We start from the raw sequence: 57,671 nt of genomic DNA on the forward strand, positions 1-57,671 counted from the left end.
GCACTGGCCCTACGGTCACCCCTTCAGAACTCGACACGCGCAGCAGGTTATAGCTGATACGCGCCGCTTCCACGTTTGGCATAATCAGCACGTTCGCCGAGCCTTTCAGCGGGCTGTCCGGCATGCGTTCGTTACGGATGCTCTCCACCAGCGCGGCGTCGCCGTGCATCTCGCCGTCGATCATCAGCTCCGGCGCACGCTCGCGCACCAGGTCCAGCGTCTGGCGCATTTTGCACGCCGCCGCGGATTTGGATGACCCGAAGTTAGAGTGCGACAGCAGCGCCACTTTCGGCTCGATACCAAAGCGGCGCACGGTTTCCGCCGCCATCACGGTGATTTCCGCCAGTTCCTCCGGGGAAGGATCGTCGTTGACGTAGGTATCGGCGATAAAGGTGTTACCGCTTGGCAGCAGCAGCGCGTTCATTGCGCCGGCAGTATGGACGCCCTCGCGATAGCCGAAGATCTCCTGCACCACGCTGAAATGCTCATGGTACTCGCCGATGGTGCCGCAGATCAGCGCATCCGCCTCACCGCGATGAACCATGATCGCGCCGATCACCGTGGTATTGCTGATCACCGCCCGCTGCGCCTGCTCCTGGGTGATCCCGCGACGCTTCATGATCGAATAGTATTCGTTCCAGTACTCTTTGAAGCGCGGATCGGATTCGTTATTGACGATCTCAAAGTCGACGCCCGGCTTAATTTGCAGGCCCAGCTTCTGAATACGCATCTCGATCACGCTCGGACGACCAATCAGGATCGGTTTCGCCAGCCCTAAGGTGATCAGCTCCTGCGTGGCATGCAGCACGCGCGCCTCTTCCCCTTCCGCCAGCACCACGCGCTTCGCGTCAGCGCGCGCCTGGGAGAAGATCGGCTTCATAAACAGGTTGGTTTTGTAGACGAACTCGGTGAGTTTATCGACGTAGGCATCGAAATCTTCAATCGGCCGCGTCGCCACGCCGGAGTCCATCGCCGCTTTAGCCACCGCTGGCGCGATCTTCACGATCAGACGCGGGTCAAATGGTTTAGGGATGATGTAGTCGGGGCCGAAGCTCAGATCCTGATCGCCGTAGGCGGAGGCCACCACTTCGCTCTGCTCGGCGTGCGCCAGCTCTGCGATAGCATGAACGGCGGCGAGCTTCATCTCTTCGTTGATTGCCGTAGCGCCGACGTCCAGCGCACCGCGGAAGATGAACGGGAAGCAGAGCACGTTGTTCACCTGGTTCGGGTAGTCCGAACGTCCGGTACAGATGATCGCGTCTTCACGCACCGCCTTCGCCAGCGGCGGCAGAATTTCCGGCTCCGGGTTCGCCAGGGCCAGGATCATTGGCGCGCGCGCCATCTTCTGCACCATCTCCTGGGTCAGTACTTTCGGGCCTGAACAGCCGAGGAAAATGTCGGCACCTTCAATGACGTCTTCTAGCGTGCGCTTGCCATCGTCTTCCACCGCATAGGCCGCCTTGGTTTCCGCCATGTTTGGCTCGCGGTCTTTGTAGATCACGCCCTTGGAGTCGCAGACCACAATATTGTGCTTCTGCATGCCCAGCGCCACCAGCAGGTTCATACAGGCGATGGCCGCGGCGCCTGCGCCGGAGACCACCATGCGCACGTCGGAGAGATTTTTCTCTACCACGCGCAGGCCGTTCAGAATGGCGGCGGTACTGATAATCGCCGTGCCGTGCTGGTCGTCATGGAACACGGGAATGTTCATACGCTCGCGCAGCTTCTGCTCGATATAGAAACATTCCGGCGCTTTGATGTCTTCCAGGTTGATGCCGCCGAAGGTCGGCTCCAGCGCCGCCACCACGTTGATGAATTTATCCGGATCCAGTTCGTCCACTTCGATATCGAAGACGTCGATACCGGCAAATTTCTTAAACAGAACGCCCTTCCCTTCCATCACCGGCTTACCGGCCAGCGCACCGATGTTCCCTAACCCCAGCACCGCCGTACCGTTAGAGATAACGGCCACCAGGTTGCCGCGCGCGGTGTATTTGTACGCTGCCAGCGGATCTTTTTCGATTTCCAGGCACGGAGCAGCCACGCCCGGCGAGTAGGCCAGCGCCAGATCGCGCTGGGTCGCCAGCGGTTTGGTCGGGGATACCTGGATTTTACCCGGAACAGGAAACTCATGAAAATCGAGAGCGCTTTGTTTTAACTGATCATCCATCTTGTTATTCCTTTCACGTTTCGGTCAAAAAGGGTGATGTTGACGTTCCTATGCACACCCTGGTGTGCCGCATAGTATCGCCGCAGGCAGGCTCCTAAACTTTGAAGGCTGCCAAACTCTCACCATTGCAGAATAAAAATTGTTATCAATTTATAACAGCCATGTTACCCGTCTCAGAAAGCAATGCCTCCCCCGTCTGCTATGCTTTTTTGTTAAGTCCATCATGATTTTCTCAGAAGTGTGAACTAACGCACTCGACTAACTCTTTTATTTCCAAGGAGTAATTATGAACCAGCTAGACGGCATCAAACAATTTACCACCGTGGTTGCAGACAGCGGCGACATCGAGTCGATTCGTCACTACCAGCCGGAAGACGCGACCACCAATCCCTCTCTGCTGCTCAAGGCGGCCGGTCTTGCGCACTTTAGTCATCTGATTGATGACGCCCTTGCCTATGGCAAACAGCGCGGGAAAACGCAGGAGCAGCAGGTCGCCGAGGCCAGCGACAAGCTGGCGGTCAATATCGGTGCGGAAATTCTTAAAAGCATACCGGGACGCGTCTCCACCGAAGTGGACGCCCGCCTCTCGTTTGACCAGGAAAAGAGCATCAGCAAGGCTCGCCGCCTGGTGGAACTCTACCAGGAGCAGGGGATCGATAAATCACGCATCCTGATCAAGCTTGCCTCTACCTGGGAAGGCATCCGCGCGGCGGAAGTGCTGGAGAAAGAGGGGATCCACTGCAACCTGACGCTGCTGTTTTCCTTCGCCCAGGCGCGTGCCTGCGCCGAAGCGGGCGTGTTCCTGATTTCACCGTTTGTCGGACGTATCTACGACTGGTATCAGGCGAAACAGCCAATGGATCCGTACGTGGTGGAAGAAGATCCTGGCGTGAAATCGGTGCGTAATATCTACGATTATTACAAGCAGCACCGCTACGAAACCATCGTGATGGGGGCCAGCTTCCGCCGCACCGAGCAGATCCTGGCGCTCGCGGGCTGCGACCGGCTGACCATCTCCCCTGAGCTGCTGAAAAAGCTTCAGGAGAGTGAAGAGACGGTGATCCGCAAGCTTGTGCCGACCTCTACCGTTCTGCCAAAACCAAAACCCATGACCGAAGCGGAATTCCGCTGGGAGCACAATCAGGACCCAATGGCCGTGGAAAAACTGGCGGACGGCATCCGTCAGTTCGCCGTCGACCAGCGCAAACTCGAAGATCTTCTCGCTGCCAAACTTTAACCTTGCCACGGAGTGAACTATGTCCCGTAAAGAGCTCGCCAACGCCATTCGCGCCCTCAGCATGGATGCCGTACAAAAAGCCAATTCCGGCCACCCTGGCGCCCCCATGGGTATGGCTGATATTGCCGAAGTGCTGTGGAACGACTTCCTCAAGCACAACCCGACCGATCCGACCTGGTACGATCGCGACCGTTTTATTCTCTCCAACGGTCACGCATCGATGCTGCTCTACAGCCTGCTGCACCTCTCCGGCTACGATCTGCCGCTTGAGGAGTTAAAAAACTTCCGCCAGCTGCACTCCAAAACGCCGGGCCACCCGGAGATCGGCTATACGCCGGGTGTTGAAACCACTACCGGCCCACTGGGCCAGGGGCTGGCGAATGCCGTCGGCCTGGCGATTGCAGAGCGTACGCTGGCCGCGCAGTTCAACCAGCCCGACCACGAGATTGTCGATCACTACACCTATGTCTTTATGGGTGATGGCTGCCTGATGGAGGGGATCTCCCACGAGGTCTGCTCGCTGGCGGGCACCCTGGGCCTGGGCAAGCTGATTGGCTTCTACGATCACAACGGTATCTCCATTGACGGGGAAACCGAGGGCTGGTTTACCGACGACACGGCAAAACGCTTTGAAGCCTATCACTGGCACGTGGTGCACGAGATCGACGGTCACGATCCTGAGGCGGTGAAAAAAGCGATTCAGGAAGCGCAGAGCGTGAAGGACAAACCGTCCCTGATCATCTGCCGCACCACCATCGGCTTCGGCTCGCCGAACAAAGCGGGCAAAGAAGAGGCGCACGGCGCGGCGCTGGGTGAAGAGGAAGTGGCGCTGACCCGCCAGAAACTGGGCTGGAAACACCCGGCCTTTGAGATCCCAAAAGAGATCTACAAGGCCTGGGATGCTCGCGAAACAGGTGAAAAAGCGCAGCAGGCCTGGAACGAGAAGTTTGCCGCTTACAAAAAAGCGTATCCGGATCTGGCGGCTGAGTTTACCCGCCGCATGAGCGGCGGCCTGCCGGAAGACTGGGAAGAGAAAACCCAGGCGCTGATTGAAAACCTGCAATCCAACCCGGCGAAAATTGCCACCCGTAAGGCATCACAAAACACCCTGAACGCAATTGGCCCAATCCTGCCCGAACTGCTGGGCGGATCGGCGGATCTGGCGCCAAGTAACCTTACCATCTGGTCCGGCTCTAAATCCCTGAAGGAGGACATTGCCGGGAACTACATCCACTACGGCGTGCGCGAGTTCGGGATGACCGCCATTGCCAACGGCATCGCCCACCATGGCGGCTTCGTGCCGTACACCGCTACCTTCCTGATGTTTGTCGAATATGCCCGTAACGCGGCGCGTATGGCGGCTCTGATGAAGGCGCGGCAAATCATGGTGTACACCCACGACTCCATCGGACTGGGTGAAGATGGGCCGACGCACCAGGCGGTAGAGCAGCTGGCGAGCCTGCGCCTGACGCCAAACTTCAGTACCTGGCGTCCGTGCGATCAGGTTGAAGCGGCAGTGGGCTGGAAGCTGGCCGTAGAGCGTCATAACGGACCCACGGCGCTGATCCTGTCGCGCCAGAACCTGGCGCAGATCGAGCGCACGCCGGAGCAGGTGAAAAATATCGCCCGCGGCGGGTACATCCTGAAAGACAGCGGCGGCAAGCCAGACGTGATCCTGATTGCCACCGGTTCAGAGGTGGAAATCACGGTAAAAGCGGCGGAGAAACTAACCGCCGAGGGTCACGCGGTGCGCGTGGTTTCCCTGCCTTCAACGGATATCTTTGATGCCCAGGATGAGGCGTACCGCGAATCGGTGCTGCCTTCAAACGTCGCGGCGCGCGTGGCGGTTGAAGCTGGCATTGCCGACTACTGGTACAAATATGTGGGTCTGAAAGGGGCGATTGTCGGCATGAAGGGTTACGGTGAATCCGCCCCGGCCGATAAGCTGTTCCCGTACTTCGGCTTTACCGTTGAGAACGTAGTGGAGAAGGCGCTGAGCGTGCTGTAGTGCGATCTGCGTTGCCGGGTGGCGGCTGCGCCTGACCCGGCCTACAAATCGGCAAAACCCTACCTTGTGATCCACAGCGTGGGCCAGGCATCTGGCCCATTCCAGTTATCACAGCTTGGCTCTTCCGCGTAGCGTACCAGACGGAAGCGCTGGCCGTTAAAACGCCAGCGGGTCTGGATCCCACAGTCGCCAATCCCGCGTCCCAGCGCCAGCGTGGTCAGCTCGCGCGTTTTTTCATCGAAGCTGGCATTCATCAGCTCCATGTCGCTACTCTGGCTGGAAGGGGTAAACGGCAGACGCAATCTCACGCTCCTGGCCGCAAACGGTTTTTTACGCGACACCAGCCACGCCAGGTCGACGGTGTTGTACGCCCCCGCCTCACAGCTGATGATCATCAGCGCTTTGTCATCGGTCAGCGCGGTCACGCGCACCTCACGCCGGTTCGGATCGAGAGAGCACTGGCTGTGGTTCATGCGCCAGTTACCGTAATCCAGCAGATTGTTCAATTCGTTATGCGTCAGCGGCGTTGGCGTGGGGTTCACCACCGCCACCTTTTTTAATGCCGGCGCAGGCGGCACGCTCAGCGGTGGACTATCCCCTTTTTTAATCCATGCCGTTTCACTTCCGACGCGTTTTTGCTGGGCATCGATAAACAGCAGCGCCGCTTTCAGCCCGGCCAGAGAGATTGTCTGCTTCCCCCCGCGCAGAGTCAGCGCCTGACCTTCCTGAATGGTTTTCAGAAACGTGGTGATGGTGCCCGTATCGTCTGTTTTAAGATGCCAGGGGGTTAACTGCCAGTGTTGCGACGTGAGTTTAAGCGGCACATTGTCGAGCAGCAGGCGCGGGGCGATGTCAGGCTCTTTCACCGGAGGCGCCGAAAGCCCACCGAGATCAATGCGCAGGCTGGCGTCCGTTTTTGCCCCCGCACTGCGGCTCAGCGACATGACCAGACCGCGATGCTCGCCAGTGTTGCGCGCTACGCAGAAGTTCTGGTTATTGCAGGTCACCTGCCAGTCTGAAAAAGACTGCTGCGCAGGCGCAGCCCACACCCGAGGCGCGGGAAGCACGCAAATGAAGAAGATAAGAAAAACGCAGTAGCGCATGAACGGCACAGCCCCGCAAACGAATAGGTCAATCTGGGGCGTATCTTCGTGCCCTGGGCGGGCTGGCTCAATCGGATTTATCGGATAGATTTATCTGAAATACAACTTATCGCGCTTCCGCCGCGGCATTCATCAGCCCGCTGGTTTGCAGATATTGCAACAGGATCACCGCTTTACCGTCGCGGATCTCGCCGCGTTTCACCATGTCAACAGCCTTAGCGAAAGGCATTTCCAGCACTTCAATGTCTTCGTCGTCCACGCCACCGCCCCGGTGCGTGCGCTGGGCATCGGTATATTCCGCAATGAAGAAGTGGATCAGCTCGGTGACCCCGCCAGGGGACATAAACAGCTCAAAGACTTTCTGCACCGTCCCCACCTCAAAACCCGTCTCTTCAATGGCTTCTTTGCGGATACACACTTCCGGCTCATCGTCGTCCAGCAGACCTGCACAGGTTTCAATCAGACGTCCGTCCGCGTTGCCATTGACCCATGTCGCGATGCGAAACTGGCGGATCAGCACTACGCTTTGCTTTTCACGGTTATACAGCAGAATGGTTGCACCATTGCCCCGGTCGTAGACTTCGCGTTTATGGCGAATGACGTCCCCGTTCTTACGGGTGAGATCGTAAGTGATGTTACGCAGGACAAAGTAATTTTCAGAAAGGATTTTGTCTTTAATAACGCTAATGTTCAGAGACATACGGGCTCCACGGCAAAATGAGTCTGTTTATACTACGCTGTGAAGCCCGCTTTGTCGCCCGTCTGCGTTAATGCATGTTGCGCGGCGGCACGCCAAGCCAGTCCATGATCCCCTGCGCGGCATGGCGCCCTTCCGCCATCGCGGTGACCACCAGATCTGCACCGCGTACCGCATCACCGCCAGCAAAAATCTGCGGATTCGAGGTCTGGTAGCGATAACGGCTCTCCACGGAGGCCCTGATGCGCCCCCAGTCGTCGGTGTCGACGCCCTGCGCCTGAAGCCACGGCATGGCGTGCGGATTAAACCCAAACGCCATGATCACCGCATCCGCTGGCATGACAAACTCACTGCCCGCCACCGGGACAGGACGACGCCGCCCCTGCGCATCCGGCTCGCCCAGACGGGTGCGCAGCATCCGGATACCGTTGACCTTCCCGTCGGTATCCAGCGTGAGCTCAACCGGCTGGACATTAAATTCAAAGGCCGCGCCCTCTTCTTTCGCGTTTTTAACCTCTTTCTTTGAGCCCGGCATGTTGGCCTCGTCCCGCCGATAGGCGCAGGTGACTTTCGCCGCGCCATGTCGCAGCGCGGTGCGTACGCAGTCCATCGCCGTATCGCCCCCGCCCAGCACCACCACGTTTAACCCCTGCGTGTCGATAAACGGCTCGTCTGCGGCAGGGTCAAGGCCCATCACGTTCCGCGTGTTCGCCACTAAAAACGGCAGCGCGTCGTACACGCCCGGCGCGTCTTCGTGAGGGATACCCGCTTTCATGGAACGATAGGTCCCTACGCCGATGAACAGGGCATCGTAGTCGTTTTGCAGTTGGGCCATCGATACGTCTTTTCCCACCTCGCAGTTCAGCTCGAAGCGGATGCCCATCGCGCTGAATATCTCTCTGCGCCGCGCTAACAGGGATTTATCCAGCTTGAAGGCCGGAATACCAAAGGTCAGCAATCCGCCGATTTCCGGATGGCGATCGTAGACCGTCACACCGACGCCGCTGCGCACCAGTACGTCGGCGCAGGCCAGCCCTGCCGGACCGGCACCGATGATGGCGACGCGCTTACCGACCGGTTTAACGTGGCTGACGTCCGGCGTCCAGCCCATCGCCAGCGCCCGATCCGAGATATACCGTTCGATATTCCCGATGGTTACCGCCCCTGACGCATCCCGCAGGGTGCAGGCGCCTTCACATAATCGATCCTGTGGACAGACGCGGCCGGTAATTTCCGGTAAACAGTTAGTCTGGTGAGAAAGCTCAGCCGCACCGATGATATCCCCCGCCCTGATCCGCTCAATCCACTGTGGAATATGGTTATGCAGCGGGCAGGTCCACTCGCAAATGCTGTGGTCGCCACATTTCAGGCACCGGGATGCTTCGCGCTGCGCCTGTTCCGGGCGAAACGGCAGGTAGATCTCGTTAAAATGACCTGCGCGCGCGTCGGGGCTGAGCTTATCCGGCTCACCGCGCGCCGGGGTGTTTTGCATCTGTTGCCGTTTGGTTTGCGGAGGGACTGACTGAACCGCCTCGCTGTGCCACGGCAGCGCGTCCAGCCTTGCGCTGCGCTGTCGGCGCTGTTTAACCAGCTTATCCAGCACGGCTGGGGTGGCGAGCGTAAGCACCTCTGCCGGGCAGTTTTCAACGCAGGCCGGGCCTTGCGGCCTTTCCAGGCAGAGGTCGCATTTGTGCGCCGAGGCCTTTACGCTGTCGTTTTCCAGCGGGGCGATCAGCATGTCCATCGTGCCAAACGGACAGGCCACCACGCAGGCTTTACAGCCAATGCATTTTTGTTGATTGACCTGTACGCTGTCGCTGTGTTGCGTGATGGCTCCGTTCGGGCAGCTTTGCGCGCAGGGCGCGTTTTCACAGTGGTGGCAGGTCACGGGGCTTTTTCGCAAGCCTGAGGTAAGGACCGTAATGCGGGGATGAAAATGGCGCTCGCTCAGCGCGTGCTGCTCCCCGTTGTGCGCCATCACACAGGCAACTTCGCAGGTGCGACAACCGATACACTGTTGAGCGTTGGCCATAATAAAACGATTCATAACAACACCTGTTTTTGGTTCAATAACCTTATTCTTTCTATTGTTATCGTATTTACCCACAGTGGCATGGCGACGCAATGTTCAAATGCCCTGGAAGGCGAACTATTTCCAGTGAACCTGTGGCAGATCAATTTAATTCAGGAAGCCGATGAGTGACCGTTAAACGCCCCGTATCGGGAAGCCTGGCCCGGGCTTTCTTTTCGATGATTGTCTTGTCCGTTCTGATCAGCGCCATTGCGCTGGTTACACTCGCCAGCAGCCAGCGCGACGCCGAGGCGATTAACATTGCCGGTTCGCTGCGTATGCAGAGCTACCGCCTGGGCTACGAGTTGCAGCGCGCCAGCCCGTCGCTGGCGGAGCACCGTGCGTTCTGGCAGAAAACGCTGAGCGCGCCTGCGTTGCGGAAGCTAAACCGCTGGTATGTGCCACAGGACGTCAAACAGCGTTACCAGCAGTTGCAGCTTGGCTGGCAGGAGATGAACACGCGAATCGCCAGCGGCGATACCGGGTGGTATCAGAGCCACATTGAGGATTTTGTGGGCCGGATAGATGCCTTTGTGCTGGCGCTACAGCACTACACCGAACATAAAATTCAGCTGGTGATTTTCATGTCGCTGACGGGCGGCCTGGGCATCCTGCTGCTGGCGGTGGTGACCCTGCGGCGCATCCGCCGTCAGGTTGTGCTGCCGCTGAATAATCTGGTGGCAGCGAGCGAACGTATCGAACAGGGGCAGTTCGACACCCCCGCACCGGATATTATGCTTCCCAACGAGCTGGGCCAGCTTTCCCGCGCCTTCAACCATATGTCGGCGGAATTACACACCCTGTACCGTTCCCTGGAGCACTCCGTTGCCGAAAAAACCCGCCACCTGAATGAAGCGCATCAGCAGCTTGAAATGCTGTTCAAATGCTCACAGGCGTTGAATACCGGGCAGATAGACAGCCACTGCTTCCGGCATATTTTGCAGATTGTGCATGACTATACGCAGATGAATTACCTGCAATTGCGCACCAGTGACGACTGGCAGCTTTACGAAGGACAGGAGTCCCCGGGCGAGAAAATGCACAATTTACCGGTATTGATGCAGGACACCCTGTACGGCGAACTGCGCTGGCAAAGCGCGACCGGGGATGTTCCGCTGCCGCTCATGGAAAGCGTGGCGACGATGCTGGGCCGGGGGCTCTATTTCAATCAGGCGCAGAAACATTATCAGCAGTTGCTGCTGATGGAAGAGCGCGCCACCATCGCGCGCGAGTTGCATGATTCGCTGGCGCAGGTGCTCTCCTTTTTGCGTATTCAGCTTACGCTGCTGAAGCATGCCGTGCCGGGCGACAATGCCCCGGCGCAGGCCATCATTACGGACTTCTCCCGCGAGCTGAATAACGCCTGGCATCAGCTACGCGAGCTGCTCACCACCTTCCGCCTGACGCTCAATCACGCCAATCTTCCTGCCGCGCTACAGGAGTCTCTTGACGGGTTGCAAAGCCAGACCAGCGCGAAGTTGGTGCTCGACTGCCGTCTCTCATCGCTGGCGCTGGACGCGCAAAAACAGGTGCACCTCTTACAGATTGTGCGTGAGGCAGTGCTGAATGCGATTAAACATGCCGACGCGAGCGAGATTGTGGTCAGCTGCGTCACCACCGCGGACGGCACTCACACAGTCACGATCCGCGACAACGGTATTGGTATCGGCGACGCCAGTGAACCGCCGGGGCATTACGGGCTGAATATCATGCGCGAACGCGCGGGACGGCTCGGCGGGACATTACACTTTTCTCAGCCGCCACAGGGTGGGACACAGGTCAGCGTAACGTTCCGGACGCCTGCGGCGCAGGCTGAAAAATAGTGGGAAAGAAGGCGCGCTGAAAAAAGCGCATGATAATTTACATTATCTCCTTTATTTCTCCACGTTTGACCTGGGCCTTACCGCTAAAGTTAGGCGGGCAATAAACAATAATGACGTGCAGCAAAACGAGGTCACACTTTAATGGCGAATTTTTTCATCGATCGCCCCATTTTTGCCTGGGTGCTTGCAATCCTGTTGTGTCTGACGGGTGTCCTGGCGATTACTTCCCTTCCTGTTGAGCAATACCCCGACCTCGCGCCCCCCAACGTGCGTATCACGGCGAACTATCCTGGCGCCTCGGCACAGACGCTGGAAAATACCGTCACGCAGGTTATCGAGCAGAACATGACGGGTCTTGATAACCTGATGTACATGTCCTCGCAGAGCAGTGCCACGGGCCAGGCGACGGTAACCCTGAGCTTTACGGCGGGCACGGATCCGGATGAAGCGGTGCAGCAGGTGCAAAACCAGCTGCAATCGGCCCTGCGTAAACTGCCTCAGGCGGTGCAGAACCAGGGGGTGACCGTGCGTAAAACCGGTGACACCAATATTTTGACCATCGCGTTTGTTTCAACCGATGGCTCGATGGATAAGCAGGACATCGCGGACTACGTCGCCAGTAATATTCAGGACCCGCTCAGCCGTATCAACGGCGTGGGGGATATCGACGCCTACGGCTCGCAGTACTCCATGCGTATCTGGCTGGATCCCAACAAGCTGAACAGCGTGCAGATGACCGCCAAAGATGTCACCGACGCTATCGAATCGCAGAACGCCCAGATTGCCGTGGGGCAGCTCGGCGGTACGCCGTCCGTGGACAACCAGGCGCTTAACGCCACCATCAACTCCCAGTCGCTGCTCCAGACACCTGACCAGTTCCGCAATATTACTCTGCGCGTGAATCAGGACGGTTCGGAAGTGCGTCTGGGGGATGTCGCCACCGTGGAAATGGGGGCGGAAAAATATGACTACCTGAGTCGCTTTAACGGCAATGCCGCGTCCGGACTGGGGGTAAAACTGGCCTCCGGCGCCAACGAAATGGCGACCGCGCAGCGGGTGTTAGAGCGTCTGGATGAACTGTCGCATTACTTCCCGCACGGACTGGAGTACAAAGTCGCCTACGAAACCACCTCATTCGTAAAAGCCTCCATCGAAGATGTGGTGAAAACCCTGCTCGAAGCTATCGCGCTGGTGTTCCTCGTGATGTACCTGTTCCTGCAAAACTTCCGCGCCACGCTGATCCCCACCATTGCGGTGCCGGTGGTGCTGCTGGGAACCTTTGCGGTGCTGTATGCCTTCGGTTACAGCATCAACACCCTGACCATGTTCGCCATGGTGCTGGCCATCGGCCTGCTGGTGGATGATGCCATCGTGGTGGTGGAAAACGTCGAGCGCATTATGAGCGAGGAAGGGCTTTCGCCCCGCGAGGCCACGCGCAAATCGATGGGACAAATTCAGGGCGCGCTGGTCGGTATCGCCATGGTGCTGTCGGCGGTATTTATCCCGATGGCATTTTTTGGCGGCACCACGGGCGCGATTTATCGCCAGTTCTCGATCACCATCGTCTCTGCAATGGTGCTCTCCGTACTCGTGGCAATGATCCTTACCCCTGCCCTGTGCGCGACGCTGCTCAAACCGCTGCATAAGGGCGAACACCACGGTCAAAAAGGCTTCTTCGGCTGGTTTAACCGCATGTTTAACCGCAATGCGGCGCGCTATGAAGCGGGCGTGGGTAAAGTACTGCACCGCAGCGTGCGCTGGATGGTGGTTTATGTCCTGCTGCTCGGCGGCATGGTCTTCCTGTTCCTGCGGCTGCCAACCTCGTTCCTGCCGCTGGAAGATCGCGGCATGTTTATTACTTCCGTACAGTTACCGAGCGGCTCGACCCAGCAGCAGACCCTGAAAGTGGTGCAGAAGGTTGAGAACTACTTCCATACTCAGGAGAAAGATAACGTGGTCTCGGTCTTCTCCACCGTCGGCTCTGGCCCCGGCGGTAACGGGCAGAACGTGGCGCGTATGTTTGTGCGCCTGAAAGACTGGGACCAGCGCGACAGCGATACCGGCTCCTCCTTTGCCATCATTGAGCGTGCAACCAAAGCGTTCAACAAAATCAAGGAAGCGCGCGTTTTCGCCAGCAGCCCGCCCGCCATCAGCGGCCTGGGCAGCTCAGCCGGGTTTGATATGGAGCTTCAGGATCACGCGGGTGCCGGGCATGACGCGTTGATGGCTGCTCGCGATAAACTGCTCGAGCTGGCCGGGAAAGATCCGCAGCTTACCCGCGTTCGTCATAACGGTCTGGATGACAGCCCTCAGCTACAGGTAGATATTGACCAGCGTAAAGCGCAGGCGCTGGGCGTCTCCATCGACGACATTAACGACACCCTGCAAACGGCATGGGGCTCAAGCTACGTAAATGACTTTATGGATCGCGGCCGCGTGAAGAAGGTCTACGTTCAGTCTGCCGCCAAATACCGCATGCTGCCGGACGATATCAACCGCTGGTATGTGCGCAATAACACCGGCGGCATGGTGCCGTTCTCGGCGTTTGCGACGTCACGCTGGGAGACCGGTTCGCCGCGTCTGGAGCGTTACAACGGCTATTCGGCGCTGGAGATTGTCGGTGAAGCCGCGCCGGGCGTCAGTACCGGTACCGCAATGGACATTATGGAAAAACTGGTTCAGCAGTTACCGACCGGCTTTGGCCTGGAGTGGACGGCGATGTCCTACCAGGAACGGCTTTCCGGCGCTCAGGCGCCTGCCCTGTATGCTCTTTCGCTGCTGGTGGTATTCCTCTGCCTGGCGGCGCTGTATGAAAGCTGGTCAGTGCCGTTCTCGGTGATGCTGGTGGTGCCTCTCGGGGTCATCGGCGCGCTGCTGGCAACCTGGATGCGCGGCCTGGAAAATGATGTCTATTTCCAGGTCGGACTCCTCACCGTGATCGGATTGTCGGCAAAAAACGCCATTCTGATCGTCGAATTTGCCAATGAGATGAATGCCAAAGGTCACGAACTGATGGCCGCCACGCTGCACGCCTGTCGTCAGCGCCTGCGTCCGATCCTGATGACCTCTCTGGCGTTTGTGTTTGGCGTCCTGCCGATGGCCACCAGCTCCGGCGCAGGCTCCAGCAGCCAGCACGCAGTGGGTACGGGCGTTATGGGGGGAATGATATCCGCGACGATACTGGCTATCTATTTCGTACCGCTGTTCTTTGTGCTGATACGTCGTCGTTTCCCGCTGAAGGATAAGCCGGAATAACCCGTTGAAATAAAAAAAGGCGGCTTTACAGGCCGCCTTTTTATTGTGTGATTCTTTCACACTATGGTTATTTTAGTTAATTAAGTGCTCTTGCATTTCTTACCGGAAATTCATTTACGAAGCATGCCTTCGATAAAATCTTTCCAGTTCCCCAGTTCACGTTCAATCATAACAACCTCTCTTATTATTATGCGCATTCTACGAAAACGTATCATCATTGTGAAGCCACTTTAACCGATTGCTGTGATTGAGCCCTGCTGTACTGGTAGGTTTAGGATCACTATGAGCGTTGCCGGTTAAATTTTATGTGACCTACAGCAATATTTTGAAATAGTCGGAAAAATGACAGCATTTTTAATTTCCCCCTGAGTTTATTGGCAATTTAAACAGGGTGGACAACTATGCTTAAAAGATGAAAGACTATTCAGCTTACAGCTGTTCGTTGAATTATGGAGAATTGTAAATCCCGAAAAATTCCGAATGTGTTATATTCCACTTAAGGATATATCTTCGAAAATATTGAACATTAAATCCACAAAAGAACAAAAGGATTCACTATGGTTGTGATGTACGGCATTAAGAATTGCGACACGATTAAAAAAGCCCGCCGCTGGCTGGAAGCACACAACATCGACTATCGCTTCCACGATTACCGTGCCGACGGGCTTGACCCCGCGTTTCTCCATTCCGCCATCAACGAACTGGGATGGGAAGCGCTGCTGAATACCCGCGGGACCACCTGGCGAAAACTGGATGAATCTCTCCGGGCCACGATCAACGACGCCGACAGCGCAGCCAAATTGATGCTTGAAATGCCGGCAATCATCAAACGCCCATTGCTCTGCAAGCCAGGTCAGCCTATGCTGCTGGGTTTCAGTGAAACCCTTTATTCAGATTTATTCGTTGAGGTGTAGTCTATGTCATGCCCGGTCATTGAGCTGACTCAGCAGCTTATTCGCCGTCCTTCCCTTAGCCCGGACGACGCAGGTTGTCAGGCATTAATGATTGAGCGCCTGCGTGCCATCGGTTTTACCGTGGAGCACATGGATTTTGGCGATACGCAGAACTTCTGGGCATGGCGCGGTCAGGGGGAGACGCTGGCGTTTGCCGGACATACTGACGTAGTTCCCGCGGGCGACGCAGACCGCTGGATCAACCCGCCTTTTGAGCCGACCATCCGCGACGGCATGCTTTTCGGACGCGGCGCTGCGGACATGAAAGGTTCCCTGGCTGCGATGGTCGTGGCGGCAGAGCGTTTCGTCGCCCAGCATCCGAACCATAAAAACCGTCTTGCGTTTTTGATTACCTCCGACGAAGAAGCCAGCGCCCATAACGGCACCGTGAAGGTCGTTGAGGCGCTGATGGCGCGCAATGAACGTCTGGACTACTGTCTGGTGGGCGAACCGTCCAGCACCGAAGTGGTGGGCGATGTTGTGAAAAATGGCCGCCGTGGATCCCTGACCTGCAATTTGACTATTCATGGCGTGCAGGGCCACGTTGCCTATCCGCACCTGGCGGATAACCCGGTACACCGCGCCGCGCCGATGCTGAACGAACTTGTGAGCATTGAATGGGATAAAGGCAATGAATTTTTCCCGCCAACCAGCATGCAGATAGCCAACATCAAGGCTGGCACCGGCAGCAACAACGTCATTCCCGGCGATCTCTTCGTCCAGTTTAACTTCCGCTTCAGCACCGAACTGACTGACGAGATGATCAAAGCGCGAGTGATTGCGCTGCTCGAGAAATATCAGCTGCGCTATACCCTCGACTGGTGGCTGTCTGGCCAGCCGTTCCTGACGCAGCGCGGTAAACTGGTGGATGCGGTAGTGAACGCCATTGCGCACTATAATGAAATTAAGCCACAACTGCTGACAACGGGCGGCACGTCTGACGGACGCTTTATCGCCCGCATGGGCGCACAGGTTGTCGAACTGGGTCCGGTTAACGCGACGATTCACAAAATCAATGAATGCGTGAACGCTGCCGATTTACAACTGCTGGCCCGCATGTATCAACGTATTATGGAGCAACTCGTCGCCTGACGGGTGCTTAAAGAGGATTAGCGAATGGACTGGCTTTCAAAGTACTGGTGGATTCTGGTGTTGGTATTTCTGGTAGGCGTGCTGCTTAACGTGATTAAAGATCTCAAGCGCGTTGACCACAAAAAGTTCCTTGCCAACAAACCGGATCTTCCGCCGCACCGTGATTTTAACGACAAGTGGGACGATGAAGACGACTGGCCGAAGAAGGACCAGAAGAAGTAATTGTACACACCCCTCACCCCCGGCCCCTCTCCCCAGAGGGACGAGGGGGGTTTTGTTCCCTCTGGGGAGAGGGTTAGGGTGAGGGGAAATGTTTAAATAAACTCGACGATATCATCGTCATTCGGCTTAGCGCCGCTGAGCGCTTCATCAAAGTAGTGCTTCGGTACGGTATAACGCAGATGATCGAGCGCGAACTGCATGCTGCGATCGTCAATGGCATGCCCCAGATCGTCTACAATATCCAGCGTCACATCTCCACCCTCGCGCATCAGCGTCTCCTGGGCAGCTACTGCATGCGAAAGCTCAATTACCCGGTCTTCCCCCCCATGAATGAGATGGATCGTGGTCTGCGTGGTCGCGCTTTGCGGTAACGTCGCAAAACGCCCGTTAAAGGCAATCACGCGGGACACCAGTCCGGGCTGCGCTTTTACGCTTTCCAGCGACATGATTGAGCCCTGAGAGAAGCCAATCAGCGCCGTTGCGTCGGCGCCTACGCCGCTCTGCTGCTGCCAGTAACGCACGGTATCGATAAAGGCTGGCATAACGGCATCAATACGCGCCTGACGATTCTCCTCCGTCACGCCCTCGACGGAAAACCACTGCCGACCGTCCGGACCGCACGGCTCCACGCCGCCGATGCTGACGATCAGCGCGTGTGGGAAAACGGGTGCAAACCAGCTGCCAATCTGTCCCATATTGACGGCATTGTCGCCCACGCCCTGAAACAGAAGCAGGAGCTGTTTAGCAGGCGTATCCGGGCTTTGCACAACAAAATGGTCATGTTTCATGGCGATCTCCTTAATTGATAAGCAGGATTTTACGCCTCTGCGGGGTAATGACCATGCCACTTTACTGAAGAAGTCATTGAAAAAATTGCCATTGCAAAATGTCGGCTTTCAGCTGCTGGCTACGGGAGTAATCAAGCCTTTCAAGCGCGTGTGCGGTTTCCTCGCGTAGCTTCGCCAGCAACGCTTTGCGCCCGAAATCGTGCGTATTCCCTTCCATTTTCCCGCGCAGCGCCGGGAGTGGGATGTCCACGGCTAACACCAATCGCGTTAACGCCGCAACCGAGGTTGAAAACGCCCGGTGAGCAAAGGCAAACCCCGCCAGCTCCAGCCAGTCATCACTATTAAGGGTAGCTTCCCATGCATCCGTCACCGGGATCTTTTCGCCATTCCAGGCCGACAGGACGCGCATATCACGACATAAACGCTGATGCGCCTGTTCGCAGAGCTGATGCCCCGCCTCGCTCAGCGGCAGCAACGCCATCGCCGTATAGCACCCGCTGCTGGCTTCCCGGTGGCTGCCCATCCGCACCAGCACAAACCCGCACTGCCGCCAGAAACGCCACAGCTCGTCTGTATAGCCAAAGCTGACCGAGAGATAATCTTCTCCGCTGGCACTGCGGATCAGCCGCTGGCCGATGCCTTCCCGCTGGCGATGGGGATGAACCGCAATGCGGCTGACGCGTCGGCCTTTCAGCGTCGCCGCGAGCGGCGAACCGCCGTGCGCCGCCAGCGACTGCGCCACCAGATTTCCACGCGGCCGACGAAACCCCGCCCATACTGCGCGGCTAAGTTCAGGGGGTAATCCCCCCTCCTCCACCAGCCAGAGCGCGCCAGCGATCTCCGCGCCCGCCTGAGCAACAGCAAAGTGCTGGCCGGGGGCGTCCATCATCCGGCGTAAATCGAGGGGGGACGTTCGGTAGTGCGCGGCACAAAGCAGTTCATACACGCCTGCCCCGCGCGCCGGATCGCTCTCCCATATCCCGGGCTCCAGCGACGTTAAACGTACCTCCCCTGCCGGTTTGCGATCGATAAGCGCATCGTCGAACAGCAGCGCGTTCGCCACTATCCGCTCAAGGGGGCATCCGGTAGCCCAGCGAACTGGCGTGGATAAGGTATAACGCCGCAGCCCGCTGAACCGGGCGCAGAACTTCAGCAGGAATCCCCTGCCCGTGCCTTCATAACCCTGCACCGTGGTGGTCAGCAACACGCGGGGAAAGCGCGACGCCAGCTTCTCCAGCAGCGGGCCGGGGATAGCGGCTGCCTCATCGACAATCAGCCAGTCAGCTTCTGTGGTGGAGGCCAGCAGCGCATCCGGGGCCATAAAGTGAAAACGTTCCCCGGCGAAACGCGCGATGACATCCGTCGCCCCTTTTGCCGGTGCCGTCACTACTGCACTCCCCTGAATGCCGCTCAGCAACATGCCCGCCAGGGCGGACTTTCCGCGTCCGCGCGGCGCCGTCACGGCGGCCACGCCCGCAGACATGGTCAGAAGAGCGTCGAGGATTTCAGCCTGCTCGCGCTGCGGTTCACCGCTGGCGGGCTGCCAGGCGGGTAAATCTGGCGCAACGGGAAGGCACAGAGGACGATGTTGATGCCAGACGATGGCATCTGAATCGGCGGCAAGCATCCGACAAAAGTGGTGAACAAAGTGCGGGGTGGCGATCGGCTCTGCGCTGTCGCTCCAGCGCAGAGAATCCCTGTCGGGCCTGTCGGCCCAGACGGAGAACGGCGGCACCAGCAGCACCAGAAGGCTTCCGGCGCGCAGGGTCCCGCTGAGGGCGGCGAAGGCCGAGACGTCAAACCCGTCTCGCGCGTCAAAAACGGCGTGCAGGTATTCACGTCCCAGCAGGCCGCTGATGGCCTTAGAGGGGTTTTCCTCCAGCCACAGCCAGTCTCCTGGTAACGTATCGCGCAGATGGGTCACCTGGCTCAACGTCCACGCTTCATCGCCGCTGAGCACCACCAGCCGGCGGTGCCCGGTACGCTGAAGCTGGTTAACCAGCTGTTCAAACCCCAACATCACATAGCTTTGCCGAAGGTATTACACTGCGACGGGTTGCCGCTGTCGAAGCCACGCTTAAACCAGCTGTAGCGCTGCTCTGAGGTGCCATGGGTAAAGCTGTCCGGCACAACGCGCCCCTGGCTCTGCTGCTGCAAGCGATCGTCACCAATCGCCTGTGCGGCATTCAGGGCCTCTTCCAGATCGCCTGTTTCCAGCACGCCCTGCTGCTGCATGCTGTGTCCCCAGACGCCAGCGAAGCAGTCGGCCTGAAGCTCCATGCGTACGGAAAGACGATTCATCTCCGCCTGAGACGCATTCTGCTGCATCTGACGCACTTTAGGCTCAATGCCGAGGAGCTTCTGCACATGGTGGCCGACTTCATGCGCGATCACGTAGCCCTGGGCAAAATCGCCGTCGGCGCCCAGCTTGCTTTTCATGTCGTCATAGAAGGAGAGATCGATATAGACGGTGCTGTCCGCCGGGCAGTAGAACGGCCCCATAACGGACTGCCCGGTGCCACAGCCGGTGCGGGTTGCGCCCCGGTACATCACCAGTTTTGGAGGCTGATAAGTCCGCCCCATTTTTTCGAACTGCTGACCCCAGGTATCTTCGGTCGTCGCGAGAATAACGGAAGTAAATTTCGCCGCTTCATCTTCATTCGGGCTGATGGAGCGCTGAGAATACTGCTGCTGTTGCCCGGTTTCACCGGTCATCAAACCGGTCAGGTCGACACCGTAGTAGCCCGCCACCAGCACGACGACCAGCAGAATAATACCGCCCTTGCCGCTGGGTAACCGGAAACCTGGCCCGCCCATAGACGGACCACCGCCACCACTGCTGCGTCTGTCTTCTACGTTGTCACTTTCACGACGCCCTTGCCAGCGCATAAACACCTCGAACTATTCCATTTATAATAGCTATGATCGTAGGCGGTTAATGAAAGGATTACCATAGTAAACAAGGATAAGACGCCAAAGGATGCCAACATCCTTTGGCAAATGCGCAGTTTAGTCGAGCTTAACGCCTAAACGGTGAGCAACCGCTTCGTACGCTTCGACCACGCCACCCAGACTCTGGCGGAAACGGTCTTTGTCCATTTTATCCAGCGTCTCTTTGTCCCACAGGCGGCTGCCGTCCGGAGAGAATTCGTCGCCCAGCACCACTTCGCCTTTGTACAGACCGAACTCCAGCTTGAAGTCGACCAGGATCAGGCCCGCGTCATCAAACAGCTTTTTCAGCACGTCGTTGGCTTTGTAGGTCAGTTCCTGCATGCGCGCCAGGTTCTCTTTGCTTACCCAGCCGAAGGTTTCACAGTAGGATTCGTTGACCATCGGGTCATGCATGGCGTCGTTTTTCAGGAACAGATCGAACAGCGGTGGATTCAGTTCGATACCTTCTTCAATGCCCAGACGCTTCACCAGGGAGCCTGCGGCACGGTTACGGATCACGCACTCAACCGGCACCATATCCAGTTTTTTTACCAGACATTCCGTATCGGACAACAACGCTTCCATCTGAGTCGGGATACCGGCTTCGGCCAGTTTGGTCATAATGAAGTGGTTGAACTTGTTATTCACCATGCCCTTACGATCGAACTGCTCAATGCGTGCGCCGTCTCCTGCTGACGTATCATTGCGGAATTCGAGCACCAACAGATCCGGGTTTTCCGTGCTGTATACGGTTTTCGCTTTGCCACGATACAACTCAGCTTGCTTCTGCATCTTCATTACTCCTGGTGTGATGATTTGTATTCAAAACTGGCCATATTATGCCACGCACACGTTTGCGTAGCACGAAAATAAAAAGGGCTGGATTAACCAGCCCTCACTATTATTTGCTGAATGCGGCCTGGAAGGCAGCGACCAGCGCATCGTTCTGCGCCTGGGTCAGCGTGTGTCCTTTCGGATCGATAAATTGCAGGCTGCTGCGGTTATCGAGGTCGCCGACCTGGATTTTGTAGTCACCGGAAGGCAGCTGTGGATCGCTTGCCCCCAACTCCTGCCAGGCGCTATCAGACAGCGGCTTATAGGTCGCTGTGATACTGCCCGTTGAACGGGTGCTGTCAGTCACCTTCATGCCCACTTTTTCAAGCGTTGCTGGCAGACGCTGCCAGGTCTGGTTAAACGGCGCACGCACCACCAGCATCGGCAGACCGGTATCGTCTGCACCGCTCTGCACGTCAAAGGTTGAGCCGTTACGGTTCTGCGCGGCGTTTGCGGCATCGGTAGCGTTCTTATCCAGACCCGCTGCAATCACGTTCAGCATTTCAGTGCTGTAGCGCTGCATGGCGGACGGATCGGCAACCGGTTTACCTGCCTGCTCAAGATTCAACAGCTTAACGGTAACCGCCTGCTGATAACCCTGCGGCTTAACGGAGACTTGATAACGACCACGGTACTGCTGGTCTTCATCGAGACGGTTCCACTCAATCCAGTCGGTGGTTAAAGCTTGGCTGGCGTCGTCGCGTTTATCAATCGTATAGTTTTTCGACTGAATGACGCTTACAACCTGCGGCCACAGCGTTGTACCGCGTGCGCTTTCCACCAGCAGAGAAGCTGTATCACCGGTGAACTGCGTGCGCGCGCCGCTCACGAGCGCCAGAGGCTGAGCTGGCGGACGAATATCGAGCGCTTTACCCACCAGGCCGCTGCCGTTGGTAACCGGAATATTATAATCACCGTTCTGGATCGGCAGGATCATGCCGGCAGGCGCGTGAAGTTCAGCAAGCGGCGGCGCATCCAGATAGGATTCATCACCGCTCACCTGGCGCTTGTAGCGCGAGTCTGAACTACAGGCAGCGAGGAGCATAACAAGCGAAACACCCGCAACCTTCGCCAGGCGCGACTTCTGTACTGAATAAGCCATCAAATCTCCCTAAACTTTACAGCAAACCGGCATGCTTCAGCGCGCCAGCGACAATTTCACGACCGTGGTCGGTAATCGGTGTCATTGGCAGACGCAGCGTGTCGGTTGCTACAAGCCCCAACTCCTTACATGCCCATTTCACTGGGATCGGATTGGGTTCGACAAATAATTTATTGTGCAACGGCATCAGACGCTGATTAATCACGCGAGCTTCATCAAAGTGACCGGCTGCGGCCAGTTTGCACATGTCAGCCATATCGCGCGCCGCCACGTTCGCCGTCACGGAAATCACGCCGTTACCACCGAGCTGCATAAAGTCCAGCGCGGTCGCATCATCACCGCTCAACAGGATAAAGTCGTCTGAAACCAGCTCTTTGATCTGATGAACGCGGCTTAAGTTCCCTGTCGCCTCTTTAATCCCGATAATATTTTTTACTTTCGAGAGACGGCCAACGGTTTCCGGCAGCATATCGCAACCGGTACGGGACGGCACATTATACAGAATTTGTGGCAAGTCAGTATGTTCAGCGATGGCTTTGAAATGCTGGAACAAACCTTCCTGAGTAGGACGGTTGTAATAAGGGGTCACCGTCAGACAGCCGACAATGCCGCTGTCGTTAAAACGTTGGGTCAGACTGATAGCTTCTGCGGTTGCGTTTGCGCCCGTCCCCGCGATGACCGGAATACGCCCGTCCGCCAGTTCCAGGGTCAGCATCACAACGTCGCCGTGCTCTTCGTGGCTCAGCGTAGCGGATTCACCGGTAGTCCCTACCGAAACGATCGCCGAGGTTCCATTGGCGACATGGTAATCAATGAGCTTCTTCATGCTTGACCGGCAGACATTACCTTTTTCATCCATCGGTGTAACAAGCGCGACAATACTTCCCGTGAACATGAGCCATCCTCTGTGCGAACAAGAGCCTCAATGTTACGTTTGGAACTGTAATAAAAGCAAGCGACCTGAGGCTCTCAGGCGGTTGTATGCATGTTTTTTTTATGCTTTCCTTAGGAAGACTTAACCACGCAAAGGAAGAACAGGTTTGACAACCTCATCACAACATTACCTGGTTATCACTGCGCTGGGTGCTGACAGGCCGGGTATCGTGAATACCATCACTCGCCACGTGAGCAGCTGCGGCTGCAACATCGAAGACAGCCGGCTGGCTATGCTTGGCGAAGAGTTCACGTTCATCATGCTGCTTTCCGGAACATGGAATGCCATTACCCTCATCGAATCTACCCTGCCGCTGAAAGGCGCAGAGCTGGATTTACTGATTGTGATGAAGCGCACCACCGCGCGCCCGCGTCCGGCTCTGCCTGCCACGGTCTGGGTACAGGTTGAAGTGCCTGATTCACCTCATCTGATTGAACGTTTTACGGCGCTGTTTGACAGCCATCAGATGAACATTGCCGAACTGGTTTCCCGCACACAGCCGGGCGATGAAAACGCAATCCCGACGCTGTTTATTCAAATTACCGCACACAGCCCTGCCTCGCAGGATGCGTCAAATATCGAGCAAGCGTTCAAAGCCCTCTGTACAGAATTACACGCGCAAGGCAGTATAAGCGTCGTCGATTATTCGCAGCACGAACAGGATGGAGTTGAGTAATGAACCCACTGAAAGCCGGTGATATCGCACCGAAATTTAGCTTACCGGATCAAGACGGCGAGCAAGTAAATTTGACCGACTTCCAGGGACAGCGTGTTCTGGTCTATTTCTACCCGAAAGCCATGACCCCGGGCTGTACCGTACAGGCCTGCGGTCTACGCGACAACATGGATGAGTTGAAAAAGGTCGGTGTGGAAGTGCTGGGCATCAGCACCGATAAGCCAGAGAAGCTGTCACGTTTTGCGGAAAAAGAGCTGCTGAACTTCACGCTGCTTTCCGATGAAGACCACCAGGTTTGCGAGCAGTTTCGCGTCTGGGGTGAGAAGTCCTTTATGGGCAAAACGTACGACGGTATTCACCGTATCAGCTTCCTGATTGGCGCTGACGGTAAAGTTGAGCACGTGTTTGATGATTTCAAAACCAGCAACCACCACGACGTGGTGTTGAAGTGGCTGAAAGAGAACGCGTGATCATTTTAGTGCCGGGTGGCGCTGCGCTTACCCGGCCTACAAGGTATATGCAAAACGGTAGCGCATGCTACCGTTTTTAGTGTTTGCCCCCCTCTCCCCGTGGGAGAGGGTTGGGGTGAGGTCATCAGCCCGCACTAAATCTACTTATCTTCCACCGCCGGCACATCCGGCCACGCGTGGACCACGGCTTTAATCAGCGTCGCCAGCGGAATGGCGAAGAATACCCCCCAGAATCCCCACAGCCCGCCGAAAATCACCACTGACAGGATAATCACCAGCGGATGCAGGTTAACGGCTTCTGAGAACAGCACCGGTACCAGCAGATTTCCGTCCAGTCCCTGAATAATCAGGTATACGGCGAAACAGCTCCAGAACTCCGTACCCAGACCAAACTGGAACAGCGCCACCCCCACAACCGGAATGGTCACCACAAACGCGCCGATATACGGGATCAGAACCGAGAATCCGACCAGCACCGCCAGCAGCAACGAGTAGTTCAGCCCGAAGATCACGAAGCCAATCCAGGTCGCCACGCCCACCACAATCATCTCCAGCACTTTGCCGCGAATGTAGTTGGTGATCTGCTGGTTCATCTCCTGCCAGACCTGACCGGCGAGACCGCGATTGCGCGGCAGCACGCGGCGCACCGCGTTCAGCATCTGCTCTTTATCTTTGACCAGGAAAAACACCATTAGCGGCACGAGAACAAGGTAAACCGCCAGCGTCAGCAACCCCACCAGCGAGGCCAGAGAGTATTTCACCACCGAATCACCCATGGTCATGATGCGGGCGCGCATGTTTTCGGCCATCGCATCGATAATCCCGGCGTCCATCAGCGCAGGATAGCGGCGCGGCAGCGTGGCGGCAAAATCAGACAGTTTATTCAGCATGCCGGGCATATCACGGATCAGGTAGATCCCCTGTTGCCAGGCGATGGGCATCACCACGAAGGACATCAGCAGCAGAATACCGACAAACAGCACCAGGACAATGCTGGTCGCCCAGCGGCGGGAACAGCCGATATGTTCCAGACGCGCGGTGGGCCACTCCAACAGATACGCCAGTACAATCGCCACCAGTAGCGGTGCCAGCAGGCCACTAAAGAAGAACAGGATACCGAATCCGGCAACCAGAATGACCAGCAAAGCAATGGCTTCCGGGTCGCTAAACCGACGCCGATACCACTGCATTAACATTTCGAGCATACAACCCTTCCCTGAATCGAATGGCGGGAGTGAGACGGTGAATTGTATCTAACTGTCACAAAAAAGACTTTCCTTTTTGTTTCACTGTCAGGTTTCGCAAAACCCTGATGAATGGGATTTTCTTCATCTCTTAACACGGCTACACTCGCAGAGCAGCGGAGATGAACGTTATGCGGGTTCATCGGTCAAATTAGCACATCCAAAATACAGGACAGTGGTTATGTTCAGGCAGTTGAGAAAAACACTGGTTGCGACACTGATTGCCGCCGTGACGGTGGGTCAGGTGTTGCCCGCTTTCGCTGACTCGTCCGATTCATTGCCGGACATGGGCACCACGGCAGGAAGCACGCTCTCCATCGGGCAGGAGATGCAGATGGGTGATTATTACGTACGCCAGCTGCGCGGCAGTGCTCCGCTGATTAACGACCCTTTGCTGGTGCAGTACATCAACGGTCTGGGGATGCGGCTGGTGGCGCACGCCGACTCGGTAAAAACGCCCTTCCATTTCTATTTAATCAATAACGACGAAATCAACGCCTTCGCCTTCTTTGGCGGGAACGTGGTGCTGCATTCGGCGCTGTTCCGTTATTCCGATAACGAAAGCCAGCTGGCGTCCGTCATGGCGCACGAAATTTCGCACGTCACCCAGCGCCATCTGGCGCGTGCGATGGAAGATCAGAAGCGTAACGCCCCCCTGACCTGGGTGGGCGCGCTGGGTTCCATTTTGCTGGCGATGGCCAGCCCGCAGGCCGGGATGGCGGCGCTTACCGGGACGCTGGCGGGGACGCGTCAGGGGATGATCAGCTTTACCCAGCAGAACGAGCAGGAAGCAGACCGCATCGGCATTCAGGTTTTACAGCGTTCCGGCTTTGACCCGCAGGCCATGCCGAGCTTCCTGGAAAAACTGCTCGACCAGGCACGCTACTCGTCGCGCCCGCCTGAAATTCTGTTGACCCACCCGCTGCCGGAAAGCCGACTCTCGGATGCCCGTAACCGTGCCAACCAGATGCGTCCGGTCGTGGTGCAGTCTTCGCAGGATTTCTACATGGCCAAAGTGAGAACGCTTGGCATGTACAACTCCGGACGTAATCAGCTCACCAGCGATCTGCTGGACGCGCTGGCGAAAGGCAACGTGCGCGAGAAAAACGCGGCGCAGTATGGTCAGGCGCTCCAGGCGATGGAGGCCAGCAAGTACGATGAAGCGCGTAAAGCGCTACAGCCGCTGCTGGCGTCGGCGCCTGACAATCCATGGTATCTTGACCTCGCCACCGATATCGATCTGGGGCAGAAAAAAGCGACCGATGCGATCAATCGTCTGAAAGGGGCGAAAGACATTCGCAACAATCCGGTATTGCAGCTTAACCTGGCGAACGCCTACCTACAGGGCGGCCAGCCCGGCGAGGCGGTGACCATTCTGAACCGCTACACCTTTAACAATAAAGATGACCAGAACGGCTGGGAACTGCTCGCCCAGGCCCAGGGGCAACTGGGTAACCGCGATCAGGAGCTGGCCGCGCGTGCGGAAGGCCTGGCGCTGGCGGGTCGCCTCGATCAGGCCATTTCCCTGTTGAGCAGCGCCAGCTCACAGGTGAAGCTTGGCAGCCTGCAACAGGCCCGCTACGATGCGCGAATCGACCAGCTGCGCGGCCTGCAACAACGCTTTAAGCCGTACGAGAAGATGTAATAAAGGAGAAGTCATGACAGACGCGGTAAAAATTTACCATAACCCTCGCTGCTCCAAGAGCCGCGAGACGCTGAATCTGCTGAAGTCTAACGGCATCGATCCGGAAGTGGTGTTGTATCTGGAGACGCCGCCGGATGCGCAGACGATCCGCCAGCTGCTGAAGATGCTTAACATGGGCAGCGCACGCGACCTGATGCGTCAGAAAGAAGATCTGTATAAGTCGCTTAATCTGAACGATACCAGTCTCACTGAAGATCGGCTGATTCAGGCGATGGTCGACAATCCTAAGCTGATTGAGCGCCCGATTGTCGTGGCGAACGGCAAGGCGCGTATAGGCCGTCCACCGGAAGACGTGCTCGGGATCGTCTAATCGTTACGCCGCAGCGCTTCCAGAAACGCCTGCGGCGTACGCTCTCCCAGCTTTTTCTGCGCTTTTCCCCGGTTGTAAAACTCACACAGTTGGATCAACAGCGCTCCCGCCGGTTCACTGTTCACCCGCGGAATGATCTCACGTAACGGCACGGTGGCCTGAAGGGCAAGATAATACTGTGAATGCACTTTTACGGTGACGTTATGCTCCGGCAAGTTCACTGCCAGCCCAAAAGTCTCAACAGATTGAATATCAGCCGGACAGGCAGCCAGCACCTCGTTCGTCCAGCGGGTCAGCAACTGCGGCGAGACACCGGCATAAAGCCGGGCGTAGCACCAGCCGCTAACGGGTTCACGCGCCCAGAGCAGGTGTTGCTCCCCACCGTCGTCCATATGCAGCGATAGCGGCTGATGATGCAGAAGTAGCTTCTGCGGCATGATACCGGCCTTCAGCGCCTTTTTGCCCTGCAACGACGCCCCCTTTTGTCTTACCGAAGCCGGTTTGAGGTAGCGGTTCAGGGTCGCGCGGGAAACGGCGATCCCGAGTCCGTCATTCACCAGCAGCAGCAGTTCATCCAGCGGTGCACCGGTGATATCACGCAGAGCATTTATCAGTGCTGCCTGCTCTTGTCTCAACGCTTTATGTATCACTTTTGGCGTGGTGTGGTTATCCGAAACCTGGTCGCGGTTGCGCCAGCGCCTGACGGTGGTGACCGAGATACCCAACTCAACGGCAAGCTCTCTGTCGCTTTTATCTGACTGCTGAAGATAACGACGGATACGCGGTGTGGTGGTGGCGTTGGCATGCAGTTTGATTTCCATCGCGTCTCTCTCCGCAACTAATCTTATGAGATTTATATCAGAGCAGCGAATGCTTTGTGACCGATTTCACCTTTCGCTCGCCGCGCTTCACTGATAATCCACAGACATAACATAAACAACACCTCTCAATCTTGTACGGAGTTCACAATGAACAATGTTCTGGGATTTCTTGAAGCAAAACTGATGCCGCTGGCGGCGAAAACGGCCCAGCAGCGTCATCTTGGGGCCATTCGTGGGGCCTACGTTTCATTCATGCCGTTTATCATCGTCGGCTCCATCCTGCTGGTGATCTCCTCCTTCCCGAATCAGGCCTATCAGCAGTTTATGTCTCAGGCCTTTGGTGAGAGCTGGAGTGCGATTATAGAGATCCCGTTTAACGCGGTGTTCTCAACCATGTCGCTGTTTATCAGCTTCCTGGTGGCCTACCGCCTGGCTGAGCATTATGGCGAGGACCGCATCTCCTGCGGCATCCTGGCGCTGGTCGCGTTTCTGATCCTGACGCCCTTTATCAAAGTGGCGGAAAACGGCGGCATTACCGTGATGCCGGTGGAGTGGATTGGCAGCAAAGGGCTGTTCGTGGCGATGATCGGTTCCCTGCTGTGGACGGAACTGTTCTGCTGGCTGAAGCGCAAAAAGCTGGTCATCAAAATGCCGGACGGCGTGCCTCCTGCGGTGCAGGAGTCGTTCGCGGCCCTGATCCCGGCCCTGCTGGTGATGATTCTGGTGCTGCTTATCCGCATCATCTTTGAAAACACCCACTACCACACCATCCACCAGTTTATTTATGAAGTGGTTGCCACCCCGGTGCGCCACTACGGCACCTCTTATTTCGGGGCGCTGATGACCGTATTCAGCATCACCATTCTGTGGTCAGTGGGCATTAACTCAGGTTCGATGATCAACGGGATTATTCGTCCGCTGTGGATGGAGAACCAGACCGACAACATCGCCGCGATTCAGGCGGGAACGACGCCGCCGCACATCATCACCGAACAGTTTTTTGACATGATCTGGATGGGCGGCGCGGGCGCCACGCTGTCGCTGGTGATTGCGATGCTGATTTTCGCCCGCAGCAAAAACATGCGCGAAGTGGCGCGCCTCGGTGCGGGTGCCTCGGTGTTTAACATCAACGAACCGATTCTCTTTGGCCTGCCGGTGATCATGAACCCAATCATGCTCATCCCGTTCAATCTGGTGCCGCTGGTGCTGGTCACCGTGCAGTATGCGGCGATGAAAATTGGTGCGGTCGCCGTCACCACCGGGGTGTTTATCCCCTGGACGCTGCCGCCGGTTATTAGCGGCTTTATCGTCACCGGGCACCTGAGCGGCAGCGTGATGCAGCTGATCAACCTGCTGATTGGCGCCATGCTGTACCTGCCTTTCATGCGTATCCTGGATAAACAGTACCGCGCGGCGGAAATAGCCAGCGTTACGCAAACCGACACCACCCTTGCAAAACAGGAGTAAAGCATGTGGGGAATTATCGCAACCTGGCGAATGGCGCTTGAAGGCGTCACGGAATCTGCGTCTGCGCTGGCTGCGGGCAAACCGGTCGCTGCGGCGGTAGTGGATGCCGTCGCCGCCGTCGAGGACTTTCCGCTGTATAAATCCGTCGGCTACGGCGGGCTGCCGACAGAGAACGGCGAGGTGGAGCTGGACGCGGCCTATATGGACGGCGACACGCTGGCGTTCGGCGCCGTGGGCAATCTGGTGGATATCGCCAACCCGGTGCGCGTGGCGCACGCGCTCAGCCGTCAGCGCTATAACAGCCTGCTGGTCGGCCAGGGCGCGCGCGAATGGGCGCTGAGTCAGGGCTTTGCCGATAAAACCATGCTCACGGATCGCGCCATGCAACACTACCGTAAGCGCTGCCGCGAAACGCTGGATAAGGGGTTAAGCCCCTACGACGGACATGACACCGTCGGCATCATCGGCCTCGATAAACAGGGCTCGATGAGCGTCGCCACTTCCACCAGCGGCCTGTTTATGAAAAAACGCGGTCGCCTCGGTGACTCACCCATCATCGGCTCCGGCTTTTACTGCGACAGCGAAACCGGCGCGGCCACCGCCACGGGCGTCGGTGAAGATCTGATGAAGGGCTGTACCAGCTACGAAATCGTTCGCCGGATGGCGCAAGGCATGACGCCGCAGCAGGCGGCGGATTCGGTCGTGTTCGAACTGGAAGACAAACTGATGTCGCGCTTCGGTCGCGCGGGCGATCTCTCCGTGGTGTGCATGAACAGCAAAGGAGAATTTGGCGCCGCGACCAACATCAAAACCTTCTCGTTCGTGGTGGCGACGGCTCGCCAGCCCCTCACCGTTTTCCGTACTGAACGCCTGCGGGACAAAACGCACTATCACGCGGTAGATGAGGAGTGGATGCAGGCCTATGCCGCGCGGATCTGCGCACCGATTGAGGAGTTATGATGATCACGTACCAGTTTATCAACGCGCTTTCAGACGCGAAGCCGCAGAGCCATTTGATTGCGCGCGCTGACAGTTCCCTGTTACCGGATAGCGCTCTTATCGCTGAAATGCGCCAGCAGAGCACCGTCGCGGACGCGCGCTTTGGCTGCGCGCCGTTTGCCCGCATCACTCTGTTGCCGGATGCGCTCTGGCATGACGCCCTGACCGAAGGGTTGATCACGGCCCTGCGACCGCTGCTTACCGCCCCCGCCAGCGCCGAACTCGTGCTGGACGTGACGGATATCGACGATGTGGTGCTGGCGCAGGTACTGCGTTTTCTCTTTAATCAGGCGCACATGCTCAGTGACCTGAAGCTGAAGAAGACGGACGAAGCGCTGCGTCTTACCTGCATCACTGCCCTCTGCCTGCCGGAACAGCAGGCGAAGCTGGAGACGACCTTCCGCCAGCAGCAGGCCATTGCGCTCGGCATGGTTGCGGCACGACGTCTGGCGGATATGCCGTCCGACCGCTGTACGCCGCAGTTTGTGGTGGAAGAGGCGCAAAAACTGTGTGCCGCCAGCCCTGCCCTGCGCTGCGAGGTGTTGGATGAAAAGCAAATTGTTGAGCAGGGGCTGGGGCTACTGCACGCCGTTGGCAAAGGGGCGACCTGCCCGCCTCGCCTGCTGGCTATTCACTATAACGGCGTGTCTGATGGCCCGGTGCGCTGCTACGTGGGAAAAGGCATTACCTTTGACACCGGCGGCCTGTGGCTGAAGGAAGGCGCGGGCATGTACACCATGAAATATGACATGTGCGGCGCGGCTAACGTGCTCGGGCTGATGCTGACCGTTGCGGAGCAGAAATTACCCGTGCGCATCATGGGCGTGCTGGCGCTGGCGGAAAACGCCATCGGCCCCGACGCCATGCAGCCCGGCACGGTGGCAACAGCCTGCAACGGCATTACGGTGGAAATCAACAACACCGATGCCGAGGGCCGGCTGGTGCTGGCAGACGCTATCGCCTGGGCGAGTCAGCGCCATCCGCAGGCGCATTATATTATTGATATGGCGACCTTAACCGGAGCGGTGGTGAAAGCGCTGGGGTATGAGCTGAGCGGGCTGATGACCCAGGATGAGCCGTTGCGTCAGGCACTGACGCTCGCGGGCAAACGGAGCGGCGACGAGGTGTGGTCCCTGCCGCTGGATGCGAGGCTGAGAAAGCAAACCGACAGCGCGATTGCCGATCTGTGCAACACGCCGACCAACAATGCGGCGATCAGCGCCTCGGCGGCGTGGCTGCTGCACCATTTCTGCCCGCCGACTATTCCGTGGGCGCATCTGGATATCAGCGGGACGGCGCTGTGGCGAGAAAACGGACGGAGCGTGGCGTCGGGAAGACCGATTCCGCTGCTGGTGGAGCACTTGTTGGGGGATCTTTAGCCGGGTGGCGGCTGCGCCTTACCCGGCCTGCAAGGTATGACGGGTTTTCGTAGGCCCGGTAAGCGCAGCGCCACCGGGCAAAAAACTCAAAGCTTAAGAATATCTTTCACAAACGGAATGGTCAGCTTGCGCTGGGCGGTGATGGAGGCGCGATCGAGCTGATCGAGCGTATCAAAGAGCGTGCGCATCTCCCGATCCAGACGCTTGAGCAGGAAGCGCCCTACGTCTTCCGGCAGTTCAAATCCGCGCAGTCTGGCGCGCAACTGAAGTGCCTGGAGTTTGTCTTCATCCGACAGCGGTTGCAGCTTGTAGATTTGCCCCCAGTCCAGACGAGACGCCAGATCCGGCAGCCCCAGATTGAGCTGGCGCGGCGGACGATCGCCGGTGATCAGCAGCCGGGTTTTGCCCGACTCCAGAATGCGGTTGTAGAGGTTAAAGATCGCCATTTCCCACGGTTCGTCCCCCGCCACGCATTCGATATTATCGATGCAGACCAGGGAGAGATGTTCCATGCCCTCCAGCACCTCAGGCACAAACCAGGTGCGTTTATCCAGCGGCACATAGCCTACCGCGTCACCGCGCGCCGAAAGCTCCGCACAGGCGGCATGCAGCAGGTGGCTGCGTCCCGCGCCTTCGCGTGACCAGATATAGATGTATCCGCTGTGTTCCTGGCGCAGCACGTTTTGCAGTGCAGCCAGTAAAGAGGGGTTATCACCCGGCCAGAAACTCGCGAAAGTTTCATCGTCAGGGAGATAAAGTGGCAGAGAGAGCTGTGCCGGTCCGTTCAGAAATACCTCAACCAGAGATCTTACATAAAATCGGAATGGAGTTTAACACGGAACCTGCAAGGAGAGAACCGGGCGATCCTTCGCCCGGCATGACGATCAATGTGGCGCTTTTTCGCTGTCGTCCGCGTCCAGCACCACCTCTTCCGGGCGGATCACCGAGATCAGCTTGAAAATCAGGCTCAGGCCGACGCCGACGATGGTCGCCAGCGCCATACCCTTCAGCTCTGCCGCGCCGATGTGCACCTTCGCGCCGCTCACGCCGATAATGAGGATAACGGAGGTCAGGATCAGGTTCTGCGCCTTGCTGTAATCCACTTTGGATTCAATCAGCACGCGAATACCGGAGGCACCGATCACCCCGTACAGCAGCAGAGAAACGCCGCCCATCACCGGCACCGGGATAATCTGGATCGCTGCCGCCAGTTTACCAACGCAGGAGAGCAGAATGGCGATGATCGCCGCGCCGCCGATAACCCAGGTGCTGTAGACGCGGGTGATCGCCATTACGCCGATATTCTCACCGTAAGTCGTGTTTGGCGTGGAGCCGAAGAAACCAGAGATGATGGTGGAGAAACCGTTGGCAAACATGGAGCGATGCAGGCCCGGGTCGCGGATCAGGTCGCGCTTCACGATGTTCGCCGTCACCACCAGGTGGCCGACGTGCTCAGCAATCACCACCAGCGCGGCAGGCAGAATGGTGAAAATGGCGAACCATTCAAAGCGCGGGGTGTAGAAGGTTGGCAGCGCGAACCAGTGCGCCTCGGCAATCGGGGTGGTATCCACAACGCCCATCACGAAGGAGAGCGCGTAACCCGCCAGCACGCCGATCAGGATTGGGATAATCGCCATAAAGCCGCGGAAGAGGACGGAACCGAATACCGTCACGCCCAGCGTCACCAGCGAAATAATAATGGTTTTAGAATCCGGTGACTGACCGTCCGCAGGCAGCAGCCCAGCCATGTTCGCCGCGACACCCGCCAGCTCCAGGCCGATGACGGCAACGATGGCCCCCATTGCCGCAGGCGGGAACATCACGTCCAGCCAGCCGGTACCGGCTTTCTTCACGATGAAGGAGACCAGGCAGAACAGCACGCCGCACATGATGAAGCCGCCCAGCGCGACCTCATAACCCAGCGGCAGCAACAGCAGTACCGGGGAGATAAACGCGAAGCTCGACCCGAGATAGGCCGGGATTTTGCCTTTACAGATGAAGAGGTAAAGCAGCGTACCGATGCCGTTAAACAGCAGCACGGTAGCCGGGTTAATGTGAAACAGGATTGGCACCAGCACGGTTGCGCCAAACATGGCGAACAGGTGCTGCAAACTAAGCGGGATTGTCTGTAAAAGCGGCGGTCTTTCACTCACCCCGATAGCACGGCGCGTCATAGTGTTTTCCTCTGAGTGTCATTGTTGGTTTTTATTCAAAAAAAAGCCGACTATCAAAGTCGGCTTCTTTATCGTTATTCGATTATTTAGTACCAAAAATCTTATCGCCGGCATCGCCGAGCCCCGGGATGATGTACCCGTGCTCGTTCAGTCCCTGGTCGACAGACGCGGTATAGAGTTCAACGTCCGGGTGCGCTTTTTCCAGCGCCGCGATACCTTCCGGCGCCGCAACCAGCACCAGCACTTTGATGCTGCTGCATCCCGCTTTTTTCAGCAGGTCGATGGTGGCGATCATCGAACCGCCGGTCGCGAGCATCGGGTCAACCACCAGCGCCATACGCTCATCAATGTTAGAGACCAGCTTCTGGAAGTACGGGACCGGCTCAAGCGTCTCTTCGTTACGGTAGATACCCACCACGCTGATACGCGCGCTTGGGACGTGCTCCAGCACGCCTTCCATCATGCCCAGACCCGCACGCAGGATTGGCACCACGGTAATTTTTTTACCTTTGATCTGCTCAACCTGTACCGGGCCGTTCCAGCCTTCGATGGTCACTTTTTCCGTTTCCAGATCAGAGGTCGCTTCGTAGGTCAGCAGGCTACCCACTTCAGAAGCCAGTTCGCGAAAACGCTTCGTGCTGATGTCATGCTCACGCATCAGGCCCAACTTGTGTTTAACGAGTGGGTGTTTCACTTCCACAATCTTCATTCTCTTTCTCCTCTGAGGTGGCATCCGCAAAAAAATCGCGGGATTATACCGCTTTTTTCGGATTAGGCCATACCCATCTTGCTTGACGTATATCAATCAAAGTGATTTAGAGACAAAAAAACCGGAGGCGAAGCTCCGGCTTGGGTGCGGGTTCTGCCCGGTGGCGCTGCGCTTACGCGGGCCTACGTGTAGTGTAGGTCGGGTAAGCGTTAGCGCCACCCGACAATTACAGGTTATCGCCGTTGCTGGCAATCACCTGCTTATACCAGTCGAACGATTTCTTCTTGCTGCGGTTCAGCGTGCCGTTACCTTCGTTATCTTTATCGACAAAGATAAAGCCGTAGCGTTTCTTCATCTCGCCGGTGCCGGCAGAGACCAGGTCGATACAGCCCCACGGCGTGTAGCCCATCAGATCCACGCCGTCTTCCACCACCGCTTTTTTCATCTCGCGGATGTGGGCGGAAAGGTAGTCAATGCGGTACTGGTCGTTCACCGTGCCGTCGCTCTCCTGCACGTCGATCGCGCCAAAGCCGTTTTCCACAATAAACAGCGGCAGCTGATAGTGATCCCAGAACCAGTTCAGGGAGTAGCGCAGCCCGACAGGATCGATCTGCCAGCCCCAGTCCGATTTCTGCACGTACGGGTTAGAAACCAGGCTCTTGCTCTCGTCGTAATCCAGCGTCGGATTATCCGCCGTCGCTTTGGTAGCGAAAGACATGTAGTAGCTGAACCCGATGTAATCCACGCAGCCCTGCGTCAGCGCCACTTTATCTTCTTCGGTAATATCCAGCGCGAAGCCGCGACGTTCAAAGTAGTTGAGCAGATGCTGCGGATACTTGCCGCGCACGTGAACGTCGGTGAACCAGTAGCGGCGATGCATGGCGTTCATCGCCATCATCATGTCGTCCGGGGCACAGGTCAGCGGATAGATGGGGCACATGGCAATCATGCAGCCAATTTGCAGTGACGGGTTGATCTCGCGCCCCGCCTTCACCGCCAGAGCACTGGCCACCAGCTCATAGTGCGCCGCCTGGAACATCACCGGCTCGCGATCTTCTCCCGGCGCATATTTCAGCCCGGAGTTGGTAAACGGCGCAAAGTCTTCGTGGAAGTTGGCCTGGTTGTTGATCTCGTTAAAGGTCATCCAGTACTTCACTTTATGCTGGTAGCGCTCAAAAACGACCTTCGCGAAGCGGACAAAGAAGTCGATCAGCTTACGGTTGCGCCAGCCGCCGTATTCCGTCACCAGGTGGAAAGGCATCTCGAAGTGGGAAAGCGTGATCACCGGCTCGATGCCGTGCTTCAGGCACTCGTCGAACAAATCGTCATAGAATTGGAGTCCCGCTTCGTTCGGCTCCAGCTCGTCGCCTTTCGGGAAGATACGCGTCCAGGCGATGGAGGTGCGAAAGCATTTGAACCCCATTTCGGCAAAGAGTTTGATGTCTTCTTTATAGCGGTGATAGAAGTCGATGGCTTCGTGGTTTGGGTAATTTTTCCCCTCCATCACGCCGTTGGTGATTTCACGCGGTACCCCATGGGCGCCTGCCGTCATGACATCAGCAACGCTCACGCCCTTGCCGCCCTCTTTCCAGCCGCCTTCAAGCTGGTGCGCCGCAACGGCCCCACCCCACAGAAAACCTGATTTAAATCCTGACATTCGCTATCCCTCATTCTGCGTTATTTTCTGCAAAAACAGTTACAGAAACCGGTTTCAGTTTGATGATGTGCAAACGGGATTGCCGTTGCAAGCAGATCGCCGAAACCGGTTTCATTTTCGTGAACAGAGTCAAGTTTGTTGCCCTGGACAGGCCGCACAGAAAAAAAGATCCCCGCGCCGAGAATAGGCTCGCAAACGTTTGCCTGGACTGTTAGAATTGCGCCGATTTTTCTTACTAGCTATGCAATCGCGTGGGGATTTAAGCCGTGACCAACAAAACTTCTCTCAGCTACAAAGATGCCGGTGTTGATATTGACGCAGGTAATGCGCTGGTTGACCGAATCAAAGGTGTGGTGAAAAAAACCCGCCGCCCGGAAGTGATGGGTGGCCTGGGTGGATTCGGCGCACTGTGCGCGCTGCCGCAAAAATATCGTGAACCTGTGCTGGTCTCGGGTACGGATGGTGTCGGTACAAAACTGCGCCTGGCGATGGATCTTAAGCGTCACGATACGATTGGTATCGATCTGGTGGCGATGTGCGTCAACGACCTGGTGGTACAGGGCGCTGAGCCGCTGTTCTTCCTGGATTACTACGCGACCGGCAAGCTGGACGTGGATACCGCAGCCAGCGTCATTAACGGTATCGCCGAAGGCTGCCTGCAATCCGGCTGTGCGCTGGTCGGCGGTGAAACCGCAGAAATGCCTGGCATGTATCACGGTGAAGATTATGACGTCGCAGGCTTCTGCGTCGGCGTGGTAGAAAAATCAGAAATTATCGACGGCAGCAAAGTGGCTGACGGCGATGTGCTGGTTGCGCTGGCCTCCAGCGGTCCGCACTCCAACGGCTACTCTCTGGTGCGTAAGATCCTCGAAGTGAGCGGTTGCGACCCGCTGACCACCGAGCTGGACGGCAAACCGCTGGCCGATCACCTGCTGGCCCCGACCCGCATCTACGTGAAAAACGTGCTGGAGCTGATTGAGAACGTCGACGTGCACGCCATCGCTCACCTCACCGGCGGCGGCTTCTGGGAAAACATTCCGCGCGTACTGCCGGATAATACCCAGGCGGTGATCGACGCCTCCTCATGGCAGTGGCCGTCCGTCTTCAACTGGCTGCAAACCGCAGGCAACGTGAGCTCTCACGAAATGTACCGCACCTTTAACTGCGGCGTGGGCATGGTTATCGCCCTGCCCGCCAGCGAAGCGGATAAAGCGATTAAACTGCTGACAGAAAAAGGTGAAAACGCGTGGAAAATCGGTACGATTAAAGCTTCCGATTCCGAACAGCGTGTGGTCATTGAATGAAAAACATCGTGGTGCTCATTTCCGGCAACGGAAGCAATTTGCAGGCAATCATAGACGCCTGCAAACAGAAGAAAATCAATGGCACCATTCGGGCAGTATTCAGCAACAAGGCCGATGCATTCGGCCTTGAGCGCGCGCGGGAAGCGAACATTCCTGCGCACGCGCTGGAAGCCAGCCAGTTCGCCGGGCGTGAAGCCTTTGACCGTGAGCTGGTGCAGGAGATTGACGCCTACGCGCCTGACGTGGTGGTGCTGGCAGGCTACATGCGCATCCTGAGCCCGGCTTTTGTTGCACACTACGCCGGACGACTGCTCAATATCCACCCTTCCCTGCTGCCAAAATACCCCGGTCTGCACACCCATCGTCAGGTGCTGGAGAACGGCGATGAGGAGCATGGTACCTCCGTGCATTTCGTCACCGACGAGCTGGACGGCGGTCCGGTCATTTTGCAGGCAAAAGTACCGGTCTTTGACGGCGACAACGAAGACGACGTGACCGAACGTGTGCAGACGCAGGAACACGCCATTTATCCGCTGGTGGTAAGCTGGTTTGTCGATGGACGTCTGGAGATGCGCAACGGCGCAGCCTGGCTGGACGGCGTGAAGTTGCCCCCGCAGGGTTATGCTGCCGAAGAGTAGTGTGTTTGAATTGCCCGGCGGCGCTTCGCTTGCACGGGCCTACGGTCCCGTAGGTCGTGGTAAGCGCAGCGCCACCCGACATCCCCTCCCCCAACCCTCTAAATTCCCCAATAAAAAAATAACTGTCATACTTTTCTGGCACTGTTGGACATATCGTGGAAATGCTCGCCATAATAAGGACGAGACGGATTTACCACGTCCTGTGATTGAACTGGAGTGTGAGCTGTAATGGGTCAGGAAAAGTTATACATCGAGAAAGAGCTAAGCTGGTTAGCATTCAACGAACGTGTTCTTCAGGAAGCGGCCGATAAAACCAACCCGCTGATTGAACGTATGCGTTTTTTAGGCATCTATTCCAACAATCTGGATGAGTTCTACAAGGTTCGCTTCGCCGAACTGAAACGCCGAATCATCATCAGCGAAGAACAGGGCTTAAACTCCCACTCGCGACATCTGCTTGGAAAAATCCAGTCTCGCGTCATGAAAGCCGATCAGGAATTTGATGGCCTCTATAACGAGCTGCTGCTGGAAATGGCACGCAACCAAATCTTCCTGATCAACGAACGCCAGCTCTCCGCGAATCAGCAAAACTGGCTGCGCCACTATTTTAAACATTATCTGCGCCAGCATATCACCCCGATTCTGATCAACCGTGAAACCGATCTGGTGCAGTTCCTGAAAGATGACTACACCTATCTGGCGGTAGAAATCATTCGTGGTGAGACCATTAACTACGCGCTGCTGGAAATACCGTCTGATAAAGTCCCACGCTTTGTAAACCTGCCGCCGGAAACCCCGCGCCGACGTAAACCGATGATCCTGCTGGATAACATCCTGCGCTACTGCCTGGACGATATCTTCAAAGGCTTCTTCGATTACGACGCGCTCAACGCCTACTCTATGAAGATGACCCGTGACGCCGAGTACGATCTGGTGCATGAGATGGAAGCCAGCCTGATGGAGCTGATGTCTTCCAGCCTCAAGCAGCGCCTGACGGCGGAGCCGGTGCGGTTTGTCTATCAGCGTGATATGCCGGACGCAATGGTGGAGATGCTGCGCGATAAGCTGACCATCTCCCGCTACGACTCCATTATTCCCGGCGGGCGTTACCACAACTTTAAAGATTTCATTGGCTTCCCGAACGTCGGCAAAGCCAATCTGGTGAACAAACCGCTGCCGCGCCTGCGCCATATCTGGTTCGATAAGTTCCGCAACGGGTTCGACGCCATCCGCGAACGGGATGTACTGCTCTACTATCCGTATCATACCTTTGAGCACGTGCTGGAATTGCTGCGTCAGGCCTCATTCGATCCGAACGTGCTGGCGATTAAAATCAATATTTATCGCGTGGCGAAAGATTCCCGCATCATCGATGCGATGATCCACGCGGCGCACAACGGCAAGAAAGTGACCGTGGTAGTTGAGCTCCAGGCTCGCTTCGACGAAGAGGCCAACATCCACTGGGCGCGCCGACTGACGGAAGCGGGCGTGCACGTCATCTTCTCCGCGCCGGGGCTGAAAATTCACGCCAAGCTGTTCCTGATCTCCCGTAAAGAGGGTGACGACGTGGTGCGCTACGCCCATATCGGTACCGGGAACTTTAACGAGAAAACCGCGAGAATCTACACCGACTATTCGCTGCTGACTGCCGATGCCCGCATCACCAACGAAGTGCGTCGGGTGTTCAACTTCATTGAGAACCCGTACCGCCCGGTGAGCTTCGATTATCTGCTGGTGTCACCGCAGAACTCACGGCGCCTGCTGTACGATATGATCGACAAAGAGATTGCCAATGCGCAGAACGGCTTGTCGTCCGGCATCACGCTGAAGCTTAACAATCTGGTGGACAAAGGGCTGGTGGACCGCCTGTACGCGGCCTCCAGCTCTGGCGTTCCGGTAAATCTGCTCATTCGCGGCATGTGCTCGCTCATTCCGGAACTGGAAGGCATTAGCGATAACATCCGCGTGATCAGCATTGTGGATCGCTATCTTGAACACGATCGCGTCTATATTTTCGATAACGCCGGTGATAAGCGCGTATACCTCTCGTCCGCCGACTGGATGACGCGTAACATTGATTACCGTATTGAAGTGGCGGCACCGCTGCTGGATCCTCGCCTGAAGCAGCGTATCCTGGACATTATCGAGATCCTGTTCAGCGATACGGTGAAAGCACGTTATATCGACAAAGAACTCAGTAATCGCTATGTACCGCGCGGCAATCGCCGTAAAGTGCGCTCGCAGCTGGCGATTTACGATTACATTAAATCACTTGAGCAACCCGATTAACCTATGCCAATAAACGATAATACCCCACGCCCGCAGGAGTTCGCTGCGGTCGATCTTGGCTCAAACAGTTTCCATATGGTCATCGCCCGCGAGGTGGATGGCGCGATGCAGATCATCGGTCGTCTGAAGCAGCGTGTGCATCTGGCCGATGGTCTCGACGCACGTAACATGCTGAGCGAAGAGGCTATGGAGCGCGGGCTGAACTGCCTGTCGCTGTTCGCAGAACGTCTGCAAGGCTTTTCACCGTCCAGCGTCTGCATCGTTGGAACGCATACGCTACGACAGGCGCTGAACGCGCCGGAATTTCTTAAGCGCGCGGAAAAGGTTATCCCCTACCCGATTGAGATCATCTCCGGTAACGAAGAAGCGCGCCTGATTTTTATGGGCGTGGAGCATACGCAGCCGGAAAAAGGCCGCAAGCTGGTGATTGATATCGGCGGTGGCTCCACGGAACTGGTGATTGGCGAAGACTTCGAGCCGCGTCTGGTGGAAAGCCGCCGTATGGGCTGCGTCAGCTTCGCGCAGATGTATTTCCCGGGCGGCGTCATCACCCGCGAAAACTTCCAGCGCGCGCGCATGGCCGCCGTACAAAAACTGGAAAATCTGGCCTGGCAATACCGTATTCAGGGCTGGAACGTGGCGCTGGGCGCATCAGGGTCGATTAAAGCGGCCCATGAAGTGCTGCTGGCGATGGGTGAAAAAGACGGGTTTATTACGCCTGAGCGCCTGGTGAAACTCACCGAAGAGGTGCTTAAGCATAAGAGCTTCGACGCCCTGAGTTTGCCGGGTCTGTCCGACGAACGTAAAGCCGTGTTCGTACCGGGGCTGGCGATCCTCTGCGGCGTGTTTGACGCGCTGGCGATCAAAGAGCTGCGTCTCTCTGACGGCGCCCTGCGTGAAGGCGTGCTGTATGAGATGGAAGGACGTTTCCGTCATCAGGATATTCGCAGCCGTACCGCGCAGAGCCTGGCCAACCAGTACAACATCGACCGTGAACAGGCGAAGCGCGTTCTCGAAACCACGGTGCAGATGTACGAGCAGTGGGAGGAGCAAAATCCTAAGCTGGCGCATCCGCAGCTGGCCGCACTGTTAAAATGGGCCGCCATGCTGCACGAGGTGGGGCTGAACATTAACCACAGCGGAATGCATCGCCATTCAGCCTATATTCTGCAAAACAGCGATCTGCCTGGCTTCAACCAGGAGCAGCAAACCATGATGGCGACGCTGGTCCGCTATCACCGCAAAGCCATCAAGCTCGACGATCTGCCGCGCTTTACGTTGTTTAAGAAAAAGCAGTTCCTGCCGCTCATTCAGCTGTTGCGCCTGGGCGTATTGCTCAATAATCAGCGACAGGCGACCACCACGCCGCCGACGCTGAAGCTAAAAACGGATGACTATCACTGGACGCTGAGCTTCCCGCACGACTGGTTCAGCCAGAACGCGCTGGTACTGCTGGATCTGGAAAAAGAGCAGCAGTACTGGGAAGCGGTCACCGGCTGGCTGTTGAAGATTGAAGAAGAGAGTTCTGAGGCGGCAGCGTAACGGCTCAGGCGCTCTCCTGAGAAGGCTCCGTGTCGAGCAACGTATCAAGCTCAGCCGGCAACCCAATCAAATAACCCTGCACATAATCGATACCTAGCGCGTGCACCGCGCTACGTATCTCTTCTGTTTCCACATATTCCGCCACCACCAGCATTTTCTTCATCCGGGCCAGATGGCAAATAGAAGCCACAATCTGGTAATCCAGGCTGTTGCTGACAATATTGCGAATAAAACCGCCGTCGATTTTGAGGATGTCGGCGTCCACGCTTTTTAACCGCGCATAGCTGGCGTAGCCGGTGCCAAAATCATCAATGGCGATCCGGATGCCCATTTTTTGTAATTTCCTGAGGGTAGACGCCGCCAGATCCGCATGACCAAAGGCGCTGCTTTCGGTCACTTCAAAGATCAACTGCCATGCTTCAACGGCGTATTTGGCTAACAGGCGGCTCACTTCAAGCGGGAACTGCGCCCGGTAGACGGTAGAAGGTGCGAGGTTGATCGCAAAGCGCTGGCCCGGCAACCGCTGGCGGTGCTGTGCCAGGAAACTCAACGTACGCTCCAGTACCCATAAATCGACACGCGACGATAAACCAAACTCCTGTGCTATGGGCAGGAACTGTTCGGGAAAGATCAGCGCCCCATTATCATCACGCATTCGCAGCAGCACCTCGTGATAACAATCGCCGCGCAGCCCGCGAACGGGTTGAACCAGCAGGGTAAAAGCGTCCTGCTCCAGCGCGGCCTGTAAACGGCTCATCATCGCGACCTTATCTTTCAGGCTACGCTGCAAGTGAACAGCCCCGCGCTGCTGAAGATTTTCCGGGTGGTTGGTAGAAAGGGAGAGATCGGCCACGATGCCCAGCTCCCCCAGCACCAGATAGAGGTGATTGACGGGTGAGCGCACATAGCAATAGCTTATGCCGACCTGAGGCTGTACCGGCATACCATCCCAGACAAAAACGAACTGCTTGATATGCTCGTCCAGCGTCTCAATGCGCTGTTGATGCGACTCCGCATCCAGACGCACCGCCATGTCATACCCGGTGAGGTGATAGACTCGCTCATTGGGCTGTAGAGTGCCGTTTATCCATTGCGCCAGCTGCTGTTTATACTGGATCCGCAGCATCACGCCGTAATTGCGTCCCAGTACCTCCAGCTCGGGCACGCGCAGTAAACAGAGCGCTGACCACGGATGACTGGCCAGCTCGCGCGACAGCGCCCGCAGGTTGGGCATATGCACCACCGGATCGAGAAAAGCCTGACTGCGGGAGCGAATATTGATGGCGCGCTGGCGTGTCGCCAGCATCGACATGTACGTCACAACGAAGGAAAAGACCAGATAGCTGGATGAGGTGATCGCCAGCTGAATGCCATACCCCTCTTGCACCGGAATGTAGTGATAAAAAAAGTGAATCGACACCAGCAGGACCGGCGTCCAGATGAGTGACATCAGCTTGTAGCCAAAGCGCATCGCCCCCCAGAGCATCACGGGCATCAGCAGGGACAAGGTGTAGTTGGTACTGAAAATGGAACTGTTTGCATTCATGGGCAGCAGCAGCATGACCAGCAACCCGCCCAGGGCTAAAAACCACACCACAAACTCAACGGCCGTCACCTTTTTGTCTATTTGCGCGCGGAGCTGGGACATCAGTCCCTTGATATAGCGCGGATGCCGTATCAGGCGGATCAGCAGGTAGCTTAGCGGCACGCCCGTCAGCCCGCTCACCAGTAGCCCCTGATAGTTAATAAGTGTCCGAATATTGAGGGGATTTAGTCCCGCGAGGCTCTGGCGGCTCTCATAAATGCCGAGATAAACCGCAAACTGAAACAGCACCAGAAAAAGCGTTGCCGGACAAAATACCTGCCAGAAAATACGCTGCCCCATCAGGCGTATGTCACCGTAAGCGGTCATATTACGCCGGGGCGCAAATACGCGATAACCGCCCCAGCTGAGCACCAGAGGAACGATAAAATGCAGAATGCCAGCCACGGTTTCAAATAACCCAACGGAGGGGTAATAACGTAAAAATAGCGATACCACCACCCCGGGGAGGGCTTCCAGGCCAAAGAACAACATCAGCGCCAGCAGAAAAGAGAGCGGGAGATAATAGAGCGCAACGATACCGTCGCCCAGCTGCGTTAAGGTATTAGCCACACTTAGTACCGGGAGTAACACGACGGGTAAAATAAGAGGAAGTGCCCACCAGCGGTCTTTATTTTGCTTCAGGATGTGGTGAATATTCATAGATGCTCGTTTACAACCCTTGCGCTCCAGAGGGTAAAGGAAGACAGGCATCCAACCTGACGTACACGTTGCCCGGAAAATTCCTGGCAAGCACAGTGGAGGAGGGATTTTAAATATCAACGACGGGATGCGGTTGACCTAAATCAAATTAATTTATCTGAATAAACCTTTCTTACGTTTTTTTTGAATATTTTTCCTGTAATTATCAATGCGATAAATAAAAGCGTTGTTTTTAATAACATAAATTAATGTAAGCATTGACGGTATTTTACATTTCGCCGAATTGACCCAGACTTGCGGCTGTGCCTTAATAGCCGTATCGCCCAAAAGGGTATACTCAGGAAAAGAAAGTGAGTCAGGCTACGCGTATGCGAAAACGACATCGATTTAACACCCGGATGACCCGCATCATACTGCTCATCAGTTTCCTGTTTTTCTTTGGCCGCTTTGTTTATTCCTCCATTGGCGCCTGGTATCACCATCAGGACAAAATTCAGTCGCAGCAATCAGGCCTCGTTGTGGATTCGCCCGAGCGCTAACGTCCATGTTCACGCTGTAACAGCCGAATAATTACCGTCATCCCTTTGCTGAGGATCTTATCCTGACGCATCACTATCGCCAGTTGCCGGCGCAGAACGGGCGTTAACGATTGAACGCGTAATCCCTCCCGGTCGTCGGCATGCTCCACCGCCATTCGCGGCACAATACTGTAGCCCAGCCCTGCACGTACCATGCGTTTGATGGCCTCAATACTGCCAAGCTGCATAACCGGTGAGACGGCTAGTCCGCGGGCTTCAAACCAGCCGTCAATCAACGTTCGCGTACCGCTGCCCGACTCAAACGCAATGAGCGGCTGAGCGTATAAAGAGTCTGGCGTAAACTGCTCCCCTTCTTCCGGCTGAACCTGCGCGCCAATCCAGACAAACTCTTCCTCCATCGCGTGCATAATCGCCAACGTACGACCGCTCGCCGGTAGCGTGACCAGCCCCATATCCAGCCGATTCTCCTCAATCGCCCTGACGATATCTGGCGTATTTCCCGTCGTCACTCCGATCCGTAACAGGGGATACTCCTCACGAAGCTGCTGCAACAGCGCTGGAAGCAGATGAATACAGGCCGTCGCGCCCGTGCCAAGCGTGATGGTGCCGCTCACTTCCTGATTGAATGCGCTAACCGAACGAATTGTCTCCTCAACCGCCAGTTCAAGACGTTCACCGTGCACCCGTAGCGCCTCACCGGCAGCAGTGGCTTTGATTCCACGCCCCGTACGTTCGATCAGCCGCGTCTGAAGAAACTGCTCCAGCTGGCGTATTTGCAGGCTGACGACGGGCTGGGAAATACCCATTACATCTGCTGCCGCAGAAAAGCTGCCGCGTTGAACGACCAGACGAAAAGTGGCGAGGTGTCCCAGATTGAGCGTCGTCATGCAAAGTTTCTCTTATAGGGTGAATAAGGATACGGCTCTGCCAGCACAATACCGCGCCCTGTATGCTCGGGACAACTGCCTAACGGAATGAAAAATAATGGAAACACCTGCACTCCCTCGCCGTCTTGCGCTCACTGCGGGATGTAATCAACTCATTAACTGGGGGATCTCCTTTTACATGCCGGGAACCTTTGCTCATGCCATTACAGCAGACCGAAGCTGGTCGTCCCCCGAAATCTATCTCGGCCTGACGCTGGCCATGCTGGTTATGGCTATTGTCTCGCCGTTTGTCGCTCCTCTGCTGGCGCGTTTTGGTGGATAAAGGGTGGTAATGAGCGGGACCTTGCTGATCGCCGTAAGCTGTCTGTCAATGGCCTTTACGCCCACACTTTCAGGCTGGTATGGCGCCTGGTTGCTGACCGGCATCGGGATGCGCCTGTCGCTGTATGATGCGCTTTTCTCCGCTCTTGTGGACCTATACGGACCGCAGGCACGCAGGACAATCTCTCGTGTCACCCTGGCGGGCGGGCTGGCGTCCGCTGTCTTTTGGCCGCTGGGAGACGCCTTACTGAACGTGATGGGTTGGCAGGATGCGCTGAAGATCTACGCCCTGTTCGGTCTGCTCAGTGCCCTGCTTCTTCGGCGCTTCCCGCGCCAGCGCTTTACGGTCAAGCCCAAAGCATGTACGCAGGTTTCCCCTCATGACAGGCGTAACGGCTGGCTTTATGCAACCTTCATTGCTCTCATCACCTTCGTCTCTAACGGCACCTCTACCCACCTTCCCGAATTTATCGCCAGCTTCGGCCTGCCGGTCGCCGTCGGCATGCTGTGGGGAATGGGGCAGACCGGTGCACGCCTTATGGAGGTGCTGGCAGGGGCGCGCCTCACTCCGCTAAAACTGACGCTTTTCACTGCGCTCGCCATGCCGCTTTGTTTTCTCATCGGACTGAGCAGCGACATGCTGGCCTGGTGTGCCGCCGGATTTGTGTTCGGCTTTGGTGCCATTAACGGGCTGGTGACTATCGTCAAAGCGACGCTACCCCTGGAACTGTTTAGTACAGAGCGCTATGCCAGCCGCACGGGGCTGCTGCTTATTCCAGGCCAACTGATGGCAGCCGCCTCTCCGTTTGCGTATGCGTGGCTGAATAAGTCGCTGGGTATAACAGGCGGAATGTGGGTTTCCGCAGGACTGACGCTGGTCATTGCGGGGTTCGCAGTGGCGCTCGTGCGCAGCCCAGGCAAACAAACTGTATCGCACTGTATCCCGAGCGCTACGCTGACAAACCGGTACAAAACGCCCGCAGAAGCAAACATCCCCGATACATAAAAATGGTCTTCTGTATCCCTCGCCATAATAAACTGATGAGGAGAGACACAGATGATTCGTCGATATTTCCTGCTTCCTGTATTTGCGCTGACGTCCTTTGCTGGCGCACTGGCCGCACCGTTAGATGGCCTGAGCGCTGCTGATGTTAATGGCCCGGCCGCCGTAGCGCCGCAGGAAAAACCCCAGCCGCCAGCAAAACTGATCGTCGACCCACCGCTGGCGGGACCGCTGAGTAAAGGTGCAGTCTTTATTCAGTACCGCGTCGAAAACCTGCGCATTGAACCTGTATTTGGACCCGACGCGCTGAAAGTCACTCCGCGTATCGGCCATATTCACGTTGTGGTGGATGACGCGCCCTGGCACTGGGCTGATACCAGCGGCGAGCCGGTGATCCTGGTCGGGCTGCCCGCCGGGAAACACAAGGTAACCATCATCGTTGCCGACCCGACGCATAAGCCCATCGACCATAAAACCGTTGAATTCACCGTGCCGCCACACGCCGCGGTTCACCACTTTTAAGGAGCCTGTTATGAAAGCATTGTCTGTATTAACAGCGGCGCTGCTGGCGGTTTCCACCAGCGCGCTGGCAGAGACGAAAGCCAGCGTGGTGCTGGTGCACGGGGCGTTTGCCGACGGCAGCAGCTGGAATAAGGTGATTACCCGGCTGCAAAAACACCATACCGAGGTCATTGCGGTACAACTTCCGCTCACGTCTCTGAAAGATGATGTCGCCGCCACGCAGCGTGCTATCGCCCGGGCTCATGGCGACGTTGTGCTGGTCGGGCACTCCTGGGGCGGGTCGGTAATCAGCGAAGCGGGCAATAATGCGCGGGTGAAGTCTCTGGTTTACGTTGCCGCTTTTGCGCCGGATTCCGGCCAGTCGACCGCAGATCTGGCAGACAGTTATCCTGCTCCGCCAGGGAGCGCCAGCCTCGCTAAAACGTCAGAGGGGTATTTATATCTGCCGACAAAAGCGGTCAGCGAGAATTTTGCCCCTGACGTGAAGGACGTTGAGCGCAGCGTGATTGCCGCGACGCAAAGCCCTATTAAGGCCGATGCGTTTGGGGAGAAAGTCGCGCATGCCGCCTGGCATGACAAACCGAGCTGGTATGTGATCAGCAAAAATGACCGGATGATCAATCCTGAGCTTGAGCGCGCAATGGCGAAGAAAATCAACGCCAACACCACGGAGGTAGCGGCAAGCCATGTATCGATGGTCAGCCAGCCGGACGTCGTTACCCGTACGATTGAACAGGCGTTATCGGGTCAACAGTGATAAAAAAGCCCGCATGATGAACGGTCCGACTTCGGGCCACGCCATCCTGCGGGCTTTATGCACTTCTGGCTCCTGCAACGGGGTTATGTGCGGTTTTGTCACAAACGCGCCTTCCCCCCACTCTTAACCATCAGAAGCTGTACGTCACCTTCAAACTTCCCACAGGAGACGTTTTTCGCTGAACAATTGGGCTATCGCCTGCCTCTCCCGTCAGCTGCGTAACGCCAGCTGCGGCAAGCAGGCTCCAGCGGGAGGTGAGCTTATGAGTCCAGTCCAGGTTCAGCGAATACGCATATAGTCCCGATCCGGCATCGTGTCGGGCAAAACCCGATGCGGCCGACTGGGCGGCATTCACCCCGTAATAGGTTTGCACGTACTTACTGGATCCCCAGCTACCGGTCAGCGCCAGCGTTAACGCATTTTTCGGAGATGTATAGAGCGGGCTGGCAATGCCGAAATGCACAGCTTCACCATTGTCTCTCTCAGAAACCGGGACCTCTGCCTGCAACTGCACGGTCAGCCAGTCAGTCACCCTGTATCCCAGCCCTGGCACAACGATAGCTGAGCCTTTAATGTCACCCATTCCTCGCAGGTCGTCGCTGCCGGAGGCGATCGAATCGCTGCTTACGTCGCGATCCTTACGTCCAGCGCGATAGCTCAGCGCTGCGTTGTAGTCCAGGTTACCAAAGCTGTTGCCGTAGCCGATCCCCCGCGTGGTGCTGACAAAAAAACCATTGGCCATCGCGTAATCAACCACCTGAGCCGCAGAGACCCGGCTCTTGTCCGAACCGGAATAGCGTGGCGCAACATCCACGCCGCCTCCCAGGGTTAACACGTTGCCCTGAGGCTGATCTGCCGCCAGGGTCGGGGTAGCCAGTAACGCCAGGACGGCCCCCGGCAAGATGCTTTTCATGCTGCGACCGATGCGTGAACGGGGGAAACTATTACGCAGTGTGATGTTTCTCATTAAAGAAGCCCTTTGGATTCAGATGATTGCGATACAAGCGGTGTTAAACGCCAGAGCGCTCATTCTGAATACTCACCCTAAGGTTCTTATGAGCCGTAAATGAAGAAATGCTGAAGCACGTGAAGGTTCTGTAAACCCTGAAGAATTCCTGTTACCGTTTTTTCTTCAGTTGTTCTTCATGCACTGTTGATACAGTTACCAATGTGAAAATTCTACTAATTGAAGACGACCTGGATCTCGGCAATGGCGTGCGTATCGCCCTTGCAGATCAAGGATTTGATGTCATATGGGTACGCCGCAAAGAGGATGCGCTGCATCAGCTTGGGATCTGCGTGCCGGAACTTATTTTGCTCGACCTGGGGCTGCCCGATGGCGATGGCATGAGCCTGATGACGCGCCTGCGTCAACAGCTTAAGGGCGTCCCCGTCATCATCCTGACGGCGCGAGGCACGCTACAGGACCGCCTGTGCGGGCTGGATGCAGGTGCAGACGATTATCTGGTCAAACCTTTTGTTCTCGCCGAACTGCTGGCGCGCGTGAGAGCCCTTGCGCGGCGCAGTTACGGTTTTGAAAATGAGGCAATAGAAATTCGCGGTTTGTCGCTTCATATTCCGACGCGTCGCGTAACGGTGAGCGCACGCCACGTTGAGCTGACGGCAAGCGAATATGCGCTGCTTGAAACGTTAATGCTGCGCGCCGATCGCGTGCTTACGCGACGGTATCTGGAAGAAAGGATATTTGGCACGAAAGAAAACCTCAGCAACGCGCTTGACGTGCATATGGGTAACCTGCGGCGAAAAATTGGCGATGGCTTTGTGCGAACGGTAAGAGGCGTTGGGTATGTCATTGATACCGTACCCGTTCAGAAGGCGGCAGGTTGATGCGTAATTTTTGGCACCACCTCCGGCTTCCCACGCTGGTCAGGCGAATGCTGGTCGCCCAGATGCTGCTGCTTACGTTGCTCTGGTGTCTCTTTTTAACCTTCATTTTGCTGGAAGACCTGCGTAGCCCTCCCATACTGACGGGCAGTGAGACTTATGAAACCGTTTTTTCCCTGGTGGAGAGTATGGACGATCGTCCGCAGGCGCGTGATGCTGTGCTGGCAGCGTTCAGCAAGGCGCTGCGGGAGGGCTATGGCGGCGGTGAAGACCCGGAGCTGTCCATCAACCTCATTGTTCGCAAGAATAACGAGATTATTTTTTCTTCGGATGGTGCGCCAACGGGGGTAAAAAATAGCCGTCTGAGGGTCATGCAGCATGTCCAGAGTGAGGACCATACATGGACAAGCCGTACCCTCAAATCCGCGCACTCCGACGTGGAGGTCACCCTTTTTACCCCTGCCGGTAGCTGGAATTTCTTTATCTATCTGAACTCGCGCGGCTACTACGTCATGCCGCTGATGATATGCATCCCTTTTCTTCTGTTCCCCGCGTGGCTGTCCATCCGCATCGCGATGCGCCCCTGGAACAAGGTGGTAGATGAAATTTCATTGCGCACGCCGGACGATCTCTCGCCTTTAAAAGCCGTCCCCAGACACAGGGAGCTTCGCCAGACGGTCGACGCGATTAATGACTTTCTGGCCAGGGTGCGGGAAAGCGCCGAAAGGGAAAAAATGTTTATTGCCGATGCCGCTCACGAACTGCGTACGCCTCTGGCCGCGATGCGGATCAACGTCGAGGCATTGCAGTCCTGGGTCATCAGCGAAAGCCAGCAGGAACTGCTTGCGGGCATTGTTCGCAGCAATAGCCGTGCTGCGCGTCTCGTCAATCAGCTTCTGCTGATGATGCACAGCGAAGCACACATCAGCACGGTGATGTCGCCTGTGCCGCTGACAACGCTTATTCAGGAGCGAATGGCTGCCCTGGAACCGCTGGCGTCCGGACGCAGAATTGAGTTTGAATTCTTCGCCGACGATGAAATCCATGTCGCAGGCATTCGGGAACGTCTGGTGTCGCTGATCGACAATTTAATTGAGAATGCCGTGAAGTACAGCCCTGAGGGTGGACGCATTGAGGTACAACTGCAATCGCGTGATAAGTGCGCTCAGCTGCGCGTCTCAGACGCGGGCCCCGGTATCCCGATTGAACTGCGGGAGCGCGTGTTCGACAGATTTTTCCGCGATCCTAATCAGACCCAAAGCGGGAGTGGACTGGGGCTTGCCATCGTCAAAGCCGTTACGCAGCAACACAACGGCAGGGTCAATCTGAGTACGTCAGCCGAAGGTGGTCTTATGGTGACCGTTGATTTCCCGAATCCGGCGTTCGCATGAACGTAAACCCGGCGCTACACGTCCTGACATGTGTCAGCGCAGCGTTACTTCACGTATGCCGCAGATTGCTTCAATAAAATTACCGTATTTGTTATATTGTTACTTACTGATTATTCACCTCTGCGGTGCCAAAAAGAACAAGATTCACCGCAACCCAGGACAGAAAAATGTTAGATTACCGCTTCCCGACAGCTTTGCAGATGGTTCTCAGCGTAGCGATGGCGGAGCAATCGGGTGAACGTTCGACGAGTGCAATCCTGGCTTACGGCCTGGAAGCGAATCCGAGCTTTATCCGCAAATTAATGGTTCCTCTCGCCCGCGACGGCATTATCGTCTCCACGCTTGGCCGCAACGGCTCTATTCATCTTGGCCGCCCGGCTGAAGAGATCACCCTGCGTGATATCTACCTTTCCGTCACTGAAGATAAAAAGCTGTGGGCGTCCCGTCCTGACGTCCCGGCCCGCTGCGTGGTCAGCGCCAACGCCTGCTGGTACTTCAAATCAATCGCTGATGAAGCGGAGCAGGCTTCGTTAGCGGTTTTAGCGCGCCATACCGTCGCCAGCGCGCTGGAAGAGGTGAAAAAAGCCGATACCAGCGGGTGCGATCCGGTGCCGGAACTCTTTACGCAGCATAAAAAAGCGCCTTAATCCTGACAGACTGCGAAAAAAAAGCCGCCTTCATTGTGAAGGTGGCTTTTTGCTATCTGCTACGTCCTACGCAGGCAACACCTCTCTTTCCGCTTTGCCGCGCGTCACGAACTTACGCAGCGTCACGTAAAAGACCGGCGTCAGGAACAGACCAAACAGCGTCACGCCCAGCATCCCGGAAAAGACGGTGATCCCGGTGACGCCGCGCACTTCTGCCCCTGCCCCGTGACCTAGGATCAGTGGAATAGTCCCGGCAATAAAGGCGATAGAAGTCATTACAATCGGGCGTAAACGCAGGCGGCACGCCTCCAGCGCAGCCTCCATGATGCCTTTGCCCTGAATTTCCAGCTCGCGGGCAAACTCCACGATAAGTATCGCGTTTTTACAGGCCAGCCCCATCAGCACAACCAGCCCTACCTGCACGAAGACGTTGTTATCGCCCCCGGTCAGCCAGACGCCGAACAGCGCGGAGAGCATCGTCATCGGCACGATGAGGATCACCGCCAGCGGCAGCGTCCAGCTTTCATACAGCGCCGCCAGCACCAGGAACGCCAGCAGCACTGCGACCGGGAAGACGATCAGCGCCGTGTTGCCCTGGGTGGCCTGCTGGAAGCTCAGGTCCGTCCATTCAATATTCATCCCGTTCGGCAGGATCTGCTTAGACATAGCGTCCAGCTGCGTCATCGCCTGCGCGGAAGAGAGCACGCGCGGGTCGGCATCACCAATCAGATCCGCCGCCGGGTAGCCGTTGTAGCGGATCACCGGATCCGGACCGTAGGTGGTCGTGATGTTCACCATACTGCCAATCGGCACCATTTCGCCCTGGCTGTTGCGGGTACGCAGATTCGCAATATCTTCCACGCTGTCGCGGAACTGCCCGTCGGCCTGCGCCATCACGCGCCAGGTACGCCCGAACTGGTTGAAATCATTGACGTACGACGAGCCCAGATAGGTTTGCAGCGTCCCGAAGAGATCGGTCAGCGACACGCCCTGCGCTTTCGCCTTATCGCGGTCAACCTGGACGTCCAACTGCGGCACGTTAGCCTGGTAGGTTGAGATGGGGAAATGCATCCCCGGCGTCTGCATAATCGCCCCGGACATGGTGTTCACCGCGTTTTGCAGCGCGCCATAGCCCAGACCAGCGCGATCCTGTATGTACAGCGAATAGCCCGACCCCTGACCCAGCCCTAAAATCGGCGGCGGCAGAATCGAGAAGCCAAAGCCCTGCTGGATTTGCGCGATTTTCGCGTTGATCTCCGCGTTAATTTCCGCCGCGGAATGTTTACGCTGGTCGAACGGCTTCAGGCCAAAGAAGACCGTCCCGGTGTTCGGCGTATTGGTGAACTGGAGCGCATTCAGGCCAGGAAACGCGACCGCATAATCCACGCCTTCGGTATTCATCCCGATTTCGCTCATTTTGCGGATCACCGCATCGGTACGCGCCAGCGACGAGCCTTCCGGCATTTTCACGCCGCCAATCAGGTACAGCTTATCCTGCGTCGGAATAAACCCGCCGGGAACGGCTTTAAACATCACCCCCGCAGCGCAAAGCAGCAGCAAATAAACCACAAACACCGCCCCGCGTCGGCCGAGCGTTTTGCTCACCAGCCCCTGATAGCCAGTCGAGCTGCGGTGGAAAAAGCGGTTAAACGGACGGAAAATCCAGCCGAACAGACGAGCGATAAGCCGGGTCGGGAAATCTTTCGGGGCGCCATGCGGCTTCAACAGCAGCGCGGCCAGCGCTGGCGAGAGCGTCAGCGAGTTGATGGCGGAGATCACCGTGGAAATGGCTATCGTTACCGCAAACTGTTTGTAAAACTGACCGGTCACGCCGGAGAGGAACGCCATCGGAACGAATACCGCACAGAGCACCAGCGCAATGGCAATAATCGGCCCGGACACCTCACGCATCGCCTGATGCGCTGCCGCAAGTGGGGCGAGCCCCTCTTCGATATTTCGTTCGACGTTTTCCACCACCACGATGGCATCGTCCACTACGATACCAATCGCCAGCACCAGCCCGAACAGACTCAGGGTATTCAGCGAAAAGCCCAGCAGGTAGAGAATACTGAAGGTACCCACTACCGATACCGGCACCGCAATCAGCGGGATAATCGACGCGCGCCATGTTTGCAGGAACAGGATCACCACCAGCACGACCAGTACCACCGCTTCCAGCAGCGTTTGCACCACCGCACGGATTGAATCACGCACGAAGACCGTCGGATCGTAAGGTGCCGCCCACTTCATGTCTGCCGGGAAGCGCGTGGACAGTTCGTCCATTTTCGCGCGCACCGCGTTAGACAGATCGATGGCGTTCGCCCCCGGCGACTGGAAGATACCAATCCCGACCGCGTCTTTATTGTTCAGCTGGGAACGGAGGGCATAGCTCCCGGAGCCCATTTCAATCCGCGCCACGTCGCGCAGGCGGACGACCGTACCATCCTGCGTTGTTTTCAGGACAATATTGCCAAACTCTTCTTCGGTATGCAGGCGGCCCTGGGCGTTAATGGAGATCAGGAAGTCGCTCTCTTTCGGCAGCGGCTCGGCACCAAGCTGACCGGCGGAGACCTGTACGTTTTGCTCCTGCATCGCCGTGACCACGTCCGAGGCGGTCAGCCCGCGCGCCGCCACTTTATTAGGGTCCAGCCAGACGCGCATCGCGTACTCACCGGAGCCGAAAATCTGGATCTGGCCGACGCCGGGCAGGCGCGCCAGCTCGTCCTTCACCTTCAGCGTGGCGTAGTTACGCATATACAGTGAATCGTACTTACCACCAGGCGAAAACAGATGCACCACCAGCGTCAGCGTTGGCGACTGTTTCTGAGTCGTGATGCCCAAACGCCGCACGTCTTCCGGCAGACGCGCCTCGGCCTGCGCGACGCGGTTTTGCACCTGAACCTGCGCCTGATCCGGATCGGTGCCCGGGCGGAAGGTGACGGTAGTCACCAGCACGCCGTCAGAGCCCGCGACGGATTTCATGTACATCATATTTTCAACGCCGTTAATCGCCTCTTCCAGCGGTGTTGCCACGGTCTCAGCAATCACTTTCGGGTTGGCGCCCGGATACTCGGCGCGCACCTGCACGCTTGGCGGCACGACGTCAGGGTATTCGCTCACCGGCAGCAGCGGGATGGCGATTAATCCTGTGATAAAAATCAGAATCGACAGTACGGCGGCAAAAATCGGCCTGTCGATGAAAAAACGGGAAAAGTCCATGGATTGGATTCTCAGGTAAGGGATCAGTTGAGGGCGGCGCTGGCGGTCATGGCAACGGTTTTTGCATTAACCGGCATACCCGGCATAAACACTTTTTGTAAACCATCGACGATGACTTTATCCCCGGGATTCAGCCCCTGCTGTACGATACGTAAACCGTCGGCCAGACGCCCGGGCGTGATGTCGCGGCGCTGCGCTTTTCCGTCTTTATCCACGATATAGACGTATTTACGATCCTGATCGGTTAGCACCGCCTTATCGTCAACAAGCGTGGCTTTAAATTCCGCACTGCCCGGCAGGCGTACGCGGGCAAACAGTCCCGGCGTGAACTGACGCTGTGAGTTATCCAGCAGCGCGCGCATGCGGATGGTCCCCGTACCCTGCGTAAGCTGGTTATCCAGGAAATCCACTTTGCCCTGATGGGGATAGCCCTCTTCGCCCGTCAGGCCAATCTCCACCGGCAGCGCCGTGTGATTGCTTGACGCCCCCTGCCCGCTGCGGGCCAGTTTCTGATAGTGAAGGTAGGTTGACTCGTCCACGTCGAAGTAGACATAAACCGTCTTCTGCGAGACCAGGGTGGTGAGCACGCTGGCGCTGTCGCCCGCCGTCACCAGGTTACCGCTGGTGATCAGCGCCCGGCTGGCGCGACCGTCGATAGGCGCGGTCACTTTGGTGAAGTCAAGGTTAAGTTGCGCAGCGTCAACCGCCGCCTGCGCGGCGCGAATGTCGGCCTGCGCCTGAACGGCAGCCGAGCGACGCTGCTCCCACTCTTCCCGTGAGACCAGATGGGTATTGATCAACTTATCGGTACGGTTGGCTTCACTTTGCGCGAGGCTGGCCTGCGTTTTGGCCCGCGCCAGGTTCGCCTGCGCCTGTTCCAGCGCGGCGCGATAGGTACGGTCATCAATGGTGAACAGCACCTCGCCCTTCTTCACTTCCTGGCCGTCGGTGTAATTCACTTTCTCAATGTAGCCGGACACGCGCGGACGCAGCTGAACGCTTTCCACCGCTTCAATGCGACCGTTAAAGCTGTCCCACTGGCTAATGGATTTCACCACCACGTCAGCAGCGCTGACAACGGGCGCTTGCGGCGCGGCATTTTGCGCGACGCTGTCATCGCACCCGACGAGAAGCACGGAGAGTAAAACCACCCCCATCGCGCTCAGATGAAAGTTACCCCAGGTTTTTTGCAGGCTCATTATTTTTATTCCGGTTATTGTAGCCGCCGGGCAAGACGCAGCGGGAGACGCCGCGCCACTTCCTTTGTCCGGTAGCTGGCTAAAGGCCATTTGTGTCGTTCATCGCCACAAAACTGTAACAGTTGCGAATACACTATTCGCGGCGATTGTAGGAAGGCGCTTAACTAAGTGCAAGAATAATTGTTGCACTTTATGTGCTATTTGCGGCAAAGGTAAATCACGTGTTTTGAACAGGGATTTAAATGCAACAATAAAACTTGCAATTAATGTAAAAACGGGTCACCTTTAAGTGCAACAAACAAAGATGCTTTTTAATGCTTGGCGTAGGGGGAAGCAAGATGAACACGGGTGCATTCATTCACGATTTACTCGACTGGATCGACAACAACCTCGATAGCCGTCTGGACATTGAAACCGTCTCCAGGCGAGCCGGCTATTCGAAATGGCACCTCCAGCGGCTTTTCAAAGAACATACCGGCTCCCCTCTCGCCG

The 57,671-nt window shown here is 56.7% G+C and carries 47 protein-coding genes and 1 pseudogene (2 of these 48 cut by a window edge); 26 read left to right on the forward strand and 22 right to left on the reverse strand.

Annotation, left to right across the window (positions count from 1 at the left end; translation table 11 throughout):
- A protein-coding gene (gene maeB, locus L384_RS00720; RefSeq protein WP_003863546.1) for an NADP-dependent oxaloacetate-decarboxylating malate dehydrogenase crosses the window boundary here: on the reverse strand, positions 1 to 2,170 show its 5' portion. Its footprint begins 110 nt before the window's first position; only the first 2,170 of its 2,280 coding nucleotides appear in the window; its start codon is at positions 2,168 to 2,170; its stop codon lies beyond the left edge, outside the window.
- 286 nt (positions 2,171 to 2,456) lie between these two features.
- Between maeB and tal the strand changes: the two genes are divergently transcribed.
- Together tal and tkt are read left to right on the forward strand one after the other, a co-directional pair.
- Positions 2,457 to 3,407, forward strand: a complete 951-nt coding sequence (gene tal, locus L384_RS00715; protein ID WP_023325024.1) for a transaldolase — start codon at positions 2,457 to 2,459, stop codon at positions 3,405 to 3,407.
- Positions 3,408 to 3,426: 19 nt separating this feature from the next.
- A complete protein-coding gene (tkt, locus tag L384_RS00710; protein ID WP_022651557.1) occupies positions 3,427 to 5,415 on the forward strand; it encodes a transketolase in 1,989 nt (662 codons plus the stop codon).
- Positions 5,416 to 5,474: 59 nt separating this feature from the next.
- Here the strand turns inward: tkt and L384_RS00705 are convergent, their stop codons facing one another.
- The 3 genes from L384_RS00705 to aegA form a co-directional block, all read right to left on the reverse strand.
- Complete coding sequence (locus L384_RS00705; RefSeq protein WP_023325025.1) at positions 5,475 to 6,518, reverse strand: DUF1176 domain-containing protein; 1,044 nt, start codon at positions 6,516 to 6,518, stop codon at positions 5,475 to 5,477.
- A gap of 106 nt (positions 6,519 to 6,624) precedes the next feature.
- Positions 6,625 to 7,218, reverse strand: coding sequence for a GDP-mannose pyrophosphatase NudK (gene nudK, locus L384_RS00700; protein WP_003863554.1), 594 nt, complete (start codon positions 7,216 to 7,218; stop codon positions 6,625 to 6,627).
- Between the two features lie 67 nt (positions 7,219 to 7,285).
- Complete coding sequence (aegA, locus tag L384_RS00695; RefSeq protein ID WP_023325026.1) at positions 7,286 to 9,262, reverse strand: formate-dependent uric acid utilization protein AegA; 1,977 nt, start codon at positions 9,260 to 9,262, stop codon at positions 7,286 to 7,288.
- 152 nt (positions 9,263 to 9,414) lie between these two features.
- On the opposite strand from aegA, the gene narQ reads away from it, so the two are divergent.
- Together narQ and acrD are read left to right on the forward strand one after the other, a co-directional pair.
- Entirely contained in the window at positions 9,415 to 11,109 is a 1,695-nt protein-coding gene (gene narQ, locus L384_RS00690; protein WP_023325027.1) for a nitrate/nitrite two-component system sensor histidine kinase NarQ, read from the forward strand.
- A gap of 141 nt (positions 11,110 to 11,250) precedes the next feature.
- Positions 11,251 to 14,364 (forward strand): multidrug efflux RND transporter permease AcrD, encoded by a 3,114-nt coding sequence (acrD, locus tag L384_RS00685; protein WP_003863561.1) that lies wholly within the window; start codon positions 11,251 to 11,253, stop codon positions 14,362 to 14,364.
- Between the two features lie 110 nt (positions 14,365 to 14,474).
- Here the strand turns inward: acrD and ypfM are convergent, their stop codons facing one another.
- Positions 14,475 to 14,534: a protein YpfM gene (gene ypfM / locus L384_RS22600; RefSeq protein WP_015572204.1), complete on the reverse strand. Its 60-nt coding sequence runs from the start codon at positions 14,532 to 14,534 to the stop codon at positions 14,475 to 14,477.
- Between the two features lie 387 nt (positions 14,535 to 14,921).
- Here ypfM and L384_RS00680 point away from each other — a divergent pair, with 387 nt between their 5' ends.
- From L384_RS00680 to L384_RS00670, 3 genes are read left to right on the forward strand one after another with little or no spacing between them, the layout of a single operon-like run.
- Positions 14,922 to 15,278, forward strand: a complete 357-nt coding sequence (locus tag L384_RS00680) for an ArsC family reductase (protein ID WP_015572203.1) — start codon at positions 14,922 to 14,924, stop codon at positions 15,276 to 15,278.
- Between the two features lie 3 nt (positions 15,279 to 15,281).
- Positions 15,282 to 16,409, forward strand: a complete 1,128-nt coding sequence (gene dapE, locus L384_RS00675) for a succinyl-diaminopimelate desuccinylase (protein WP_003863566.1) — start codon at positions 15,282 to 15,284, stop codon at positions 16,407 to 16,409.
- A 24-nt stretch (positions 16,410 to 16,433) separates the two neighbouring features.
- Positions 16,434 to 16,631 (forward strand): YpfN family protein, encoded by a 198-nt coding sequence (locus L384_RS00670; protein ID WP_000383991.1) that lies wholly within the window; start codon positions 16,434 to 16,436, stop codon positions 16,629 to 16,631.
- Between the two features lie 92 nt (positions 16,632 to 16,723).
- Here the strand turns inward: L384_RS00670 and ypfH are convergent, their stop codons facing one another.
- From ypfH to dapA, 6 genes are all read right to left on the reverse strand, one after another.
- Positions 16,724 to 17,419 carry an esterase gene (gene ypfH, locus L384_RS00665; protein ID WP_023325028.1) on the reverse strand — a complete coding sequence of 232 codons (696 nt, stop codon included), beginning with the start codon at positions 17,417 to 17,419 and terminating at the stop codon, positions 16,724 to 16,726.
- A 73-nt stretch (positions 17,420 to 17,492) separates the two neighbouring features.
- On the reverse strand, positions 17,493 to 19,439 hold the full coding sequence (locus L384_RS00660; RefSeq protein ID WP_023325029.1) for a tRNA(Met) cytidine acetyltransferase TmcA: 1,947 nt from the start codon (positions 19,437 to 19,439) through the stop codon (positions 17,493 to 17,495).
- Entirely contained in the window at positions 19,439 to 20,308 is an 870-nt protein-coding gene (locus L384_RS00655) for a KPN_02809 family neutral zinc metallopeptidase (protein WP_023325030.1), read from the reverse strand. Before L384_RS00655 ends, L384_RS00660 begins: the two co-directional genes overlap by 1 nt.
- A 120-nt stretch (positions 20,309 to 20,428) precedes the next feature.
- Positions 20,429 to 21,142 carry a phosphoribosylaminoimidazolesuccinocarboxamide synthase gene (purC, locus tag L384_RS00650; protein WP_001171626.1) on the reverse strand — a complete coding sequence of 238 codons (714 nt, stop codon included), beginning with the start codon at positions 21,140 to 21,142 and terminating at the stop codon, positions 20,429 to 20,431.
- Positions 21,143 to 21,251: 109 nt separating this feature from the next.
- Positions 21,252 to 22,286: an outer membrane protein assembly factor BamC gene (gene bamC, locus L384_RS00645; protein ID WP_003860539.1), complete on the reverse strand. Its 1,035-nt coding sequence runs from the start codon at positions 22,284 to 22,286 to the stop codon at positions 21,252 to 21,254.
- A gap of 16 nt (positions 22,287 to 22,302) precedes the next feature.
- Positions 22,303 to 23,181, reverse strand: coding sequence for a 4-hydroxy-tetrahydrodipicolinate synthase (gene dapA / locus L384_RS00640; protein WP_003860542.1), 879 nt, complete (start codon positions 23,179 to 23,181; stop codon positions 22,303 to 22,305).
- A 145-nt stretch (positions 23,182 to 23,326) separates the two neighbouring features.
- On the opposite strand from dapA, the gene L384_RS00635 reads away from it, so the two are divergent.
- Together L384_RS00635 and bcp are read left to right on the forward strand one after the other, a co-directional pair.
- On the forward strand, positions 23,327 to 23,896 hold the full coding sequence (locus L384_RS00635; protein ID WP_000213743.1) for a glycine cleavage system transcriptional repressor: 570 nt from the start codon (positions 23,327 to 23,329) through the stop codon (positions 23,894 to 23,896).
- Positions 23,896 to 24,366 carry a thioredoxin-dependent thiol peroxidase gene (gene bcp / locus L384_RS00630; RefSeq protein ID WP_023325031.1) on the forward strand — a complete coding sequence of 157 codons (471 nt, stop codon included), beginning with the start codon at positions 23,896 to 23,898 and terminating at the stop codon, positions 24,364 to 24,366. The genes L384_RS00635 and bcp overlap by 1 nt, the downstream gene beginning before the upstream one ends.
- A gap of 140 nt (positions 24,367 to 24,506) precedes the next feature.
- Here bcp and L384_RS00625 read toward each other — a convergent pair whose 3' ends face one another.
- Complete coding sequence (locus L384_RS00625; RefSeq protein WP_023314631.1) at positions 24,507 to 25,571, reverse strand: AI-2E family transporter; 1,065 nt, start codon at positions 25,569 to 25,571, stop codon at positions 24,507 to 24,509.
- Between the two features lie 220 nt (positions 25,572 to 25,791).
- Between L384_RS00625 and bepA the strand changes: the two genes are divergently transcribed.
- Both bepA and arsC read left to right on the forward strand, forming a co-directional pair.
- A complete protein-coding gene (gene bepA, locus L384_RS00620) occupies positions 25,792 to 27,255 on the forward strand; it encodes a beta-barrel assembly-enhancing protease (protein WP_003860547.1) in 1,464 nt (487 codons plus the stop codon).
- Positions 27,256 to 27,268: 13 nt separating this feature from the next.
- Entirely contained in the window at positions 27,269 to 27,625 is a 357-nt protein-coding gene (gene arsC / locus L384_RS00615; RefSeq protein WP_003860549.1) for an arsenate reductase (glutaredoxin), read from the forward strand.
- On the opposite strand, the gene L384_RS00610 is transcribed toward arsC, so the two are convergent.
- Positions 27,622 to 28,446, reverse strand: coding sequence for a hypothetical protein (locus L384_RS00610; protein ID WP_003860550.1), 825 nt, complete (start codon positions 28,444 to 28,446; stop codon positions 27,622 to 27,624). The genes arsC and L384_RS00610 overlap by 4 nt on opposite strands.
- Before the next feature lie 147 nt (positions 28,447 to 28,593).
- Here L384_RS00610 and celB point away from each other — a divergent pair, with 147 nt between their 5' ends.
- The 3 genes from celB to L384_RS00595 are packed head-to-tail and all read left to right on the forward strand — an operon-like array spanning position 28,594 to position 32,291.
- A complete protein-coding gene (gene celB, locus L384_RS00605) occupies positions 28,594 to 29,913 on the forward strand; it encodes a PTS cellobiose transporter subunit IIC (protein WP_023325032.1) in 1,320 nt (439 codons plus the stop codon).
- 3 nt (positions 29,914 to 29,916) lie between these two features.
- Positions 29,917 to 30,873, forward strand: a complete 957-nt coding sequence (locus L384_RS00600) for a N(4)-(beta-N-acetylglucosaminyl)-L-asparaginase (protein WP_023325033.1) — start codon at positions 29,917 to 29,919, stop codon at positions 30,871 to 30,873.
- Positions 30,873 to 32,291 (forward strand): leucyl aminopeptidase family protein, encoded by a 1,419-nt coding sequence (locus tag L384_RS00595; RefSeq protein WP_023325034.1) that lies wholly within the window; start codon positions 30,873 to 30,875, stop codon positions 32,289 to 32,291. Before L384_RS00600 ends, L384_RS00595 begins: the two co-directional genes overlap by 1 nt.
- 86 nt (positions 32,292 to 32,377) lie before the next feature.
- Here the strand turns inward: L384_RS00595 and L384_RS00590 are convergent, their stop codons facing one another.
- The 4 genes from L384_RS00590 to L384_RS00575 all read right to left on the reverse strand — a co-directional run bounded on the left by L384_RS00590 (position 32,378) and on the right by L384_RS00575 (position 36,831).
- The gene (locus L384_RS00590) at positions 32,378 to 33,079 is read right to left on the reverse strand and encodes a DnaA inactivator Hda (RefSeq protein ID WP_211482948.1); all 702 of its coding nucleotides are present in this window, start codon (positions 33,077 to 33,079) and stop codon (positions 32,378 to 32,380) included.
- Between the two features lie 96 nt (positions 33,080 to 33,175).
- Positions 33,176 to 34,465 carry a uracil permease gene (gene uraA, locus L384_RS00585; RefSeq protein ID WP_003860558.1) on the reverse strand — a complete coding sequence of 430 codons (1,290 nt, stop codon included), beginning with the start codon at positions 34,463 to 34,465 and terminating at the stop codon, positions 33,176 to 33,178.
- A gap of 82 nt (positions 34,466 to 34,547) precedes the next feature.
- On the reverse strand, positions 34,548 to 35,174 hold the full coding sequence (upp, locus tag L384_RS00580) for a uracil phosphoribosyltransferase (RefSeq protein WP_003860560.1): 627 nt from the start codon (positions 35,172 to 35,174) through the stop codon (positions 34,548 to 34,550).
- Positions 35,175 to 35,400: 226 nt separating this feature from the next.
- A complete protein-coding gene (locus L384_RS00575) occupies positions 35,401 to 36,831 on the reverse strand; it encodes a 6-phospho-beta-glucosidase (protein WP_023325035.1) in 1,431 nt (476 codons plus the stop codon).
- Between the two features lie 266 nt (positions 36,832 to 37,097).
- On the opposite strand from L384_RS00575, the gene purM reads away from it, so the two are divergent.
- From purM to ppx, 4 genes are all read left to right on the forward strand, one after another.
- A complete protein-coding gene (purM, locus tag L384_RS00570) occupies positions 37,098 to 38,135 on the forward strand; it encodes a phosphoribosylformylglycinamidine cyclo-ligase (protein WP_023325036.1) in 1,038 nt (345 codons plus the stop codon).
- Positions 38,132 to 38,773, forward strand: a complete 642-nt coding sequence (purN, locus tag L384_RS00565; RefSeq protein WP_006811493.1) for a phosphoribosylglycinamide formyltransferase — start codon at positions 38,132 to 38,134, stop codon at positions 38,771 to 38,773. Before purM ends, purN begins: the two co-directional genes overlap by 4 nt.
- Positions 38,774 to 39,001: 228 nt before the next feature.
- Positions 39,002 to 41,062: a polyphosphate kinase 1 gene (ppk1, locus tag L384_RS00560; protein ID WP_022651559.1), complete on the forward strand. Its 2,061-nt coding sequence runs from the start codon at positions 39,002 to 39,004 to the stop codon at positions 41,060 to 41,062.
- Between the two features lie 3 nt (positions 41,063 to 41,065).
- Positions 41,066 to 42,604 (forward strand): exopolyphosphatase, encoded by a 1,539-nt coding sequence (gene ppx / locus L384_RS00555; protein ID WP_003860570.1) that lies wholly within the window; start codon positions 41,066 to 41,068, stop codon positions 42,602 to 42,604.
- A 4-nt stretch (positions 42,605 to 42,608) separates the two neighbouring features.
- Here the strand turns inward: ppx and L384_RS00550 are convergent, their stop codons facing one another.
- Positions 42,609 to 44,849: an EAL domain-containing protein gene (locus tag L384_RS00550; protein ID WP_023314636.1), complete on the reverse strand. Its 2,241-nt coding sequence runs from the start codon at positions 44,847 to 44,849 to the stop codon at positions 42,609 to 42,611.
- 368 nt (positions 44,850 to 45,217) lie between these two features.
- On the opposite strand from L384_RS00550, the gene L384_RS22250 reads away from it, so the two are divergent.
- Positions 45,218 to 45,388, forward strand: a complete 171-nt coding sequence (locus L384_RS22250) for a YfgG family protein (protein ID WP_017383512.1) — start codon at positions 45,218 to 45,220, stop codon at positions 45,386 to 45,388.
- On the opposite strand, the gene L384_RS00540 is transcribed toward L384_RS22250, so the two are convergent.
- Positions 45,385 to 46,275: a LysR family transcriptional regulator gene (locus tag L384_RS00540; protein ID WP_023325037.1), complete on the reverse strand. Its 891-nt coding sequence runs from the start codon at positions 46,273 to 46,275 to the stop codon at positions 45,385 to 45,387. The genes L384_RS22250 and L384_RS00540 overlap by 4 nt on opposite strands.
- 97 nt (positions 46,276 to 46,372) lie before the next feature.
- Here L384_RS00540 and L384_RS00535 point away from each other — a divergent pair.
- From L384_RS00535 to L384_RS00525, 3 genes and pseudogenes are all read left to right on the forward strand, one after another.
- A pseudogene (locus L384_RS00535) lies at positions 46,373 to 47,602 on the forward strand (MFS transporter).
- A 51-nt stretch (positions 47,603 to 47,653) separates the two neighbouring features.
- The gene (locus tag L384_RS00530; RefSeq protein WP_003860582.1) at positions 47,654 to 48,121 is read left to right on the forward strand and encodes a DUF6130 family protein; all 468 of its coding nucleotides are present in this window, start codon (positions 47,654 to 47,656) and stop codon (positions 48,119 to 48,121) included.
- A 10-nt stretch (positions 48,122 to 48,131) separates the two neighbouring features.
- Positions 48,132 to 48,878: an alpha/beta fold hydrolase gene (locus tag L384_RS00525; protein WP_023325040.1), complete on the forward strand. Its 747-nt coding sequence runs from the start codon at positions 48,132 to 48,134 to the stop codon at positions 48,876 to 48,878.
- 130 nt (positions 48,879 to 49,008) lie between these two features.
- On the opposite strand, the gene L384_RS00520 is transcribed toward L384_RS00525, so the two are convergent.
- Complete coding sequence (locus L384_RS00520; RefSeq protein ID WP_023325041.1) at positions 49,009 to 49,845, reverse strand: MipA/OmpV family protein; 837 nt, start codon at positions 49,843 to 49,845, stop codon at positions 49,009 to 49,011.
- 203 nt (positions 49,846 to 50,048) lie between these two features.
- Here L384_RS00520 and L384_RS00515 point away from each other — a divergent pair, with 203 nt between their 5' ends.
- The 3 genes from L384_RS00515 (at position 50,049) to L384_RS00505 (ending at position 52,761) form a co-directional block, all read left to right on the forward strand.
- The gene (locus tag L384_RS00515) at positions 50,049 to 50,726 is read left to right on the forward strand and encodes a response regulator (RefSeq protein WP_017383516.1); all 678 of its coding nucleotides are present in this window, start codon (positions 50,049 to 50,051) and stop codon (positions 50,724 to 50,726) included.
- On the forward strand, positions 50,726 to 52,114 hold the full coding sequence (locus tag L384_RS00510) for a sensor histidine kinase (RefSeq protein WP_023325042.1): 1,389 nt from the start codon (positions 50,726 to 50,728) through the stop codon (positions 52,112 to 52,114). The genes L384_RS00515 and L384_RS00510 overlap by 1 nt, the downstream gene beginning before the upstream one ends.
- A 167-nt stretch (positions 52,115 to 52,281) precedes the next feature.
- Positions 52,282 to 52,761 carry an RrF2 family transcriptional regulator gene (locus tag L384_RS00505; protein ID WP_023325043.1) on the forward strand — a complete coding sequence of 160 codons (480 nt, stop codon included), beginning with the start codon at positions 52,282 to 52,284 and terminating at the stop codon, positions 52,759 to 52,761.
- Positions 52,762 to 52,827: 66 nt separating this feature from the next.
- On the opposite strand, the gene oqxB is transcribed toward L384_RS00505, so the two are convergent.
- Together oqxB and L384_RS00495 are read right to left on the reverse strand one after the other, a co-directional pair.
- Positions 52,828 to 55,980 (reverse strand): multidrug efflux RND transporter permease subunit OqxB, encoded by a 3,153-nt coding sequence (gene oqxB, locus L384_RS00500; RefSeq protein WP_023325044.1) that lies wholly within the window; start codon positions 55,978 to 55,980, stop codon positions 52,828 to 52,830.
- Between the two features lie 23 nt (positions 55,981 to 56,003).
- Positions 56,004 to 57,179, reverse strand: a complete 1,176-nt coding sequence (locus tag L384_RS00495) for an efflux RND transporter periplasmic adaptor subunit (protein WP_003860596.1) — start codon at positions 57,177 to 57,179, stop codon at positions 56,004 to 56,006.
- A 338-nt stretch (positions 57,180 to 57,517) separates the two neighbouring features.
- Here L384_RS00495 and L384_RS00490 point away from each other — a divergent pair, with 338 nt between their 5' ends.
- Positions 57,518 to 57,671, forward strand: the 5' portion of a protein-coding gene (locus L384_RS00490) for a helix-turn-helix domain-containing protein (RefSeq protein ID WP_022651570.1). Its footprint extends 200 nt past the window's final position; 154 of the gene's 354 nt are visible here — the first part of the coding sequence; the start codon lies at positions 57,518 to 57,520; its stop codon lies beyond the right edge, outside the window.

This window comes from Enterobacter sp. MGH 38 (assembly GCF_000492855.1).
In the GTDB taxonomy this organism is placed as follows: Bacteria; Pseudomonadota; Gammaproteobacteria; order Enterobacterales; family Enterobacteriaceae; genus Enterobacter; species Enterobacter hormaechei_C.

Bases quoted from the DNA above. Each gene is read 5' to 3' on its own strand.
- tal (WP_023325024.1), top strand. From the start codon at position 2,457: ATGAACCAGCTAGACGGCATCAAACAATTTACCACCGTGGTTGCAGAC.
- tkt (WP_022651557.1), top strand. From the start codon at position 3,427: ATGTCCCGTAAAGAGCTCGCCAACGCCATTCGCGCCCTCAGCATGGAT.
- L384_RS00705 (WP_023325025.1), bottom strand. From the start codon at position 6,518: ATGCGCTACTGCGTTTTTCTTATCTTCTTCATTTGCGTGCTTCCCGCG.
- nudK (WP_003863554.1), bottom strand. From the start codon at position 7,218: ATGTCTCTGAACATTAGCGTTATTAAAGACAAAATCCTTTCTGAAAAT.
- aegA (WP_023325026.1), bottom strand. From the start codon at position 9,262: ATGAATCGTTTTATTATGGCCAACGCTCAACAGTGTATCGGTTGTCGC.
- acrD (WP_003863561.1), top strand. From the start codon at position 11,251: ATGGCGAATTTTTTCATCGATCGCCCCATTTTTGCCTGGGTGCTTGCA.
- L384_RS00680 (WP_015572203.1), top strand. From the start codon at position 14,922: ATGGTTGTGATGTACGGCATTAAGAATTGCGACACGATTAAAAAAGCC.
- dapE (WP_003863566.1), top strand. From the start codon at position 15,282: ATGTCATGCCCGGTCATTGAGCTGACTCAGCAGCTTATTCGCCGTCCT.
- L384_RS00670 (WP_000383991.1), top strand. From the start codon at position 16,434: ATGGACTGGCTTTCAAAGTACTGGTGGATTCTGGTGTTGGTATTTCTG.
- ypfH (WP_023325028.1), bottom strand. From the start codon at position 17,419: ATGAAACATGACCATTTTGTTGTGCAAAGCCCGGATACGCCTGCTAAA.
- L384_RS00660 (WP_023325029.1), bottom strand. From the start codon at position 19,439: ATGTTGGGGTTTGAACAGCTGGTTAACCAGCTTCAGCGTACCGGGCAC.
- L384_RS00655 (WP_023325030.1), bottom strand. From the start codon at position 20,308: ATGCGCTGGCAAGGGCGTCGTGAAAGTGACAACGTAGAAGACAGACGC.
- purC (WP_001171626.1), bottom strand. From the start codon at position 21,142: ATGCAGAAGCAAGCTGAGTTGTATCGTGGCAAAGCGAAAACCGTATAC.
- bamC (WP_003860539.1), bottom strand. From the start codon at position 22,286: ATGGCTTATTCAGTACAGAAGTCGCGCCTGGCGAAGGTTGCGGGTGTT.
- dapA (WP_003860542.1), bottom strand. From the start codon at position 23,181: ATGTTCACGGGAAGTATTGTCGCGCTTGTTACACCGATGGATGAAAAA.
- bcp (WP_023325031.1), top strand. From the start codon at position 23,896: ATGAACCCACTGAAAGCCGGTGATATCGCACCGAAATTTAGCTTACCG.
- L384_RS00625 (WP_023314631.1), bottom strand. From the start codon at position 25,571: ATGCTCGAAATGTTAATGCAGTGGTATCGGCGTCGGTTTAGCGACCCG.
- bepA (WP_003860547.1), top strand. From the start codon at position 25,792: ATGTTCAGGCAGTTGAGAAAAACACTGGTTGCGACACTGATTGCCGCC.
- arsC (WP_003860549.1), top strand. From the start codon at position 27,269: ATGACAGACGCGGTAAAAATTTACCATAACCCTCGCTGCTCCAAGAGC.
- L384_RS00610 (WP_003860550.1), bottom strand. From the start codon at position 28,446: ATGGAAATCAAACTGCATGCCAACGCCACCACCACACCGCGTATCCGT.
- celB (WP_023325032.1), top strand. From the start codon at position 28,594: ATGAACAATGTTCTGGGATTTCTTGAAGCAAAACTGATGCCGCTGGCG.
- L384_RS00600 (WP_023325033.1), top strand. From the start codon at position 29,917: ATGTGGGGAATTATCGCAACCTGGCGAATGGCGCTTGAAGGCGTCACG.
- L384_RS00595 (WP_023325034.1), top strand. From the start codon at position 30,873: ATGATCACGTACCAGTTTATCAACGCGCTTTCAGACGCGAAGCCGCAG.
- uraA (WP_003860558.1), bottom strand. From the start codon at position 34,465: ATGACGCGCCGTGCTATCGGGGTGAGTGAAAGACCGCCGCTTTTACAG.
- upp (WP_003860560.1), bottom strand. From the start codon at position 35,174: ATGAAGATTGTGGAAGTGAAACACCCACTCGTTAAACACAAGTTGGGC.
- L384_RS00575 (WP_023325035.1), bottom strand. From the start codon at position 36,831: ATGTCAGGATTTAAATCAGGTTTTCTGTGGGGTGGGGCCGTTGCGGCG.
- purN (WP_006811493.1), top strand. From the start codon at position 38,132: ATGAAAAACATCGTGGTGCTCATTTCCGGCAACGGAAGCAATTTGCAG.
- ppk1 (WP_022651559.1), top strand. From the start codon at position 39,002: ATGGGTCAGGAAAAGTTATACATCGAGAAAGAGCTAAGCTGGTTAGCA.
- ppx (WP_003860570.1), top strand. From the start codon at position 41,066: ATGCCAATAAACGATAATACCCCACGCCCGCAGGAGTTCGCTGCGGTC.
- L384_RS00550 (WP_023314636.1), bottom strand. From the start codon at position 44,849: ATGAATATTCACCACATCCTGAAGCAAAATAAAGACCGCTGGTGGGCA.
- L384_RS22250 (WP_017383512.1), top strand. From the start codon at position 45,218: ATGCGAAAACGACATCGATTTAACACCCGGATGACCCGCATCATACTG.
- L384_RS00540 (WP_023325037.1), bottom strand. From the start codon at position 46,275: ATGACGACGCTCAATCTGGGACACCTCGCCACTTTTCGTCTGGTCGTT.
- L384_RS00530 (WP_003860582.1), top strand. From the start codon at position 47,654: ATGATTCGTCGATATTTCCTGCTTCCTGTATTTGCGCTGACGTCCTTT.
- L384_RS00525 (WP_023325040.1), top strand. From the start codon at position 48,132: ATGAAAGCATTGTCTGTATTAACAGCGGCGCTGCTGGCGGTTTCCACC.
- L384_RS00520 (WP_023325041.1), bottom strand. From the start codon at position 49,845: ATGAGAAACATCACACTGCGTAATAGTTTCCCCCGTTCACGCATCGGT.
- L384_RS00510 (WP_023325042.1), top strand. From the start codon at position 50,726: ATGCGTAATTTTTGGCACCACCTCCGGCTTCCCACGCTGGTCAGGCGA.
- L384_RS00505 (WP_023325043.1), top strand. From the start codon at position 52,282: ATGTTAGATTACCGCTTCCCGACAGCTTTGCAGATGGTTCTCAGCGTA.
- oqxB (WP_023325044.1), bottom strand. From the start codon at position 55,980: ATGGACTTTTCCCGTTTTTTCATCGACAGGCCGATTTTTGCCGCCGTA.
- L384_RS00495 (WP_003860596.1), bottom strand. From the start codon at position 57,179: ATGAGCCTGCAAAAAACCTGGGGTAACTTTCATCTGAGCGCGATGGGG.